Here is a 57,671-nt window from a genome sequence, read left to right as displayed (position 1 = left end):
GACTCAGCTGGCGACACATCTAAACCCGCTTCACGCAGCGCCCCTATAAAGTCGGCAACAAAACGCACCTAGCGTAAACTCTTCAACAAGGCGGCAATTTCTGGCTCAACTAATTCAATATCATCCTGAAACTTGAGCAGTAAGTTTAACGTTTCTTTTACCCAGTGTGAGTCCAACTCTTCAACATTTAATAAAAGCAGCGCCCTTGCCCAGTCAATGGTTTCACTGACTGCGGGTGATTTTTTCAGCGGCATGTCTCTTAACTTGCCAATCAGTGCCACTATCTGTTCTCTTAGTTGTGTATCAAGGCCTTCCACTTGGGTCGCTAAAATACGACTTTCTAAAGCGGCATCGGGAAAAGGAATATACAGATGTAAACAACGGCGCTTTAGCGCGTCTCCGAGCTCTCGCGTGTTATTACTGGTTAACATCACCACAGGGGTAGAAACGGCCTTAACCGTGCCTATTTCTGGGATAGACACCTGATAATCAGATAACAGCTCTAGCAAAAAAGCTTCAAATTCTTGATCGGCCTTGTCTATTTCATCTATCAGTAACACGGCACCATCTTGACACTGTAGGGCTTGCAATAAGGGCCTTGGTTCCAAAAAATCTTGTGAGTAAAATATATCCCCAAAATCATGAAGCCGGGCGATAGACTCATCTAAACCCCGCGCACCTCGAAGCACATCACCCAGTTGTTCTTTGAGTACCTGAGTGTAAAGCAGCTGTTTGCCATACTTCCACTCATACAGTGCTTTTGACTCGTCAAGCCCTTCATAACACTGCATACGGATCAGCGGCGCGTTAAGATAAGTGGCAGTAATTTTAGCTAATTCAGTTTTTCCTACGCCGGGAGGGCCTTCAATTAGAATGGGTTTTTGCAAGTGACAAGCCAAGTATATTGCAGTAGCGACTGAATGACTGCATATGTAACCTAAGTCTTCGAAACGACTTTGGATAATCTCTGGGGAGGCAATTTTCTCTTGATGTTTTATGATCACGGATATCTAACACTCAATGATAAATATCAGACATTATTCACCTTAGATACGGCAAATACCAATTACTTATGGTGATTGGTATACTTGCAATCCATCGCACTTGACAAGCGAAGACAAGGTCGTACAATTTTTATTTAGGTTCTTTGTAAAAATAAAGGGTAAACAACCTATCAAAGACAGTAAAACCGTCTTTGAACCTAACAATTTTTACTCCTAGAGACTTCCATTTTTGAGTTCAAGATGACATTTATCGGTTTGTACTTTATGGTTGTTGCATGACGACCTTAAATATCAAAACGACCCCACGACAGTGCTACAGCAAGTCTCAAACAAAGCTGATGCAGGCCACTCTAGACTCTTTAATGGACGAAGGTGTGGATGGCTGCTCGGTGCGCAAAATTTGCGAACGAGCTAATATGGCAGTTGGGCTGATTAATTATCACTTTGGTACGCTCAACAACCTATTGGCAGCGGCATATTTGGATTTGGCATTTTCTTTAATGGACAAGGCCATAGTAGAATCACACAGCACCAAATTGCCTAGGCAACGGTTATCTATCTTTATTCAGGAAACCTTCAGCGATTCAGTAATGCAACAAAAAACCCTCCGCGCTTGGGTGGTGTTCTGGGGCATGATTGACAGAGCTCCCCAGATCAAAGAGGCTCATGATTCATCCAATCAGGCATTTCGCGTGTTTCTGGAGCAAAGTTTTTCTGAATTAGATCAGACCCAGTCTGTTAAACCTACCCCGCGTCTTGCCGCCATAGGGCTAACCGCAATCATTGATGGTTTATGGCTGGAGTGGTGTTTGTCTAGCGAAGTTTTTAGCGCCGATGAAGCAGTAAAGTTATGCGAGCAGTGGGTAGACGCCGCGTGTGGGTAGAGTGTCATAACCCATCATCCTTGTGCCAAATCCATAGGCATAGGTGTACATTAAGTTCCCTTCACATTATTGCCATGTTTATAGGGTTTGCATAAAAATCTTATAAAGTGTGCTAATAGCAGAAAACAGACAACCGATAAAATTGACTGCATGACGCCTTAGAGCCTAAAAGCGGTCATTCGAGTAGTCGAAGCCGACCGTCTGCTTTGCCCAAGATAGCGGACGTAGCGATTTATTGTGGTTTAGTCCCCTTTGAGCGATCAGCGGACAGTCAGGACTTTTTAAACAATTGACGTTTTTTGCCAATTTCAGACATTCAACTATCTAAAGTTTACTGACCCTAGAAGTTTACAAGCTACTGATTTAATTATAACTAATAAATAAAGTTCTATTGTTGCTAATGCCTACATGGGTCAAATTTAGATGCCTGCTAACATTCTTCAGTTTAGTGATGACTTCCCAATACCACCTCCCGACTCATAATCGGCAGGTCCCCTGTTCGAGTCAGGGTCGGGCCACCATTTTCCTGTTACAAATCATCGAGTTACCTCAGGCCCACCGACTTATAGATTTCGGGTCTCACCCATTTCTGTCTGAAAAACACCCTGTGCGGCTCTTTTGTACTCAGTCAGCCGCTGCGTGATTTGATACCCTGCCCATCACCGACGCATGCGTCTGGCGAAATTTTGGCGGAGAGCGCAACTGTGGAACTCTCAGGGTGATTTTCGAGACGGATTCTGGGTTAGGACGAGGGATGCTCAGAATTGAACGGTTTACGGGGTGGGTGGGGAGGCTGAAACCTGAATTCCTGGAATCCTGGAATCCTTGAATAGTGAGTATTGAGCAAATAGGATCTACGTCACCTTACTGCGGATCAACGATTTCAATCATTAGACAGGTTTGCGCCATATATAGTCATTCAAGCTTTTATTTTATTGCACAATGATTGACTAAAATTGGCCTCTGAGAAGCCTGCTGAATGGTTTTTTTAGTCTAGTTGACTAGCCAACTTTTAAGATGAGTATCTCTGTAAATTTCTAAATAAAGCGCAATCAACCACTGTGCCCTGGAAATTTGTGACATAACACTCTTAGCTTGCTAGGAATGAGTATGAAATATTTTTGTGGGTGGCTTAGGTATAGCCATAAATTTGTCTCTGCCCCCTTTAATTCCTTCTTTTCACAGCTGGCTAATGTGTTAATACTGAAATGTAAGTTTTTATTATATATATTAGTGTGTTAGGAAAAGTTCAAACTCCCTTAAACTGTTTATTTTTATGTACAGTTTAGTTCATGCCTGAGCAAAGTGGAGAAGCATGTTTAAAAATACACTAGCAAATGGAAAAGGAAGTAAAATAATGAAAAGTTTTAAAGGTATGTCAAGCGTTGTATTAGCTGCTCTTATGTTAGGAGGTTGTGCCAGTGCCCCCGTTGTTGAGATAAAACCATTCGACAAATCCGTAAGTTTTGAAGGCAACTATGATGAATCATGGTCAAAGTTAGTCGGCTTTATGAGTACCAATGATATCAGTATTGGTACTATTGAAAAGGATAGTGGGCTTGTGACATTGTCGGGCGACGACTTGTCTCCGGAGCTGATAGCTGAATATTGTGATGCTAAAGCACCATTTTTATGGGTGTTGACTGGAGGTAAAGGTTCTGGCTCTGTCTTAATGACCGAAGATAGTGGCTTCATAACTGCCACCGTAAATGTAAAATTTCAAGGAACATCTACATATACGATGGCCAACCCACCTCAATACAAAACAGCCAAATGTAATTCTAGAGGAGCTTTCGAGAGCGCTGTACTTGGAAGTCTTCAATAAGGAATGATTAACAAAAAATCAAAAATCATCATTGGCGTTAATTTTTTATCGCTAATGGTGGTTTTTTTTGCTAGCTACAGTCTAGCCACTGCCGAGTTTGATCAGACTTTTAAAAATGCAGTGAGTCAGCTTAGTAAGGAAAGAATTCCTCGTCCAGTTGTACGAAGTGATGATCAGGGGCGTGAGTTGGTGCAAAACATTAATTTCAAAATCTTTGGCGTAACTAAAGAAATATGTAATCAAGAAAAAATTGAACCCCAAAATTGCAGATGGAATATTAAAGTTGTCAGGGGATCAGAATTTAATGCATTTGCAACGAATTCGAATCAAGTAATTATCTCTTCTGGTTTGATAGATAAAGTTACTTACGAAGAAGAGATTGCCTTCACATTAGCTCACGAAATTGCTCACCATCTGTTGGATCACATCGGTAAAAATCGTGAATTAGTTTTTATTGGTGCAATATTGGGTGAGTTGGTTTTTGGTGATTTGGTGGCAGGGGTTGTTCTATCATCTGTTGTTCGTCAAATTGGATCACGTAAATATGAATCAAGTGCAGATGCAATTGCCTTACGAATTCTTTCTCTAGCCGGATATGACTTAAAAAAGGCAAGATACGTGTTGCTAAGAATGGCAAAAATGGATAAAAGATTAACATCGAAATTTATGCAATCCCATCCAAGTGGCATTGAGCGGATAGTTGCCTTTGATACGATAGTGAGAAAGTTATGAAGTACTTGATCCTTTTTTCATTTTTTTATGCTACCTCCAGTTTTGCCGAAAAACTATCACTTATATGTCACCCTTTTGATTACGATACCGAGACTCAGCAAAATAAACCCCTCAAGCAAGGAGCAGTTAGGTATGTGGGGCAGACATTAGCTGGATTCCTTGATTCTGACACTTATTCGCTAAGAGTGTCGACTGAATGCAAAGGTAAGGGAGCGGAAAAGGTTTGTTTAAATATAACGGATAGTCATTACTGCCCTAAACCGTCTCCAAGCTTCAAGTTTAGAGGGCTTAAAGATGATGACTCCATAGTAATGATCTCTGATAGATGTGATGGTAGCTGGACAAAGTACCAATTAATTGGCCGGAGTTCCGATGAGTCAGAAACATTGGCATATATGGAAGAACGGACCTATTTCCAGTTGAAGAATCAAATTCATTCAGGCATTAATATTTCAAAGGACAAGCCTGTATTTTTGATTGGTAGAGTCGGAGATGGGCAGTTTGAATCTCAGTTAGTAAGCTTTCGTAAGGAATTATGGGAAGTTAATATCTATGATCCTCTTAGGAATAAACTAAAAGTTTCGTTTGAAAGCTATGAAAACAACCTCCATGAGAGTTTTTCACTTATATCTAGCTGCTCTGATAAAAAATAAGTACTACCTGCAATAAGCCTAGGTTTGGTGCTAATTATAATAAGAAAAATGGGGTTATTAGCAAACTAAGCGGTCCTGTAAAAGTCATTTCAGAAACAATTATTTGCTACAGGATAAAATAAGCCCTCTACAGCTACATCATAGGCAATAAACATTGCCCGGTATTCTTCACCACAACTTTAAGTTGTGATAAGTCTTCATTGCCATTTAATTTAAAGCTAAAACCAATAAAACTATTTCGTGGTACTTGCAAGCAAACTAAGCCGGGTTTATGTTGATTAGCAACAGCTTCATGCAGCAATTGCTCACCGTTCATTAGCTGCAGGACTACCGGTGAGTCATTATCAAACCAACAAGCATAACCCAAAACATGTTGTTTATCTTTTTGCTGAATTCCGCCATAGCACCAAGGTTTGTTCGCTTGGCTTAACGCTAGACGCTGCTGTTGTATAGTTTTAACCTGTTGATAAAGTTTAATATCCGCTTGATTATTTTTTTCAATTAGCGCGATAACCGAATCATCCAACACCTCCACCGACTTTTCTCGATTGATATTTTCTTGCAGTGGGGCTAAATCCAATTGATAAAGCTTATTAAACAACGCCAAGCTTTGATTATAATCTTCGGTTATGCCAACAAAGCCGATTAAATTAGCAGGGATATTTTCTAAGCAGCGAGATTGTAAATTAATAAAGCCCTTACTATTAATAAAATCACTAATAGAACCTTGATAGTTATTCCATCTTTTAAAATGATTAAAGTGAGATAACACCTGTTTGACCGGATCACGCATTATGGTAACGAGCTGGAGAATAGGAAATGCATAACAAGCTGGTTGAGCATGCACATGGCCAATATATAACTGGGTTGTATCCATTTTTAAGCGCTGATAAAAACCATAATAATCTTTGTCACGATAAATTTTTTCTTTCAACCAAGCGGTCGTTTCAACCGATTCCACACCATAATTTTTGACTAAGCCATCACTGCCAAAATATGACTCAGCCGCCTTTTTAAAACTGGTTCCGCCCGTTTTAGGCAAGTGAATAAAAAACAGTGGATCATGCGATTTTGGCTTTTTATTTATGCCCGCAAGTCCCATCACTTGTACGCTAACATTCTTATCTTGCCAATCACTAATATCCACCTTAAAGCCACAACGTCCTGTGCCATGTTGCTTTAGGCGAAGGACATCGGGTCGATAACCATTTGCGGTTATATAGGACTTTTTCGACGAACTGCTAATTTCAATGTCCACTTCTGCACTGTGATCATCATTAACTCTTGCCCAGCCAATAACATAACGTTCTGAAAGGCTATCGACAACAAGATGATAATTGTCCAAATTCAATAAAGTATTGGCTTTCTTTAGTACATTTTTCATCTTAAGGAAAAGTCTTCTCTGGTGAGGCTCAAATTTGAGCTGTAAAAAGGATCATCTAAAAGTAAATGTCCCCAAGTGGCTTTCATATAATCGGACTCTTTATTAAATCGAGCCACTTTTTCGGGGTTATCTTCATGGCCTCTCGACACCGACTCATGATGATATAACTCAGCATAGGGTGTCCATAAATTACGATAGCCTGCTTTACTAACTTTTAAACATAAATCAACATCATTAAATGCCACGGTCAAATCTTTATCATTCAAGCCATCTACTTGCTCAAAAATAGCTTTTTCCACCAATAAGCAAGCGGCGGTTACCGCCGACAGATTTTGCACAATGTTTAACCGGCTAAAATAACCATGGGGCACTTCTAGCAAAATATTTGTGTGAATGCCCTGCCACACCACCAATACCGAGAATAACCCCTGCATGTTGAATGGTGTCATCAGGATAATAAAGCATGGCGCCCACAGAACCTATATCGGGGCGAACAGCATGACTGACCATTTCCGTTAACCACTCGGGGTTAATCACTTCAACATCGTTATTGATCAAGCCAATAACCAAGCCTTTAGCGTTTGCCACCGCAAAATTATTAATCGCCGCATAATTAAATGGGTGAGGATAACGCAGCAAATTAACTTGAGGGTGTTTAGCGATGTCAGCAAAATAAGCTAAGGCGACTGGGTCGTCTGAATTATTATCAACCAATAAAATTTCATAGTTTTTATAAGTCGTTTTTTCCAAAATAGAGTCAATCGCTTGTTTGGTAATATCATAGCCATTATAAGTTGGAATAATTAGAGAAACTAAAGGTTCTTGTTTAATCAACCAGTCAAGTTTATAAATATTCTCATGCTTACCTTGACTGACTGTAACTCTTAGATTTAAAGACGCAAAATGCTGCTGCAAGGCTTTAATACCAGCGTCGGTAGCATAAGACTTTTCACTGGCCTGCATTGCCGTTGAGCCTTCAATAGCCCGCCAGTGGTAAAGCACTTTAGGAATATGGGTAATCTTGCCATGATCTATTTCACGTGAATAACGCAGTAACAAATCATAATCTTGGCTGCCTTCATAACCAAGTCTAAAACCACCAATAGCTTTCACTATCGAAGTTTTGTATATGCCTAAATGAGAAACATAATTCTGGCTATAGAGTAAATCTAAATTCCAAGCGGATTTAAAATGAGGATCATAACAATGGCCGTTAACATCAATTTTATCTTCATCAGAGTAAACAAAATCAACGTCATTATTTTGCAATGCCTTCGCCACTAAATAAAGCGCATCGTTGGTTAATTCATCATCGTGATCCATCAAAGCGATAAACTCACCATCAGCAAGCGCTAATGCCTTATTAGAAGCCGCGGAAATATTTTCATTCGTACTTGAAAAAATAACCTTTACGCGATCATCGTTTTTGGCTAATTCATGCAAAAAGACAATCGTATCCGAGTTGGTACTGGCATCATCACAAACGCATAACACCCAATTAATATACCATTGCTTCACTAATGATTGATACGCCAAGGCTAACCATTTAGGCTCCACATTATAAACGGGCATAACAATTGAAATAAGGGGCTTATAAGCAAAGTTAGCTATTTCGCTCGCGATTTCTGAATTTATCTTTGGCTCAACATAAAAATAAGGCATAACCATATTAATATGCTGTCGGCTCCCCTCACTCATTTCCTTCGCACCATGAAGCACAAAATGCTCAAAAGGGGTGTGATAACCGCCTTGAACTAAAACATCAAGCACATCTGGAAACGCATTAACATAATCGAGCTGATTGAATAATTTACATTTGGGGTACAAATAACGTGTGCCCGCTAATACTTCATAAATGCCTATGATTGAAAAATGTTGCCAAGCACACGACTCATCATCAAGGGAGGAACAAGCAACATCGGTATTTGCCTTTAAATAAAGAGCAGGACAAAAAGAGGGGTTGATCGCCGTTAAAAAATCATCGCTAATAGCGCAATGATAGTCACCCGATATTTTTCGAGTAGCCGCTAACATTTCTTGCACGCCATGATTTAAGTAATGCTGAAAAGCCGAGGTAAACTTGCCCGCGGCAATTTCTTCAATAACATCAAGATTAGCCGCCAAATAACTTGTTTCACTATAGGCCGGCAAGCCTAATGCTATAAGACGTTTGCCATTTTTAACTTCCTCATAACCATGATCTTTAAAATGACGTTCTGCCGAAGTGGTTTTAGCGTTAATGGCTTGTTGAACATCGAGATTAGCTAGAATATAACTTTGCTTATTTGCGCCTAAGCTATTTTTAGTTTTTTTTCTAAGCAAAGCAACTACACGCTTAAAAATCATAACAATCCTTGGTGAAAATTTGCGTCATTAAAAATTCCTGAAAATTTGCCCATGATAATAAAAGTTAACGGCTTTCTGAATCATATCGTGTATTCAAGCTAACAAGCCTAAAATAAAAGAGCTATTATCGCCTCGATGTTATCTTACTGAAACCTTTAAATTCAAATTTTTAGCGTATTGGCTTTGAATATCAAATGACTCTTCTCGTAAGAATGAGAGCATATCAATATGATCAACACAAATTTTATGATCTGATAAAAAATTAAAAAAACTGTCTATACAGCACAACCTACTCATTTTATTGTGAGGAGGGGCATCAATGTCTAGAAAGTCGACATTATTATATATTTCAAATTCATCGGCTTTGCTTTTTACAATCGAGTCAAACTCGCCATAATCAGGTCGACGACGAATTAACAACATCTTAGCCCGCAATTTAGGCAGTATATCCAAAAGATGTATGGCACTGCCTTCTTCCCAAACAATCACTTTGGCCGCTTTTAAGTGTGACAATTGCTCTTCTAATGAGAATTTTTCAGGAAGAAATTCCACAAAGCCATTTTTTTCAAATATTTTTGCCACTGCATCAAAGCCAGCAACCCGACCAACAGATTTAAACTGTCGACGAGAAATAAACAGCTTTTCAGGCTTATTCGACACGTTTAAAGTATTAAAGTTAGTCACTTCTTTTAACTTACGGCTGTAATCTAAATAAGTGGTGGCCCCTAACTGACATGCAGGCTCAGGAATAAATAACTCTTCAACTTCAGTTAACCCATAAATAGATTTAATCATTTTTTTGGGAATATTAAAATATTGAATAAGTGCTGCGGCCTTACCTAACATTTTATTTTCGGTATCAGGTAAGATAATCACCCCATCAATAACATCTTTTACTTGCTGATATGCCCAAAAACGATGACAACCTTCTGACAACAAATGACCAAAATGAGTAGGAAGAACACCACAATATAAATATCGCCCCGGTAATTTTTGCACAGTATTTTCTTGCAGGTACTGATCTCTGGGAGCTTTACTTAGCAGCGAAAGACCATCTCTAAACAATTCAAGATTTGAATTATCGATACCTTCACAGCTATCTTCAGTTAACCCATGAATAAAACCATTTCCTTTAAAATCATTTACCGCAGGAACGATTAACGCATTCGTTCGATTAAATATTTTCATTAATACTCCATATTTATAAAATGGCTTTGGAACTTTTTAGCCTTACTAAGCAAAAAAATTATTCACGTATAAACTATGTCAAAATAAATGTTTATCACACTAGCGCAAGTAAAAAATCAGCTACGGGAAGCGCTTGTTCTAAATTATGTGAAAACAGTTGATTAATTGACGAAAAATAGCCGGCTTTCACTCCTTTAAGAATATAAAATAGATGCCAATATTGAAAATATAAGGCATCATGTATTTTGATTTTAGAAAAAATGACGTTTTATTTTACTTATACTCATCGCAATCCAAAATTGTCTTTCGTACTCTCCCAAAAGACGATCATCAGCAACGATTGCCTGACATTTCGTTGGTCCGCGAAATTCTTGACTGGGAACCGCACGTGTCTCTCGAAAAGGGGCTGGATCGGACGATCACCTATTATCGGGGTCGTTTGACTGTTGCTGCTGAACAAGATACCGGGGCGAGAGCTAACGTTTAAGAGGTCATAAAATGCTAGCGTCAGTTCGCCGTTTTCTAACTCGGCCTAGTCTTTTCAAAGAACCGAATTTTGACGGAGTGCACCTGAGCGTGGTGAACCATCTTGGTTCGGTACAACACTACTATCACTTCATGATGGGTTTCGTAGTGCCGTTAATTCATATCTGGCCCGAAGTCGTAGCGAAAGCAGCTGGGCGGCCGATCTATGTGCGCAGCTGTGCAGTGATGGACCCTATCCTAAATGCGCTCAAACTTGAGGGACTGTGCATACTTCCCCTATCGACACACTCGTCGCTAAAGGAAAACACTGACGATCTATGTCGGACTGGACATCGGTTGGATTATGTAACTGTGTCGGGCTACGACACGCCTGCTGAATATGATCGCGAAGTTTTTTCAGAAGTGCGGGCTAAGTTATTTGATCGACTAGCCGTCGAAATCGCGGCAGAGCGGGTATCGTTGGAGCCTATGTTTAAAGGAGATGGGCCGAGGATTTTGATCATCGACCGATTGCCACCAGACCCCTTCTATAAATCCGAAGACTGTGAAGTGAAGGGCGGGGGCTCCGAAAGACGTTCGGTTGAAAACATAGTCAAGTTGGCCGAATTAGCGCGTAGCCGGTTCACTTCAGTGGCATCGGTTACGCTTGAAGGGCGAAGCTTGGCATCTCAGATGGCCCTGTTTTCCATGGCTGATATCATTGTTGCGCAACATGGCGCTGCATTGGCCAACCTGCTTTGGGCGCGCAAGGGTGCAAATGTTGTAGAGATCTTGTCAAACCGGCATATTGGGTCCCAATTAGTTCCGTACTTTTTCCCGAACTTATCTGCAGCAATGGGGCTTCATCATAACGTACTTCACCAACCCATCGAGCACGGCCCTGTCAGCGTGAGAGATTTTTTGGCTTCGATGGATGCACTTGCGCTGTCACATCCAATTTCAACTATCAACTAATACATCGGTTCAAGACTCTGGCTATTATTGTCTATCGCACACTTGCTAAACATATCACTAAAAAAGCAGGCTACAACAAAAAGACGGCACAAACGGGAGCGGTAACATTAATCCAACGATTCGGCTCAGCGCTGACAAAACCGCGGGAGCGATTTTGAACTGCCGGAGGCCTGCTCCTCAGGGGTGAAGGACAGGACGCCCGAAGTCATTTAAATATCCATTTTCATGAAGCACATCCATTGGTGATCTAAAAGATACTCAGACACCTGAATACAAAAAATGGCGGAGTCGCAGGCTTGAGTACATCCAAATAAAGGTAATATAAAATGTGCAAGCGATTGTTATTGATAAACCTGACACTAAGATAACATCACGTAGTTATTAGGCTATTTTTGATGCTCAAAATTTAATTATAATTGAGTGATTGTAGATTGTCGTTATTATGGGTGGCATAATAAATTTCGCTGTGGTAATCATAATGTTTGTAAAGGTTGGTAAATTATCCGGTTTACATTTAAGTCTTGTAATATTATTCATTGAAATTGCTACTAATATATACTGATACAGATTTGCAGATATATAGGTTTTCAAATCACCATTTAACTCATTAGAGAAAAAATATTATGTATAAAAAAATTGCGCTAGTTGCCCTGTTATTATCTGTTTCATCGTTAACATTTGCTGGAGAAGGTGAGGCTAAAAAGAAAAGTAAAAAAGGCAAATGGGCACCTACTGAACAATCATGCGCTAAAATAGATAAGCAACTTGCTAAATACAAAGGAAAAGAAGGCTTTGAAAAAAAATTAAAGAATGCCGAAAAGAGAAAAGTAAAGTGTGTAGCCAAAGGTTAATAACATAATCCTGCTATAGCTATATATGCTGATGATTTCCTGTATTGCTTTAGGTAAAAATAATTGACTCATCGGCTTGCCATCAAAACAATATGATTACACCTGTATAGGTTTAATAAACACTACCCCAAATCGAATCAATAGTTCCGGTCTGAACCCATACCCATTGCGTGATGTGGTGTGCTTGCCCCTCTAAGGTTACTATGAGGGGAAAACACACCATAAAAGCGAATGATATTCAGTCTCGGTGGTGTTACTAGCGCGGCGAGTTTGCCGATGAGAGTGAAGAATACGTGTGAAGTGCCATCACAACAAAGGGGTTTTAGCTCATATCTAACTCGTCCGTTTTTTGTCTTACTCATATATGCTTTATTATTTGGGGTTTCTAATTACCTTCATTTATGAGCCAAATTTATACCCAAACCTTTCAATTTCTTCATGGTAAAGATTGTTAATAATATTACGGTTTCTCACATCATAAAAATCCCAGTAATGATCATAATGCTTTAAATTTTTTGAGGGAATTCTCGAGATTGGAATATTTAATTTTGAAGATATTGTGTTGATCTCCGAACTGAAATTCTCATACTTATAAATGTCATCCACATCTGTTGTGTATTCAATTTGGGGAATAAAATGATCACCAAACTCTTGCTCATAATACGAATTATTCTCAACTGTATCTCTAACAACATTAATAAAATCATTAAATGGAAGTATCGGTCTTTTCTTGGGCAATGTTTGGCGCCAAAAATAAGTGCTTAATATTCTCGCCCAAGGATTTCTGATAAAAGTAAATTTGTAATAACTGTCGTACTTACTTTTGCCCATTTTTTCACATAACATATTACATGTTAAATGCTGCAATGAAGGGCGCTCATCCGGTCGTGAACTATGGAATAAATTAATATTAAATAAGCGTTCAATAGTTGTTCCACCTGTTTTGGGAATATGAAGGAAAATTATCTTTTTTTTATCATTGTATGGCATTTTCAACCTCAAAAATTCTAACACCGTGCAGTGCAGCATCAATTGTATCCATAATTTGAGCGGCTTGTTAAGTAATCATTTTTTAATGGATGAGTCGGTTGCAATTGCCAGATAAACCATACTTCTAGGTCAATTATCGTGAACATCCCTTTTCTTTTTTAGCTATGTTCATGCATGATTATATTTGAAAAAACTTAAATCAATAGCTTATATTATTTTAAATACACATTTACGTGTAAATATAATCATGACTTTTGAGAGAGCATACGGTAAGGATCCGCTAGTTTAGAAACAAAATAAGTATCAACTACTTCCCCTTTGTTTGTTACTGGATAAACAACTTTAGTGATTTGATTATCAACAGCAGGTTGAATTTCAGTCTTTTTTTCAGCGACTGAGGTTTCTGATTCGGAAGAACAAGATGCTAATAGTCCTACCAGTGCAATTACAGCAATTTTTTTCATGTTGTAGTGTCTCTTTGTTTAAAAAATAGTTTTTTGATTCTCAATTTTCATTCTAATTTTTTGCAATCTATTAGTGATTTTTGTGTAACGATTGAGTCTTTTAAAAAAACAGCACTCTGGGTCGGCTTTCAAAGCCGCGCTTCCACCAGGCGAACAGGAAAACCAGGAGTGCGGCGCTTTCTGCCATTCGCCGCGCACCGCAACTGGGACAAAAACCTCTGCGTTTACAACTGAATGCAACTAGGTGTTCATGATGACAATCTTCACAACGTACTCGCAAAAACCCATATTCCAAACGACCGCACATACTTGGGCAAATATTTATCTTGTTGCCCCATATGGCTCAGAAACTGCGGGTAATATTTTTCAATAATTTGATAAAGAAGGGTCTGCTCTGGTTTATGACGTTCATACTTTACCGTTCCCTCTCTTCTGGCATCCTTGATAAGTGACATAGCTCACCCAGAATGCTGTTGTTTCATACAGTACAGGTGTGTTTTTTTATTGTTGGTATGCTGGCCCTTTATAGCGCAAATATAAGGGCATTAAAGGTTGAAAAACTAATTAGCCCACCGACTACTTCTCGCCGTTTTAATGTCGTCAGGGGTTCTGCGTACAATAAAATACCGCTCTTTGAGGTATTCGTTGTGCGCGGCCATGTTAATTTCACGGGTATCTCTGCTCGGAATGGTAGCATTTAAGCCCAATTTTTCTTTAAGTGCTGTGACAATAGCGGTAGATATTTCGTCATGTACCGCAAAAATGTCAAGCATATCTCTGTCGTAGGTGGCTGACCACAGATGTTTATCACTTGCCGCTTCGATTAACTGTGCGGTAATTCTTATTTTGCTACCTGAGCGCCTAACGCTACCCTCAAGTCTATTGTCGACCTCCCGCTCTTCAGCCTTTGCCTTTAAAGGCAAAGGCTGAAGAGCGGGAGGTCACGTGAAATGTTGGCACCTGTGCCAGCACGTTGAGTATTTTTTCAGAGGTACCGGCTGAGAAATATTCTTGTTCGCTATCTGATGACATATTCACAAAGGGCAATACTGCAATGGAGGCATCCGGCACCGCCTTTGTTGTTAATTTGCAAATTATGGAACAATAGCTCTTACAAAAAATGGGATGTCTGGTGCTTACAGTTGCGTTATAATCAGTGCTAGATAATTCTATAATAACAAAGTTGAGCATATCTTTGTCCCACATGAGAAACTGCGAACGTTGCTGTGATTCATACTTTTGCAACTATTCAGGCAACCTGTGGGATCATTGTCCTGCTTGCCGTCGCAGCATGTTGGACTTGCAAGACCGTCGGCATTATGATGCCTTGCAACAACAGCTACAGTACGCATATGGCTGGGGCTATAATATAGAATATGACGTTGCCCAATATGATTATATTCTAAACGAAGATGGCAGCCTTACATATAGTTGTAGGCCTAGTCATATTTATCACGCCCAAGTAAGGCAGTTGATAATTGATGGCTTTCTTGCCCGAATCGCCCAAGAATATATTGAGGGTGCTACGTCGCAGTATATGCTTGATATGGCTTACGGCGCTGGAGTTGATGAAGCCTGCCACTCATCTTTTTTTATTCGTCATGAAACAAAAGGATTTACCTTCACTTATAGAGCGGAACCGAAAGTGCATTTTGTCTTTAACGATGCTGGAGAAGTTATTTCTATGATTTATCCGCCATTTCAAGATGTGGCTATGAAAGCAGCATATAGAAGAGGATGCGCGGATTATATCAAATTAAATTCAGAAGTATGCCATACCCTTGCTGAACAGCATCAAAAAAAGGCGCTTTTAGCTAAGACTGCTGAAAAGATACGTGAGCAATATTGGGTTAATGAAGATGCTATAAAGTATTTCACTCGATTAAAATACGTCATTTACGTACCTTGGACTGCAATTTACTTCATGGCGTTAGCAGGGGTGGTATTCATGTTACCACATGACGTTTCAGAGGGCTGGTGGCCTGAAGCATGGCGAGCAATTCAAAAGATATTTTTCTTCATAATTACTTATTTAGTAATGACTTTACCTTCAAATGTCATTAACAGCTGGATTAAAGACGCAAACAACGACCTCACTTTAAAAAAACAAGAAGAGCTACTGGCTATTAATGCCGAAGGTAAATATGTGGATTTTGATCATCTTGACGAACTATCCCCAATGCCATTGGATGAAGAGATTAATTCAAAAAAAGAAAATAAAACACTCGTTTTGGTACGTGATATCGCTATCGTATTTGGCGGACTAGAAATTGCAGTTTATATTTACGTTGAGTATGTTTCTCCGTTTGTTTTTCAGTCGCTGCTTAAATAACATTTATAAAAATGGCAATTCAACCACTATTAATGGCTAAGTGTTAAATATGAGGTTAAGCGAATAATGGGTAATTCGTTTTATTTACACTAAGAAAATGACTACGAATAACCCGCAGTCGATCTTTATGTACTTTTAGCACATGGTGGATTTAAAAGTAATTAGCGTTAAATTTACCGGCCATTACTTTAACATGAGGTGAATTATTCTTGTCCGGTATACCAGTACTTAACAATATCCTCTGCCGGTTTACCGCGGACAGATTGAGAGGTGTTAGGGAAACCTTCAAAATTCGGAGTTAACGTGGGTGAAAGCCAATAGCCGGTATGAATGTCGACACTGTTAATCATAAAGGTATTTTGCTCTTCAATCGCTTGCATGATGCCTTCTATGCCAACTGATTGCACAGAAAAATCCGTAACAAAACTTTCTTGAATACAACTGACTTCAGTCCCGTCTTCTAAACTTCCGGGGGTACAGAAACCATCTTCTTTCCAGCCATTGAGAAAAAAGTCTTCACGGCTTTGCACTTGAATAATAAGTGTTACCGGTAATTCTATATTTGACATACCGTGCCAGCATGGTTGGTTAATATCACCACAATATATTTGCATATGTTGATTGGTCAGTGACTCAAAGGTTTTCTGCTTGACCAGTTCCGTTGTTAGTTTGGCATCTTCTTCAGCGTTAAATTGATTTCCGCAGCACTGTAACGCATTGATTAAAATACTATCTACTCTGGAAAATATTCGTTGATCATTAATTACAGTCCCTATTTGCCCCCAAATAATATCGCCGTCAAAATTGGCTCTGATATCATCAATAATTTCGGCAAACCGCACAATATAATATTCTTTTAATTCGTCGGTATGTAAGGTGAGCCACATCGCGTTCCAGTCAGCAGAAATGCCTTTTATAGCTATTTTTTGGGCATGTTTTGCCTGAATAATCATATTTTTTTGATGTGCATCTAATATTATTTTAAGCTTGTTCAACGTGAGTTTCTCACCCTGCTCAACAATAATATCGCCATCGACATTGTTTTGAGTAAACTGCCAAGAAAAATAAATATCAATGTCGAGCAAACGTGCTTGCTCAACAATATATTCTACATATTTTTTAGGCGTATGATAATTAGCTTCGGCTACTACCCATGGTTCTTGGCTATCGTTCCACTGACCATAATTGTAAACCCAAACCCTTTGTGCACCTGAAGCACTCATCGCCTGTAATGCTTCAAGATACATCAATTTTACATATTCATCTCTAGAACAATTATTGCGTTCAGACTGGGATAGGCCATCATAAATCCAAATAGGGGAATAGTCTTTAAAACTAATACCTCTAACTATATGGCTAGAAAGTTTACCTCTGGGGGAGGGGGTTTCAAATTTACCCTTATAGGATTCAGGGTAGTCAGCAGAATGAGGGTTGACGCATGATGTCGTTACAGTTGACGTGGTTACGGTTGGTGGATTTGAGACGGTATCGCTATTATCACCTCCGCCACAGCCACTTAGGAAAAAAATAACAACGAATTTAATAAAATACTTGTTTGAGAAAAACATTCGCAACCTCTAATAAATGATGTAGCGTATAGGTAAAATACAACGTCACTTTTCCTAAAATCAAAATACATGATGCCTCATACAGTATATTCCAATTAACAAATGAGTCTTAAGTAAGTAAATTTTTAGGCTCGTTTATTCTGTTCAAAGATCTGGTTAAATAATTCATTACGTTCTTTTTGAAGTAATTCAGCACAAGCATTATCTGTCATTTCCATAGCTTGCTCATCTAGTATTTCAAAATGAAAGTCTGCTTTCAAATATGTTTTGGCATTGGGTAAAGATTTTAGTTTCTCATAGGGCGTCATCATACTTTTGTAAGGGTATGTTTTATGTTGTTTCCCTTTATCATCAGTGGTGACTTCAGGAAAGAAACAAGGTCTATGATAATTGATATACGGGTAAAGATATTTTAAATTGAACGTATTGATTAACGGTGCCCATTTCTGTGGAATATGTGTGTAACCAAACTGTTTTCTTACAATTGATGCATTTTTACTTTCTGCTAACGCATTATCGTTTGAGTGTCTTGAGCGTGATTTTGTGAGCTCTATTTCAAGTTTGGTGAGTAATTTACACACGTGTTTGTTGATGTATTCAGAGCCATTATCTGAATGAAACCCTTTGATAATAAAAGGAAACGCGGCCATCATTTGCGTGAGTACTGGGATGAGGTAACGCTCACTAATACGTTCAACTGAGCAAACAACCTCAAACTGTGTCACCTCATCCACTGCATTAATATGATACACGCCTTTTTGTTTATCTAGGTCTCCTTGGTGCACGGTATCAATACGAATATAGCCAGGCTCGCCGTTGGGTTGAGGTTTACGCCGTTCGCCAATAGGCACTTGTCTTGATTGTGTTTTGGTGAAGTGTCTGCGTTGTTTTTGGTAGCCTTGAGAGTGCCTCAAGTTATATAAATGTGAAACAGAGATAGTGGCAAGCATTTGGTATTCTGATTGCTCAAACGTATTGTAGGCACGCTCCAACAGCTTTTTAGTGGCATGACCACAGATATCATCATGCCTTGCGTCCATTTCAGCCAGTAGCTTGATATCCTTTGTACTGTAAATGGTTGAAAAGCCGTTAGTTCGGCAAGGTTGCCAGTTAATTCTGCCGACGTCCTTGTATTGTTTTATCAATCGAGTGAGTTGCTGCAGCGAGTAGCCTGTCACCTTTTTAAGGTATTGATTGACGATCCCTTTGTCGGTTTTTTTTAACGTGATATAGCGAAATTTTATCAATGTTTTTTGAATGAATTGATATCGCTGATTTTTATCACCTAAAACGGTAAAGGCGACGGCTTGGTTACCTTGAATAAAGCGTTCAAGCTCTTCAATAGTGGTGAGGTTTTCTATATTCATGATCGCTTTCATCTTATGATCATGAACAGAATTTAAGTCTTTAGACGCATTTCATTTTGGAAACACGCAATTAGTTAAGACTCATTTCATATTGGACAAGGCTCATACTTTACATATTGACATCTATTTTATATTCTTAAGGGAGTGAAAGTCGGCTATATTTCGTCAATTAATCAACTCTTTCTACTTAATTCAGAATTCAAGACAAGCGCATCCCGCTGTTGTGCAAACGAGTTTTGTTTATGATGATGAACGGCTTTTATTCAAACAGACTTATCTGAGGCGGTGCTCGACTTTGTGGGGGCAATAATTCAACGACTTCGTCATTTTTTGTATTCAGGTGACTGAGTATCTTTTGGATCACCAATGGATGTGCATTAGGCACATCCCTGTGCCTAACCCTTGCGGGCAGCATGCGCTGTGCAAATCGTCTTTCCTGCCGATTTGTCAATGCTCGCTATAACCTTAACTGCACCACCGCATTGCTCACAGGTTTCAATGTCGATGTTAAAAACCCGTTTAAGTCTTTGCGCCCAGGTCATCGATTGGTGTTTTTGTGCCCGTGTTTTTTCCTGCCCTGTCGGCAAGGCTTGTTTAGTCTTATTTCGGAAAGACGGCGTTATTGTCACGCGGTGCCGACTGTTTGGTGGAGGGCCACCCCGTGGAGGGCCACCCCGTGGAGGGCCACCCCGTGGAGGGCCACCCCGCACAAATACGCCATGACTAATTCATCAGAAATGAATTAAGCCAACCAGAGGTTGCCTGCAGGGTGAGAAACAGGAACGTTTCACATCTAAGCGCCTCAGATTAACGCGGGGTCTGGGTACCAAGGCCGCTAAACGGGCAATAAAATCCAGCGGCTCAAAGATGGCAGGCCGTCAGTCAAATTTGATTGATATATGATTGACTTACGCTCAATATAGCCTGATAGTTCGAATTCTCTAACGTCCGCAATAGGTCGATTTAAGCCTTTTCTAGACTAGAACCTTATGTCGGCCGTGGGCGGTATCGGCAGCATTACCGCTACATTGCTGATGGTGACTTACATCTATTTCTGGCAACTGGATGCGATCCAGACGTCCTTACTGTTTGCCGGTCCCATTATTCTCGCGGTACTGTTGTCGGGCGTGTTTTCCAAATCACTGAATCGGCTGTTTGAAAACAACAGATACTGCGCCTGACCTGTGCCCTGACCAGCATTAACCTGCTCTGGCTGACGCCGTTGAAATTGTTTGACCTACTGCCAGATAACAGCACGGTGGTATTTGCCTTGATCTACTTCAACTGGGCAATACATATGACCATGAATATTCTGCGCGTGATCACCGTTCACTCGATGCTGGCTGATATCGTGGATGAGCAAGAGTTGGCCACTGGCAAACGAAAGGCGGGCGTTGTTTTTGCTGCGGCTTTCTTTTCCTCCAAATTCGTAGGCGCCTTTGGCTACCTGATAGCCGGCCCGTTTCTGGACGTGATAGGCCTGCAGGCTGGAGCGCAACCAGGCGAAGTATCCAGCACGGTAACGTGGGGTCTGGGCCTGATTATGGGCCCGGGGCTGGCGATTATTATGCTGTTACCGGTGTGGATGTCATTCAAAGTGAATATGAGTCACGCCAGTCAGTTGGAAGTTCGCCAGGCCCTGTCACAGCGACAACAGGCAGCCGGAAGAGGCGACAACGCCTCCGTCAGCACACCAAGATCGCACTGAGAGTCGAGATTACCGAGTTCAATCAGCAAAGATGCCACTGAAACACCGTCTAGCAGGAGTGTTTAGGCACCTCAGTGCGGGAATGACCGGAATAGATCTACGATGGGAGCGATACGAGCATAATGTCCGGTGGAAATTGGTGGAGTTTGTAGGTATGCATCACCTGATGTTACCCATTATGGCGACTTAATTTGGCAACACCGGCGAGCTTTTCACTTAGCCCTCATTGCAACGCCACAGACTAATGGCTAATAACTAACTTGATAGTGCCATAAACTAGAGGCTGATAAGTCCATTGATTTCTTCACTCAGCCTAACATGAAGCTCGGGGCTGGCATCGGACGCGTAAACCAAAAGTATGCCCTCTAAAACCTGATGGCGGAATTGATTCAAATCAATGTAGCCACTAACCCAGTCAATTCGCCCAAGCCGGTTGCTATTGTGAACTCTTTTCATAATCGTGCTGGGTTCGATATTTCCTAAAAACAACCCACTCTCGTACCACTCTTTTCTCGGTACTGCCAGTTGCTGTGCCCGCTGGAAAAGTCCATCTGGAATTCTAGGGTCAAACAATCTTACTTGATCTGCCGACATAAATGCGGCGCGATAAAAATCCGTATCCTGCTCAAATACAGCAACCACGTTATCGACGAAGAACTTTGCATTTTCAATAGGGTCGATAGGCGGGTTGAGGACATTACCCTGCATTTGTTCAATTAAATTCGAAACTAGCTCTCTAATGATGTCACTTTTTTTCCCGAATAGGTTGTGAATCGTTGGCGTAGTAACCCCAGCCTCATCGGCAAGTTCACTTATAGTAAAGTCTTCTAAACCTTTTGCAGCTATTAGACGCTTTGCTAGATTAAATATGCGTTCACGCCGCAATTTTTTATTTGCCTGACGAGTTACATTGCCTAATGCTTGTCCTGACTTTTTCATACTAGCCAAAATAACACATGATAGATGATCTAACTATCACTTTTTTCTGTGAGTAAAATCTGTAGAACCAAGCGCTCTAATTTTTTAAGGAGGATATATAAATATTGGAAAGAGACTGTGTCGGAAGAAGAGTCATTGTTAAGCGTAAAAGTACTTTGCGCCAAACGGGGTTGTACCCATTATTGTGCCTATACGGCCATATCCAACATCACCATGTATAAAAAGTTCTTGTTCCGAAATGTGATGAATATATCGCGCAGCATATTGCTGTCGGCATCTCCTGTGCCGCTGGCGAGTTTGGGAATGTATTGCCAAGTGCCGGCAATGCAGATGACGCTAAACAGTATGACGAGCAGGCCGTTGACCCAGCCAAAAAAATGGTAATTGTCGATGAGGAAGCGGCCGTCGAGGCCATTTTCTTCCTTAAATAAAAAAATCATGGCGGTGGCCGAGACAAGAGTGCCGATAATCCAGGCCATTTTGGTGCGCACCGCAGCCAGCTGTGTGCGTTCGTGATAGTCCTCGGTAATCTCTGCACCCAGGGCCAGGTAGGGCACCATAAAAAAGGTCAGAGCTGTGCGTACCAGCAGTATGCTGATCAGCAGCCAGGTAAACAGCTGGCCTTGGTCGCTCAGCACACTGCCGGGTGGCCCGTACAGCATGACAAAACCCGCAGCCATTGGAATAACAGCGCCAATCATTAACGGGTGGCGGCGGCCAATGCGCGAGCGCAAACGGTCTGACCAGGCGCCAATCAGTGGGTCGCTGATACCATCCCAGATAATTGAAATGCCGATGGCAAGACCGGTCAGCGTCCCCGACAGGCCCAGCACCTGCTTGTAGTAAAGCAGGACAAAGACCCCCATTGCCGCCTCTTTGAGTGCGTGACTGACAATGCCCGAGCTATACAGCAGACGGTTATGCAAGCTAAAACTTGAGACGTCATTGGAATAAGTTTGAAAATTTCGCATTAAAAATTCGAAGCAGGTTCCTAAGTGTAATATGTGAGAGTATGTAATACTGAATAATACTATGTAAAATCAGCCGATCCATTCATTGTTTTAAAGGCGTAAATGACTCTAATATATAGGGTCTGAGTTATAGCTCGCTTACTCCTAGTATTGTAATGAAACCCTATCTCAAAACAAGTTGCCATAAGTTCCGGCATCAGTTTTAAGCGCACTATTTTACAGAGCCCGGGTGGTGAAATTGGGTGACACGGTAGTTTCAGGTGCTACTGCTCTCATGGGCATTCCTCTCCCGGGCAGCATAGTCAAACGTAGCCCATCGTCAATCATAACTTTACAAGATTCAATGGACCTAGCTTCAGACAGACTTTAGAACGCTGGGATCCAGTCATCACTAGTAAGAGCAAAAGCCAATTTAGTTCAATGCATTGAGCTCTTCGGGCGTTAATAGATTTTTTCTGTCAGCCATATTGGCCCAAATCTTAGTCGGTAATTTTTGATAACCACGGTTGTTTGCTGCGGCAACCTTCGTGGCAGTGCGTGTCCCAAGGCGCAGCAACACAGGCGTGACGCCCAACATACCACCCACCAGGTAATGACCATTCTATTTTCACGGCGAATAGCTGTTTGGTCGATGGATAAAAACATTGTTCGGCATTCTTTGAACCACGCCGACCTGTTTTTTTATAGTTTCTAGTCGTTTTTATGTGATTTTGTATCGTCTTGCATGCGATTTTTTTGATGGCAGGCCCGTATTTCAGATTTAATTATAAAGCAGATTTAACTATTCAGTAATTTTAATTAACAGACAAATTTTATTAATACATAAATCTGTTGACTTTCTGAAGCGAAGGGAATTATTATGGGTTTCGCAGCAACTCAGACCAGTTCGATGAGGCAGCAACTAACTGTTTCTTGCCGAGAGATGCATTTGTTAATAGAAGGAAAAAAGTATGAAAATTAAACTTAAACTTGCGATCGTATTAGCATCCGCTCTCGGATCCGCTAGTCTTAGCACTGTTGGTTACGCTGCCACGGCTTCTGACAACATGGTCGTTTCGACGGCCGTTGTGATGTCCTGCACTATCGATGCCGGTGCGTTAACTTTCGCAAATTATGATCCGACCTCAGCAAGCGATAATGATGCTGAAGTTGTCATAACATCGACCTGCTCTAATGGCGGTTCAGCAACAATTCTAATGGGTGTGGGAGGGGTTGCAGCTGTAGGTTCTACCGATGCCATTCCACTCCGCCAATTGTATAATAGTGCTTCTGGTGCCCCAAGGCTACCTTACTTTCTGTATCAGAACGCCGCTCGCGACACGGTTTGGGGAAATACATTGGGCACAGGAGTAGCATTCACCGCGGTTGAAGGCACTAATTCGTCTACGCTCTATGGTAGGATTCCTGCGGGACAAACAGCTAGCGTCGGAAGTTATAATGACAACGTCAATGTAACCCTCGAATATTAATGCTAACACGAGTGCTAGAACAGGCCGCTTGCGGCCTGTTCTTTTTTGTCGTTTGCGCTAGCATCGCTAGCGCTGGCACAATTGGGGTGAGTCCGGTGCGTGTAACACTATCGGACAGCCAGAAGATAGGTTCGCTTTCCGTGCGCAACGATGGTGCTGAGCCAGTAACAATGCAAATGGAGGTACTGAGCTGGTCACAGCGGGAGGGGAATGCTGTTTTCGCAGCTACTCGAGAGCTGCTTGCCAACCCACCCATTTTCACCATTCCAGCTGGAAGCTCGCAGTTGGTACGAGTTGGGCTGCGCCGCGCACCTGATGTGCAGCGCGAGCTGACGTATCGCGTCATCCTACAGGAATTGCCGCCGCCACCCGATCCTGATCTTACGGGTGCACGTATGACGTTACGTATCAGCCTGCCAGTATTTGTTTCACCCGAGATCGAAGCTAAACCAGTGCTGCACTGGCAGGCGGTCCGCACCTCGCAAGGCGCCCTCAAGATCAGCCTGAGCAACAAGGGCAACGGCCACATCCAAATTAAAAACTTCAAGCTATCACTGCTTGATAGCGCGCAGCCTTGGGTAACCCTACAGGCTTCTGATTATGTGCTAGCTGGTCAGAGCCGCGACTGGATCGTGCTGGCTAGCCCGGAAAACCCAGCTCCGCCGCCAGGCGTCACGTTACAGCTTTTTGCTCAGACGGATGCCGGTGACATTGAGGCCGAAGTCATTATTGCGCCTTGATTTGCAGCAGGCAGGAATGGTTGTTCATAAGATTAATGGCATCAAGTCTCTAAATGCACGCCTACTTCTGCTGGCTATGCTGACGCTAACACCGCCAGCGGCGCTGGCGGAAGACCCAGATCATGATGCAGACGAAGTATTTATGGCGGTGCTTATCAACGGGCAAACACAAGGCACCGTCGTTATACTGCGCAGCGACGGTCGTCTGTTCTCGGGAGCTCAAGATCTGCGGTGCTGGCACTTGCACTTGCACTTGCCGAATACTGCTCCTCTTACCCACTACAGCGAAGACTTCTTCGCGCTTGATGCGCTGGCGGGCCTGTCGTATAAATTTGATGAATCCAGTCGCTCTGACCACCGCGCTTAGCTACTTAACGGCAACGACCCACTATATGCGACTCACCGGCATGATTGATGTAGATTTCGATGGTGTCTGCCATGACGCCCTTTCTTCCGGCTACGCGGCTGTGTCTTTTTGGGCAGTCGGTCTTCATCAATATCTAGTCCCTGGGTACTAGTCCCAGAGTACCAGTACCACGATCAGCCACGTTTCCGAAACCTTCAATCAAACCCAGGATAGAGCTCACTGGCGCATAGATACTCATTGAAACAGAAGGGTCTCCTTTCCCGACCTTATAGCGTGTGCCTCGGCTGATGAATGCGCGTTCCGCCATAGAGACTGTCGAGATGCGGCGTTTTTTTGCGCGCTACAGCAATGTCCAGTCCCAGTTTGATGAGGGCTTGCCGAGCCGCTCTTGGCAGTCTGCTCGTTGCAAGTGTCTTCATAACACGTCTTGTATATTGAACGATAATTCATCTAAATGTTCATAATAAAAGATGTTATGGCCTAAAAACTGTCGCTTGCCAATATCGACAACATCGTCGCTGCCCTTAAGACACCCTACGAATCAATCAACTGGATCTGGTTATAGGTCCTAACCCCTAATTTGCTGACCCCTAATTTGCTTATAAACCACTTTTTTGCGTAACCAGCCACGCACATCATCGCTCTGAAGTGACAGTTAAGTTAGCAGTACCACACTCGCTGCAAGCGGCGAGACGGTGCTCACTGAAAACGTGTCCTTGATGACGATGTCTTTGAGGGCTAGGTCACAAACTTGCGGTTACCCCCGCACTTTACTCCGACCCCTATAATTTCTGTGATTTTTGATGGCAGGCCCGTATTACAGATTTAATTATAAAGCAGATTTAACTATTCAGTAATTTTAATTAACAGACAAATTTTATTAATACATAAATCTGTTGACTTTCTGAAGCGAAGGGAATTATTATGGGTTTTGCAGCAACTCAGATCAGTTCGATGAGGCTGCAACAAACCCTGCTCTTGCAGAAAGCAGCATCTGTTTATAAAAGGAAAAAGTATGAAAACGAAATTCAACCAAAGCAATCTTAAACTTGCGATCGTATCGGCAATCATGGCTTGCTCCGCTGGTCTTAGCGCCAGTAGCTACGCTGCCACGGAAACGGCCACTATGACCGTTTCCTCGTCCGTTTTGACTGCCTGCACTATGTCGACCGGCGACTTGACGTTCGGCGCCTATGATCCGATCACTCAGGCAAATGTTGATGGTACTGCCACGATAACATCGACCTGCACTTTAGGCGGCGGGGCAATCATCACATTGGGTCAGGGTAATAATGCAGACACTGGTTCAACCGATGAAGATCCTCTTCGCCAGATGGCTGATGGTACTAACCGTCTGAAGTATCGCTTGTATGGGAGTAACGATCGTGCCGGGGTATTTGGAAATACCGAAGCTACAGGACAAAGTGCCAATGGAACTGGCGAAGCTGTTACGACTACAGTCTATGGTCGGATCGTTGGCACGGAAAACTCGGGAACCCCTCCAGGAACCTACTCCGACGGCGTCCTAGTCACACTCACTTACTAATGCTAACAAGCATGCTAAAACAGGCCGCTTGCGGCCTGTTCTTTTTTGTGGCTTGGGCCAGTGTCGCAAAGGCCGCTTCTTTTGGGGTGAGCCCCGTGCGTGTGACGCTATCCGAGACCCAGCAGATGGGCGCAGTCACCGTGCGTAACGACAGTATTGAGCCGGTGTCAATGCAACTGGAAGTGCTGAACTGGTCACAAGAGGCGGGCAAGGATGTTTTGACACCCAGCCGCGAGCTGCTTGCCAACCCGCCCATTTTTACCGTGCCAGCTGGTGGCTCGCAGTTGGTCCGGGTTGGGCTGCGGCGTGCGCCTGATGGACAGCGCGAGCTAACCTATCGCATTGCGCTACAGGAATTGCCGCCGCCACCCAAGCCCGATTTTATGGGTTCACGAATGTTGATGCGCGTCAGCCTGCCGGTGTTTGTTTTACCCGAGGTCGACGCTAAACCCGTGCTGCGCTGGCAGGCGACTCGCACCTCTCAAGGCGGCCTCAAGGTCAGCCTGACCAACAATGGTAACGCCCATATCCAAATCGCTAACTTCAAGTTGTCGATGCCCGGTAGCGCGCAACCTTGGGTGACCAAACAGTCGTCTGAGTATGTGCTGCCTGGTCAGAGTCGCGACTGGAACCTGCGGGCGAACGCAGAATATCCGGCTCCGCTACCAGGGGTCACCTTACAGCTTTTTGCTCAGACGGATGCCGGTGACATTGAGGCTGAAGTCATTATTGCGCCCTGATGTGCGCCAGGCAGGGATCGTTGCTCATAAGATTAATGCCTGCAAGTCTCTAAGTGCAGGCCTACTTCTGCTGGCTATGCTGACGCTAACACCTTCAGCGGCGCTGGCGGAAGACACGGCACTTGCTTTGGACGGAGTGTTTATGGCGGTGCTTATCAACCAGCAACCACAGGGGGTCGTCTTTTTATTGCGCAGCGACGATCGTCTGTTCGCGGGGTCTAATGATCTGCGGCGCTGGCGCTTGCACCTGCCTGATACTGCCCCTCTCACTCGTGACGGCGAAGACTTCTACGCACTTGATGCGCTGGCAGGCCTGTCGTATAGATTTGATGAATCTAGCCAAGCGCTGATGGTTCAAGCGCCCCCAAGCCTATTTGATGCCACGCTGCTACAGGGAACGGTGACCGATTTCAGTGCGCCCACCCCGGCGTCGCCCGGCGGCTTTATTAATTACGATGTGTTTGCCAATCATGCGCAAGGGCGAACAACGAGCAGCGGGCTGCTGGAACTGGGCGGGTTCGGCGGCTGGGGTGCAGCCCAAACCGGTATTTTGGCGAAAGACCTGAATGGGCATGCTAGCGCCATCCGGCTTAATACCACCTGGACGCGGGACCAGCCCATGCAACTAGCCAGCCTGCGATTCGGCGACGCGATCAGCGGCATGAGCAGTTGGGGGGGAGCGGTACGGTTCGGCGGTGTACAGTGGGCGACCAATTTTTCCACCCAACCTGGCTTCATCTCTTTCCCGCTGCCGGGAATTTCTGGGGAAGCGGCGCTGCCCTCCACCGTGGACCTTTATGTTGACAATGCGCTGCGCATGAGCCGCGAAGTGCCCAGCGGGCCGTTCAGCATCCAGGATCTGCCGGTTACGACTGGCCAAGGGGATGCACGTTTGGTGGTACGCGATATTTTAGGGCGCGAGCAGGTCATCACCCAGCCCTTCTATGCCACCCCCCGCCTGCTGCAGCAGGGCCTGCAAGATTATTCTTACGAGTTGGGGTTTGTGCGCAAGAATTTTGGCATCGACAGCAACAACTACGGCCGCGCCCTGGCGGTCGGTTCGCACCGCTTAGGGATCACCGAGCAGTTCACCGGCGAGATCCACGGTGAGCTGCTCGACCATCAGCAGACCTTAGGGCTGGGCGGCGTGTTGCTGTGGCCGCTCGCGGGTGTACTGTCCGGCGCCCTCGCCGTGAGCCACAGTGAAAAGGGAGTGGGCGGCTTGCTGGAGCTTGGATTTCAGCGTCAGGGCCGCTACTTGAGTTTTGGCGCAAAAACTCAGCTCGCCAGCCAGCGCTTCGCGAAGTTGGGGCTGCAGCCCGAAGAGCTTGCGCCCCGACACATAAGCCGGGCGTTTGTCAATTTGGCGACTAGCGACCACGGCTCCTTCACAGCGGCCTACACGGAGCAAGCCTTCCGTGACCGGCAGGGGAACAAGATACTGGCCGCGAGTTATACCAGAAAAGTAGGGGGTCTAGGCAACCTGAGTGCGTCTGTGACCAGGCTTCTCAGTGGGGACGCAAAGACGACTTTCAACCTGAACTTCTCTGTGCCATTAGGCAATCGGACCAACGCCAGCATCAGCGCGTCGGCGCAACCAGGCCGCGAGCAGGCACGTTTACAAGTGAGCCGGGGTATGCCGGCAGGTAGCGGGTTTGGTTATCGCCTGGTTACCGGGGTGGGCGATTCAGATTACCGCCAGGCGGGGGGCAGCGCGCAAAATGAGGTCGGTACCTATACCCTGGTGGCAGACCAGTCCAGCGGCCAGACGGCTTTCCAAGGCAGCGCAAGCGGCGGCGTGGCTTTCCTGGGAGGTAGCGCATTCTTGAGCCGGCGCATCACCGACAGCTTTGCTGTCGTGCAGGTGCCCGACTATTCCGGCGTGGGCATCTACGCGGACAACCAACTGGTAGCGCGCACCGACGCCAACGGTAGTGCACTGCTGCCAAGGCTACGCCCGTACCAAAAGAACACGGTGGGCATCGAACAGGCTGATTTACCGCTGGATGCGCAGATCGATGCGGTGCAGCTCGACGCCGTGCCGTATTTCCGCAGTGGCCTGCTGCTGAAGTTTCCAGTTAAACGCTCGCGCGGGGCGCTGCTCACCGTGGTGCTGGAAAACGGCGAACCTTTACCAGCGGGCGCACAGGCGCAAATTATTGGAGATAACGTCGAAGACCATGAAATCTTCCCCGTCGGCTTGAGGGGCGAGATTTATCTAACCGGGCTGGCGGTGAGCAATCGGCTGCGAGTCACTTGGCGAGAGCAGAGTTGCGAGTTCGTGCTGCCTTTCCCTGAGTCGACCGAGCCGCTGCCGCACCTGGGGACTTATATCTGCACGGGAGTAGAACCATGAGAGTATTGATTAGCCTGAAATTCCGCGTCTGCCGAACTTTTCAACCAGCTCGCTCTGCAGCGGCAAGTACCTTTGCGGGCAAAAGCAAGGGTAACGCACTGGTGGCCTGGCTGATCTCATTAGCCTTTGCGCTGACAGCGCAGCAAGGGCATGCATGCACCCTTAACGTTACAGGGGTGAACTTTGGGAATTATGATGTGTTCAGCAACGCAGCCCTTGACAGCACCGGCAACATTGACGTGAACTGCCCTAGCGGCGTCGGGTATTCCATGACCCTCACCGCGGGCGGCGGGACCCATACGCAGCGTGTCATGGGCAGCGGCGCCCGCAGGCTCAACTACAATCTTTACACCGCCGCTAACCGCGCTGTCGTGTGGGGCGACGCCACCAGCAGCACGGCTAGAGTAAATGGCACAGGTATTGGTGTGAGCGTAAATCACGGGGTTTACGGACGCATCCCCGCCCTCCAAAACGTGCACGTGGGCAGCTACAGCGACATCATCATCGTGGAGCTAACGTTTTGACAAAATATACGTGAAAAAGTGCGCGCATCTTATCAAAATTTTCTTTATCAAAACCTGCCATGTCCAGATAGCGCAGAGCCTCTTCACGGTTGCCAAGAACCCAATTAAATCTGGCTTTTAAAAGGTTAACATATGGCTCTGAAAACAGTGCTATGCGTTTTTCAACATACTCAAACCATTGTTCAGTTGCATCAAAATCTCCCATATCCATGCTTGCTGTCAGTAATCCTTGAATTGCATGACTGTTGACCGGATCAACTTCTAATGCTCTGTTATACATATTAGTTGCTTCGTCCATCCGGCCATGAGTTGTCAAAATTTCACCCGCCAATGTGTAGGCCCCAGGATAATAAGGATCATTGGAAATAATTTGGGAAAAGATCTCCATGGCTTTTGTTTCATCGCCCATCAGGTAATAACCCCAGGCAACATTATTCGCAGCAATCGGTGATTTGGGATCCAGTTTTAGTGCTTTTAAAAAGAGCGTTTGAGATCCTTTTAGCTTGCCACTTTGTTTTAGTAACGAGCCGTACCACATATATGTCATGGCATAATTTGGGTTCAGCTCAATCGCCCTCTTGAAAGATTGTTCCGCTTTAACTACATCTTCCCAACTCAGTAATAACCCCTGAGATGCGAAGGCTGCAGCGAACTCTTTATCTATTGCTAGCGCCTTATTTATCGCTCTTTGAGCATTTTCACTCGCCAGTTTCTTGGATGTATTACCGTAAAGCGCTGACAATATAGTAGAGTCGGCAACACCCACGTGGGCTCTGGCATAATTTGGGTCGAGTAACACAGCACGTTTAAAATGGGTCATTGCCTTATTGATAGAGGCAACACTTCTATGAGTCAGCTCTTTTTGACCCTTGCCGTGTTCAATCATGGCATCTACATTCAATGTTTCTGCACTAATATAAATTCTTTGAGCACCCAGCAACGTGACTTTCATTTTGTTGACCACAGCATTGGCTATATCATCCTGAATTTTAAATATATCCTGATAGACTCGATCGTAGGTTTCTGACCAAAGGTGCTCGCCAGTACTGACTTTAATAAGTTGTGCGGTCACCCTTATTTTATTGGTGGTATCATTTTTGCGAATGCTGCCTTCAAGAATAATATCCACACCAAGCTCTTTGCCTATTGCGGTGATGGTTTTATTGGTCACCCCTTTAAATGCAAATGAAGATGTTCTGGCAGCAACCTGTAAATCTGGAATTTTAGAGAGTAAATTCAACAGCTCCTCAACCATTCCATCTGCAAAGTATTCGTCTTCGGGATCACTGCTAAATGCCACAAAAGGTAAAATGGCAATGGACTCTTTTTTACTGTTCAACTGTTCATCTTGGGTATTAATTTTAGATCCGATGGCAGGAGGAACGGGAGGTAATAGCTTACTGTTATTATTGTTTAGTTTATCTGCAACATATGAATTTTTGTCATCGAATAAATATTGTGAAGCGAATAAAATTGTTGTCATAACCAGCAATGATCCCACCACGGCTAGAGTGGCTTTTAAATTAATTGGCTGTTCACCTTGTGAATGATTATCTGATGAAACTCTGACAATGCCATTGGGCGTAAAATTAAACAACCAAGCAAATATTAATGTAATTGGGAAACCTGCTACAAAAACCTGTAACAACATTGTCATCACTGAATCTGGTAACCCTAAGGCAGGAACCGACAAATCAGCAATTTGTATTAATGGCCAAGCTGAAACAGCATAAATCGTTGCGACTTTAAAAATCTGTCGCTGCCTAAGCTGATATAAGATATTTTCCAAATAATCTCTCCAAAGTGCACAGAAGGAAGTTTGTCTGCTCAATCTAATCCCTTAAGTTACAGTGCTCGATTTATAATTGCCGTGCCATTGATAGTCTTCATCACCAAAGTACCTAAACCATTACCTGATACAAAGTGCAACTGTTGTTGCTGCATATGAGAAGTGTTAGGTAGGTCGGTGGTTAAGTTATTCACTATTTCACCACCAAATTGACTGAGTACTTCACATTTAGCGTTAAGTATTCCGGAGGCCTCATAATGTAAGTCTCCTTTTACGCTGGTCATTTTAACCTGAGCATCCTTTTTGAGACTACCTGATAGTTTGGTATCTCCAGCGATATTGTTGGTACTCACATTGTCAATTTCAGTTATATCAGCCCAAATGTCACCAGTGACAGTGCGGAGTTTCACATCTTCGAAATTGCCAATTATGCTTGTGTCACCCTGTATGGATTCGATATAGGCGGTGCCATAAGACTCAGTTACATTAATATCCCCACTGATTGAGGACACCTTGATACTGATGCGCACGTTATTAATCAACAATTCGCCACTAATTGTTTTGCCTTCAACGCCCGCGTCTATGCCTGCAATATTAAAATCAGTATCTATACCTTTGAAGTGAACTTGGACATTTTGTGGAACAAATATTTTAAGCCCGTCAGTGAACTCACAGCACTTTGCAGCCTTAGCGATTCAAAAAACGTGTAAAGGATCCTGACAGTGGGGAAATGTCTGGTGTTGGCATAAACTTCTCAATCAACTATGAGCTGCGTATAACGGCTATGGCAGTCACTACAGCTATTAACGTTTTATTCAGTAAACGCAATGAATATTTCTTCTTAGCCGTCCCAAAGAAGAAGTTAATACACTTGTCTGTAAACGCTTACTCACAGTAACAGTTTAGCTAATGTAACCTGAAATTTACTTGGGCAAAGTGTGTAAATACCAGTTTAAAAAACTCTGCTGAAAACGTTCCATTTCAGATAAGCGTCCCGGTTGATAAAATCTAGAATTCACCCCTTTTTGATTGTTCATAATAATGGTTTTATCGGCTTGGGTGGTCACATCCCAAAGCCAAGTGAGCTGGTCTAGTTGATAGTCCTCCCCTTTTACCGCCGACTCATTTACAAACCAGAACACCTCGCAGATACATTCATCCACAGAGATAGGCAGAAAACGGTACCCAAGCATGTGGTCGTCATAGATTAGAAAATAACTTAGCGGGCCAATCATCAATTCAGACGCGCCGCCATCGTAGTTTTTTAATGAACCAAGCAATGGGGCGACAGGTTTGCCGCCTACACTGCCGCTCAGTGCATCACCAAGCAATGGGTTCCTGTCATATTGATACCCTTCTTGCCCTTCTTCAGCTAAGTCGAAATAACGATTTAACGCTTTAAATTTTGGGTTACCTTGATTGGCCTGTGAAAAATTCTCTTTGGCTTTTTGAAATGCTTTGGGAGACTTTGCCATAGCATGAATTTGCGCAAACTCTGGATGGGATACCGCACAGTGATAACACTCTTGATAATTCTCAACCGCTAACTTCCAATTTGCAGGAATACGATATGACCTCCGTTCGGCCAGTTGCATACTCTTCATACCAAATAAATCGAAGGGCTGGTTAAGATCTTGGCGAAGAGAAGTAAGACTGGGTGCATCTTCACTTAAACAAACATAAATAAGTCCACCTAAAAGCGCTACTTTTACCTTATGCAAGCCATTCTGTGAGGGCTCAAAATCATCTGGCATATTGCGCGCCGAAATCAGTTCTCCGTCTAGGTTATAGCTCCATGCGTGATAGGGGCAAGTAAGGGACGTTTTTGAACCTGATGGTTCAACACAAATTTTTGAACCACGATGACGACATACATTCAGATGCGCCTTTACCTCACCCACAGCCGAACGTAAAACAATCACTGACTCAGTATCAAATTCAAAGGTAAAATAGTCACCCGCATTGGGTATTTGCGACACATGCCCAGCGAATAACCAATGTTTTAAGAAGATGTTTTTTATCTCAGCCTGATAAAGATCAAGATCTGTATAAAACGCTTGAGCCAGGGAATACCCGGGCTGCTGTGTGGCCACCAGTTGTTTAATTTTATCTGATTGTGAAAGTGTCATGCTTGAAAACCAACCTACTTGAGTGGCGATATTGACAGTATTGAACGAGTGTTCAATACTGTCAATCATCACAGAGACAATTTCTAGGAAAACAGATGTTAGATGCAATCATCATAGGCGGTGGTCATAACGGGTTAGTATGTGCCAACTATCTTGCTATGTCGGGTAAAAAGGTGCGTGTACTAGAGCGTCGCGATGTAGTAGGCGGTGCGGCTGTTACCGAAGAGTTCCATCCCGGTTTTCGCAATTCAGTGGCCTCTTACACTGTGAGCTTGCTTAATCCAAAGGTCATTGATGATTTACAGCTACACCAAAATGGTTTGAAGATTGTGCACAGAAAAGTGAATAATTTTTGGCCACATGATAACGATGATTTTTTAGCCTTTGTGGTGGGCTCGGATAATTTAAAGGCCGAGATAGCACGTTTCTCAAAAACCGATGCTGATGCACTCGACCGTTACTTTAGAGACACGGGTATGGTGGCTGATCTTATTCGAGACTTTTTGCTGGAAACACCGCCCAATGTGGGTGGCGGGATCAGAGATATTTTTAAAGCCGCAAAATTTGGTAATCGCTTACGCAAACTTCCCATCGAAGATGAACGCATAGTATTAGATATTTTCACTAAAAGTGTCTCAGACTTTTTAGAATTATATTTTGAAAACGAATATGTCAAAGGTGCCTTTGCTTTTGATGGCATTGTTGGCAATTACGCCGATACACAAACCCCAGGCTCTGCTTACGTGTTGATGCACCATGCATTTGGTGAAGTTAACGGTGAAAAAGGGGTGTGGGGCCACGCTATTGGTGGCATGGGTGCCATTACTCAGGCGATGGCCAAATCAGCAGTGGCTAAAGGGGTTGAAATACACACCGATGCTGCAGTCAAGAAAGTGTTGGTTCGTGATGGTCAAGCATACGGTGTACTGCTAGAGAATGGCCAGACACTAGAAGCAAAAGTGATTGTTTCAAATCTCAACCCAAGCCTATTGTATAACCAATTAGTGGATGCAAAAGAGCTACCAGAAGACTTTGCGCGGCGCATGAAACATTATAAGAACGGCTCCGGCACCTTTCGTATGAACGTGGCGTTAAGTGAGCTACCTAAGTTTACTTGTTTAGCGCAGCAAGAGCGAGCCACTGCAGACCACCTCACAGGTGGAATTATTGTTGGTGCCACATGTGATTATATCGACCAAGCCTACCGTGACTCAAAACAACACGGCTGGTCTAAGGCGCCCATCGTAGAAATGCTGATCCCTTCAACACTTGACGATACTCTTGCCCCAGAAGGCCAACATGTGGCGAGCTTGTTTTGCCAACAGTTCGATCCAGATATCGATTGGGATGAGCATCGTGAAACAGCAGCAGATTTAATTATTGAACAAGTCGAAAAAGTTGCCCCGGGGTTTATACAATCTGTGTTGGGTCGCCAACTTTTGAGCCCCCTTGATCTTGAACGTATATTCGGGCTTACTAAAGGTGACATTATGCATGGCAATATGAGCTTGGATCAGATGTTTAGCACTAGGCCCCTGTTAGGGCATGGCAACTATCGTTCGCCCATCAAAGGTTTGTACATGTGTGGTGCTGGCACGCATCCCGGTGGTGGAGTCACCGGGGCTCCTGGGCACAATGCAGCCAGAGAGATTATCCGAGATAACTAAATAAATGTGAGGATTAACGTATCGAGTCCGACCAACACAGCATAATTGATAAACCATTAAGCCGCTTCGACTCGGTACTCGTTAGTGTCATATTACTGACTCTAATGGGCGCAGTAATATGGATGTTTGGCAGTGATTCACTGTCTGGTGCCACTCAGGTTGCGATGATGGTTATCGCTTTTTTTACTGCGTTAATTGGGTTAAAAAACGGGATCAGTTGGCCCGAAATTGAAAAAAGCATCGTTCGGTCATCCACAAAAACAACCGGTCCTATTTTAATATTCCTGTCTATCGGCGCATTAATTGGCAGTTTTATGTTATCAGGCGCGGTGCCCAGTCTGTTGTATTATGGGTTGAACATATTATCGCCCACCTATTTTTATCCACTGACCTGTTTAATTTGTGCGTTAGTCGCTATCTGTATTGGCAGTTCATGGACGACAGCGGCCACTATTGGCGTAGCGCTGATGGGCGTATCTTATGGTTTTGCCCTATCACCTGAAATTACCGCAGGCGCGATTATTTCTGGCGCCTATTTTGGCGACAAAATGTCACCCTTATCTGAAACAACCAATTTAGCCCCTTCTATTGCTGGCAGTGATTTGTTTGAACATATTCGACATATGGCTTGGGTGTCTGTGCCAAGCTTTGTGATTGCAGTATTCGCCTTCTTCGCTATCGGTTTAAATACTGCGGTTACACAAGGTAGCCAAACTAGTATTGACGCTTTTATCCAAACTCTCGACCAACATTTCGATATTTCTCCTATTAACCTAATACCTGTGGTTTTATTGCTGTGGCTAGCGGTTAAAAAAACCCCTGCCTTTTTAGCCATAATAGGTGTATCACTATTAGCTTGTATGTTTACCCTTATCTTTCAATATGACGTTTTGCTTAATTTTGCAGGTGGGTCCAGTGCGCCTTTGTTGTTCAAATCATTATGGACGGTACTGTTCGACGGTTTTAGCATCAATACTGAGAATGAAAGTGTGAATAGCTTATTGTCCCGTGGTGGCATGGCCTCTATGGTGAATATGGCGTGGTTGGTGATTGCATCCATGATGATGACAGGCGTGCTCGAAAGAATTGGCTATATTGATGCGTTGATGGGTGTACTCGTGAAGTTTGTTCGCTCAACTGGCTCACTTATCGCCTCCACTATGGCCACATGTTTAGGTGTAAATATAGTCACGGGCGACCAATATATGTCATTAGTACTGCCCGGCCAAATGTGGAAATCTGAATTTGCCAAACACAATCTAGCCAATGTGAATCTGTCTCGTACCTTAGAGGATGCAGGCACCCTCACCTCACCTTTAATTCCTTGGAATGCCTGCGGGGTCTATATGGCGGGTACTCTGGCAGTAGTCACTGTAGGTTATTTACCCTATTGCTTATTCAACCTCATCAACCCTGTTATGGCGCTTTTATTTGCATTCTTGAATGTGAAAATTTTGCGGGTAAAGGAATTATCCTTTAAATAAGACCCCGTCCGCATAAAGAATCTAAACGCTCAATGCTCTATTAAGGGCATGGATCCATGAAGAAATGGGAAGTCTAAAGGCTCATATATCACTCTTGTATACCGATGACGATTGGTAATAGTTTGAAACCCAACTACTCTTGTCATTTAACAGATACAAACTGAGACTAATCTTGTTGAGAATATATTTATATAGCCTTTTTTTCATGATAATTCTGCCGACACTGCCTAATGTTCAAGCAAATGAACAAATAAATCAGACCATTAAGGTGCCGTCTACGGGCCATTTATTCATTGACATCGATCGCGGCTCCGTTGAAGTGAAGGGTTGGGATAAAAATGAAATATTAGTATTGGGTGAATTAGATAGCGACACCCAAACATTAATGTTCAAGAGTAAAGGAGAGAAAACCTTAATCAAAATAAAGATTAGCGAAACTTTTTATCGTGGCAATGCACATTCAAGCGATGGCAATGAGCTTAAAATATTTGTTCCACAAAATGTCCAAGTTCACTTCAAAGGTATAGATACTGATTTTAATATTGCAGGCATAGACGCGGGCGTTGAAGGCAAAACAATTAGTGGCGAATTGTTGATTAATAACGTGCGCATCAGTATCAAGGTGTCCTCAATCAGTGGGGATATTAATGTAACTGAGTCTTATGGCACCGCCTATATCGAATCCATACAGGGTGACACAAGCATAATTGGCAATTTCGAAGATGTGAAACTCCGCACTGTCACTGGTGACATTTGGGCTGATATAACTGAAATTGACAATGTGAGTACCAACAATATCGCTGGAGATACCAAACTATCAGGTAGTCTCAAAAAGGATGCTCAGGTTAAAATGACCAGCGTAAAAGGAGACTTACATTATGAGGCCTCCGGAATACTTAACGCTAAATGTGAAGTACTCAGTCAATTTGGTGGTGAAATAGTGAATAACTTAACCACCGACCTACCTAACACTTCTCATATGCAGCAACAACAATTGCACTTTGTATCAGGTAATGGTTTAGGTACTTTGGTGATGAAGACTATCAATGGCACGGCAATTATAAATCGAGCACTGTAACTTAAGGGATTAGATTGAGCAGACAAACTTCCTTCTGTGCACTTTGGAGAGATTATTTGGAAAATATCTTATATCAGCTTAGGCAACGACAGATTTTTAAAGTCGCAACGATTTATGCTGTTTCAGCTTGGCCATTAATACAAATTGCTGATTTGTCGGTTCCTGCCTTAGGGTTACCAGATTCAGTGATGACAATGTTGTTACAGGTTTTTGTAGCAGGTTTCCCAATTACATTAATATTTGCTTGGTTGTTTAATTTTACGCCCAATGGCATTGTCAGAGTTTCATCAGATAATCATTCACAAGGTGATCAGCCAATTAATTTAAAAGCCACTCTAGCCGTGGTGGGATCATTGCTGGTTATGACAACAATTTTATTCGCTTCACAATATTTATTCGATGACAAAAATTCATATGTTGCAGATAAACTAAACAATAATAACAGTAAGCTATTACCTCCCGTTCCTCCTGCCATCGGATCTAAAATTAATACCCAAGATGAACAGTTGAACAGTAAAAAAGAGTCCATTGCCATTTTACCTTTTGTGGCATTTAGCAGTGATCCCGAAGACGAATACTTTGCAGATGGAATGGTTGAGGAGCTGTTGAATTTACTCTCTAAAATTCCAGATTTACAGGTTGCTGCCAGAACATCTTCATTTGCATTTAAAGGGGTGACCAATAAAACCATCACCGCAATAGGCAAAGAGCTTGGTGTGGATATTATTCTTGAAGGCAGCATTCGCAAAAATGATACCACCAATAAAATAAGGGTGACCGCACAACTTATTAAAGTCAGTACTGGCGAGCACCTTTGGTCAGAAACCTACGATCGAGTCTATCAGGATATATTTAAAATTCAGGATGATATAGCCAATGCTGTGGTCAACAAAATGAAAGTCACGTTGCTGGGTGCTCAAAGAATTTATATTAGTGCAGAAACATTGAATGTAGATGCCATGATTGAACACGGCAAGGGTCAAAAAGAGCTGACTCATAGAAGTGTTGCCTCTATCAATAAGGCAATGACCCATTTTAAACGTGCTGTGTTACTCGACCCAAATTATGCCAGAGCCCACGTGGGTGTTGCCGACTCTACTATATTGTCAGCGCTTTACGGTAATACATCCAAGAAACTGGCGAGTGAAAATGCTCAAAGAGCGATAAATAAGGCGCTAGCAATAGATAAAGAGTTCGCTGCAGCCTTCGCATCTCAGGGGTTATTACTGAGTTGGGAAGATGTAGTTAAAGCGGAACAATCTTTCAAGAGGGCGATTGAGCTGAACCCAAATTATGCCATGACATATATGTGGTACGGCTCGTTACTAAAACAAAGTGGCAAGCTAAAAGGATCTCAAACGCTCTTTTTAAAAGCACTAAAACTGGATCCCAAATCACCGATTGCTGCGAATAATGTTGCCTGGGGTTATTACCTGATGGGCGATGAAACAAAAGCCATGGAGATCTTTTCCCAAATTATTTCCAATGATCCTTATTATCCTGGGGCCTACACCTTGGCGGGTGAAATTTTGACAACTCATGGCCGGCTGGACGAAGCAACTAATATGTATAACAGAGCATTAGAAGTCGATCCGGTCAACAGTCATGCAATTCAAGGATTACTGACAGCAAGCATGGATATGGGAGATTTTGATGCAACTGAACAATGGTTTGAGTATGTTGAAAAACGCATAGCACTGTTTTCAGAGCCATATGTTAACCTTTTAAAAGCCAGATTTAATTGGGTTCAGGGCAACCGTGAAGAGGCTCTGCGCTATCTGGACATGGCAGATTTTGATAAAGAAAATTTTGATAAGATGAGTTTTATAAATGGAGACAAAGCATTTTATAAAGAGAATTATGCTGAGGCGACTGCTTTTTATCAAAAGTTACGGGAAGAAAATCGTGATTCAGAAGTGTCGTTCTATTCGATACAAGATGGACGAATAGCCGCGTATTTGGCGTATGCTTTTCAACAACTAGGAGAAATAGAAAAAGCCAAAGTGATTATTGATGAATTTGAACAATATATAATAAAAAGCAAAATCACCCGCTCCAGTAGTCCTTCTTATTATATGAATATGGCACAAATAAACGCGTTACAACAAAATAAAGAAGAAGCCTTTTATTATATTCAAGGAGCGATAGATGTAGGTTGGGTGAGGGTGTGGGAAGTTGAACATGCACCTATTTTTGATTGGATAAGCCAAGACATGCAATTTACCCAAATGATGGGTGGTATTAAAGCCCGTCTAGCGACGATGCGCAATAGGATGCATAATGAAGATGCGTTTTTACTGGCAGAAGCTGAATACTTGTGAACAAACATTTCTAATAGCTGCACTTTTGCAGCCTATTAATTTTATGAACAAAGGCCTCGCCTTGTGTAATGCTTAAAGCTGGTTTACTTTTGCCTTAGGGGGTATTTTTAGTCACTTGTAATGAACATGCTGAACAGCCAATATTTAGAAAATAACAATTCACCGACAACTTAGTGTTACTTGAATAAACCTTAACTAATTGGTTCATATCCAGCATTGCAAAAAACTAACACCAGAGACAAGGCAGTAATCGAGAAGTCAATTGTCTCAACCTTCAAGTAGATTGCACTGTTCACATATTCTGACACTGACTTTACCCTTTAATATGAGCACTATTTAAGTGAAAATGAATTATTTTATTCAAAAATAACAATTTGTTATATATGACAATATAATGGCGAATTATTAGCTAACACCGATATCGAAGTTAACTTTTCCGGCTCGGATACCGCCAATAAACATGAAATAGTGATCTTTATTTCTCATTCTCAATAATTACCTTAATAGCAGATCTGTTAAACTCCAACAGACACCTCACATTCATCACAAAGAGGAAATAATGAACACATATCAAAAATCACAAGACGCAATTTCTGCCCTGACACCAGAGCAGTTCAAAGTGACGCAAGAAAATGCTACTGAGCGTCCTGGCACCGGTGAATTATTAGATAACATTTTGCCTGGTATCTATGTAGATATCGTTTCTTCAGAGCCTTTGTTTGCCTCTTCTGCCAAGTATGAATCAGGATGTGGCTGGCCAAGTTTTACTAAAGCAATAGACCCAGTCAATGTAAATGAAATCACTGATAATACCCTCGGTATGACGCGCATTGAAGTACGCTCAGCTCATGGTGATAGTCACCTAGGACATGTTTTTCCAGATGGGCCTAAAGACCAAGGCGGTTTGCGTTATTGTATTAATTCCGCTTCATTACGTTTTGTCCATCGGGATGAGATGGCAAACGAAGGGTATGAAGCTTATTTAGATCAAGTTGAGGATATTTAATCATGGCAAATGAACGTGCAGTATTAGCCGGTGGGTGTTTTTGGGGGATGCAGGATCTTATTCGTAAACGTCCTGGTGTCACTTCCACTCGTGTGGGTTATACAGGCGGTGAAGTAGCGAACGCCACTTACCGCAATCATGGTAACCACGCCGAAGGTATTGAAATATTATTCAATAATGAGATCGTCAGTTATCGACAAATTCTAGAATTTTTCTTTCAAATTCATGATCCGAGTACTGAAAATAGACAAGGTAACGATACCGGTGCATCCTATCGTTCGGCTATTTATTATGTGTCTGATGAGCAACGAGCAGAAGCCGTAAGAACCATTGCGGACGTAGATGCTTGTGGATTATGGCCAGGCAAAGTAGTGACCGAAGTTGAGCCTGTTAGCGATTTTTGGGAAGCGGAAGTTGAACATCAAGACTACTTAGAAACCCGCCCCAACGGCTACACCTGTCATTTTGCTAGACCTGACTGGAAACTACCTGCTGTTTCGTGAGATTTCGTTAACCATTCAAACCTTCCTAATATGACAACTGCCCCAACTAAGATGGTTTAAGGGGTGGGTGTCACTGATGTACTCTGTGTGTTGACATCACTTATTGGCATAACTAAGTGGATCCCCGTAAAGAAAGCTTAGGAATGAGCTCCACTTTACACCCCAAATCACTATACATTTCTAACAACAATTCACTCTGCATTTCTACAAACAATTCAGAGTAACTATCGATGATCAGGCTACACAATATGCGTTAACAAAAAAGGTTTGGGGAATTGACAGCGCTTATGGATGAGTAAAAAGTGAGTGAGTAAATAATGCATATCTAATTTTTCATTTTTACCCTTTTGTCATGATTTTAATCAAACCTAACCGCTCTCTTTCCTCATTCTAGTATTTAAGTATTGTTAATATTAATCCAGTTATCCTGTCCTCAATAATCCTAAACTAACCACTTGTATGATGTTACAGTTATGCTAAATTTTTATCAAAAATCGGATCCCTTCAATGATGCGCTTCCTGAAAATCTTCATCATGATACTTGTTATGGTCACGGTCGCCGCTGTCTGGTATATGCATAGCAAACAACCTCTGCGCAATGGTGAGGTAAGCCTTGCCAATCTGCAAGCACCGGTTAATGTCCGTTATGACGAACGAGGCGTACCCCATATTCAAGCGAAAAACGAAGCAGATATGTATCGCACTCTTGGCTATGTTCATGCCCAAGACCGTTTGTTTCAGATGGAAATGGTGCGCCGTTTGGCGCGAGGTGAATTAGCCGCTATATTGGGTCCAAAACTACTCAACAGTGACCGTTTATTTCGTACGCTAGGCATTCGCGCACATGCCGATGCTTATGTAGCAAAGATGGACCCTAATACCCCTGCAAATAAAGCCTTGATGGCTTATTTAGATGGTATCAACCAATACCAAAATTCTCACCCCGCCCCGTTGGAATTTGATATTCTGGGCATTACAAAACGCCCATTCACGGCTGAGGACACCCTCAGTGTTGGCGGTTATATGGCTTACAGTTTTGCCGCCGCTTTTCGCACCGAGCCGGTGCTGACTTATGTACGCGATCAGCTTGGAGTTGAATACCTTGATGTGTTTGATTTAGCATGGCACACCGAGGGTGTTGTACCTGAGGCCATGACAGCTGAAGATTGGCGTGATCTTCAACGCATTGCCAATATCAGCCAACAAGCACTCACAGACAGCGGTTTAGCGTTATTTGAAGGTAGCAACGCCTGGGCAGTATCTGGTAGTCGCACCGCAAGTGGTAAGCCGCTGTTGGCAGGTGACCCTCACATTGGTTTTGCCGTTCCCTCAGTCTGGTACGAAGCACATTTGTCTTACCCTGGATTTGAGCTTTATGGCCACCATCAAGCACTTAATCCAGTCGCAAGCCTTGGGCACAACTTAGACTTTGGCTGGAGCATTACGATGTTTCAAAACGATGACATAGATCTCATTGCCGAGACAGTCAATCCAGATAACGCAGATCAAGTTTGGTATCAGGGTCAATGGGTAGAGCTACAAAGTCGCACTGAAAAAATTGAGATCAAAGGCGAGGATCCGATCACATTAACCCTGCGCCGTTCGCCTCACGGCCCTATCATCAACGATGCCCTTGGTGAGCATTCAGGTACAACACCTATCGCTATGTGGTGGGCTTTTCTTGAAACAAAGAACCCCATTCTTGATGCATTTTATCAACTCAACCGTGCTGATACCTTGGCAAAAGCCCGTGCAGCCAGTGAAAAAATTCATGCGCCAGGACTCAACATAGTCTGGGCCAATGCCAGTGGAGATATTGGTTGGTGGGCGGCAGCTAAACTGCCTTTACGTCCTAGCGGAGTCGAGCCTACGTTTATCCTCGACGGAAGCAGTTCTGAGGCAGATAAACTGGGGTTTGTGCCTTTTACTGATAACCCCCAAGAAGAAAACCCAGCTCGCGGCTACATCGTTTCGGCTAATTACCAGCCCCTTCCTGACAGCGGTATCAAGGTACCGGGTTATTACAATTTGCCCGCTCGCGGTATTCGACTTGATCAGCGTTTAGCCAACAATACTGTGAAGTGGAACTTGCAAAATAGTCAGGCACTGCAACTGGATACAGGCAGCGGCTATGCAAAGCGCTTACTTAAGCCACTATTACCTATCATACAGGCAACCGCTAGCGACGATGAACAAGAGCTAGTGAACTTACTCAGTAAGTGGAATGGGGAACATAATCTTGATGACATCGCTCCCACGATTTTTAACCAGTTAGTTTACCAACTTTCCTATGAGGCTATGCGTGACGAGATGGGTGACGATTTCTTTGGCACGTTAATTCGTACTCGAGTAATCGACTTTGCTTTACCTCGCTTGGCAAATAAACCCGATTCGCCATGGTGGGATAATCGAGAGACGGCCGTCACCGAAGATCGCACCACAATAGTCACAGTTGCATGGCAGGAAAGCCTAAAACACCTACGTAACACTCTGGGTGCTAATACAGCCGACTGGCAATGGGGTAGTGCCCATACGCTGACACATAAACACCCATTGGGCCAACTAAAAATCCTGGATAAATTGTTTAACGTCGGTCAGTTTGCCGCTCCTGGTGGTCACGAAACCCCTAACAACCTGTCACATAAAATGGGTCCTGCACCTTGGCCAGTGGCATACGGCCCTTCTACCCGTAGACTCATCGATTTTGCCGACCCTAGCCACTCACTGGGTATCAATCCTGTTGGGCAAAGTGGGGTATTGTTTGATCAGCATTATCAAGACCAAGCCCAGTTGTATATTAATGGCCAGTACATAATGCAGCACTTTAGCGAAGCCGATGTCACAGCCAACACCAAAAGTACTCTGCGACTGGTGCCGGTCAAGTAAAAATAAAGGCGTTATACATAATTTGAGAATAGTGAAAACGTAAAACCCGGTTCCATCAAGGCTGTGAATGATCTTCACAATGGTTTTGCACATTAATTTGTGCATTGGGTGTATCGTTTCCAGGATACACCCAGCTTATTTTTAGCTTAAGGGTAACGCTAAGCTAAAAGCATCAATATGAGCACAATAATTTAAAACCTGATAAAAACTCACTTTACAGACACGATGGATAACATTGAAAATCGATACCTGTGGCCATAAATACTTCCGTATATTTCATCGGTCAATTGGCGACTACGCTATTTATACTGGTTCTAGTTATACTGGTTCTAGTTATACTGGTTCTGGTTCTGCTGGTTCTGGGCCTTCATCTTCGCTTTCATGTTCTTCTTCATCATCTTCACCTAACAAGCTTTCGCTGGAGGCATCATAATTAAAAGCTCCCAAAAAGGTGGTGAATTCATCTTCAGTAACACCACTTTGTTTGACACTGTATTCCTGTTCAAAAAGTAAAATTATCCAGGTTACTTGCTCCATCTTATTTTTTTTCGCTTTACTCATCAAATTAACGATAAAAGAACTAGAGCAAGAACACCCACCCGCTGCTTCATGAATATCGATAGTACCCGTATGGGCACCATTAGTTTCCATCTGCTGTGGTGAAAAATAGCGAATTTTGTAGTTGTCTGACCAACAGTTTCTTGCCCGCGTACCTTTTTTGAAAAAGGTTTCCTCAAAATAATCATCAGGTATATCAGCGTAAGGATGTTGTGACGCCCAAACGGACACTTTGCCCTTTGTAGTAAAAAGTAACCCTTTTTCAGGAATGGATTTATTGTCTTCGTTCATGGGGAAAATGACTGCCAGTGACTAGGTATTAGCATATTCTATTATAGTGGTAAGGGAATAGCGAAAAAGAGGTCGCTTTGATAAAACTAGAAATGCATTATGGAGCTTATCTTTTTGGGATATGAGGGTAACCAATTAACACTTTGGCCAGGACATGAGGCATTCATTATTATAATTTTAGAGAGGTATATAAGCATCAGAGCTGAGTCTATGTCATTTAAGAGGTAGTTATCTCAGTATTGTGTTTATCTAAAATGGCTTGTAGCTCGCCTGAAGCTTTTATTTGTTTGATTTCCTTATTTATCAAAGTTAAGAAGCCTTAATTCGTCGTTAAACCGCTATTATGAATGCTACCAGAATTTATAAGTAAGCTGGAAGAAATTCAGTTGTTCACAATATGCATTTCATGGGCAATGATTGGTTAGAAAGCTTCGCGACTTATTTAGAAACGCAACAAAGCTTGCACTAAAACATAAAAGGGAAAAACATGTGGGGGTGAATTTTCGGTTAGCTAACGGTAAAAAATATGGCAAAGCCTCTCACTTTTATAAAGATTTAGGCTTTTTCATATAGCCAGCGTGAAGGGTATACAAGGTAAGGTGCTTATGTAAAATTCACTATACATTAAAATAATTCACTGCAAAAAAAAGGCAAACACAGCACATAAAAGCACACTAGCTGCTAAACAGTTAGACTGATATCTAAATGCTCCATAAATATTGCAAGCCGACGTAAGCCCTCTTCGAGTTCAGATTCTGCAGAGGCAAATGACAAACGCACATACTGGTCGCCTTGGTATTCACCAAAATCATTGCCTGGTGTAAGCGCAACATGAGCTTCTTGCAATACTCGTTCACAAAAGGTCATAGCCGAGAGTCCAGTGGGACTCACATCGATGTAAACATAAAAAGCACCGTCAGGGGAAACCGGCACATGCAAACCACATTTTTGTAATCCAGTCAGCACCAGGGTTTTTCGTGTAATTAGCGTTGCCCGTCGTAACTCGCACACAGCAATAGAGCTTGGGGTAAAACATTGTAAAGCGGCTTTTTGCGCTAAAGTCGACGGACAAATATAATAATTCTGCGCCAATCTTTCCATGACTTCGACTGCACGCTCAGGCACCACACACCAACCTAATCGCCAACCTGTCATACCAAAATATTTAGAAAAACTATTAATCACTAAGGCCTCATCATCGAATGACAATACACTCATTGGCTGTGAATCGGCAGAGCCATGGTGCAAGTTAAGATAAATCTCATCAACAATGCGCCATGCCCCTTTGCTACGAGCAAATTGGCACATTGCGGCTAGTTCATCTGCCGCTATGGCGGTTCCTGTGGGATTAGAGGGAGTGGCTAACATTAAGCCGCGCGTGCCTGCCTGCCAGTGTTGTTCAAGCAACGCCATATTCAATTGAAAGTGCGAATCTGCTTGGGTCGGCACCAATTGCACCTTGCCACCAAAACTTTTTATAAATTGTTTATTACAGGGGTAAGACGGATCAGCCATGATCACCTTGTCACCTTCATCCACAAAGGCGGCCGACAGTAGCAATAAGGCTGCAGATGCCCCTGCTGTGACAACAATACGCTGTGGATCGATTTCAATTTGGTGGCTTGTTTGATAAAAGCCAGCAATAGCAGCACGTAATTCGGGTAATCCTAATGCCGAGGTGTATGGCAGAGGCGCATTGATCGCAAGGTCTTGCATGGCAAGTAACACGTCAGGCGGCGCACCAAAATCAGGCTCACCTATATTCAATTTAACAACGTGCTTGCCTTGGGCTTCCAAACGGGCTGCTTTTTCACCAAAGGCCATAGCAAAAAAGGGGGAAATGGCTTGCGCACGTTGTGAATATTTCAAATGATACTACTCAACTTTCTGGAAAATAGTGAAAACGAATACTTACTATTTTGCCATCTGTAGAGGTGTAAAACACCTTTTAAATACTTTGGAGATTTACATCAAATTAACGAAGGCATGCATTACCTAAAATACAAATAACCCAAATGAATTGAGCTGGCTTTGTCATTATCAAGATGCCAATAACCTCAGCGTAGTGTGTTAAATAACAAAACCATGACCTAGGGTAATTTATACTTTCCAATCCGATCATTATGCAAACTGCCCAAATACAGATAACCATCATGTTCACGAGCAGAAGTTATTTCCTTTAAATGCTGACCCGTGGGCTCATGTAAACTTTGGGTGATTTGGCCTTGTTCATTCAAAGCCAAAACTAAACCGTAAGGCTGGGGTTTAGGCCATAAAGCCTTGGGCAATTTGGACATTTGAGTTTTTAGAAAAGGAAAAGCATGGAGTGTATCCAACACGTTATTTCGAACCGTAAACAGAGCTAACCAAAATGTGCCTTGACCATTACTGGAAATGTTATCGGGAAATCCTGGTAAATTATCAATGAAGATATCTTGCGTGCCTGCTTGGGGTCCCCTGAGCCAATATCTGACAATCCTGTAGCGATAAGTCTCATTCACTAAGAGAAAGTCTTCTTCTTGAGATAGAGCGACCCCATTTGCAAAATAAAGCTCGCTCAATAACACCTTAATCTGACCATTATCCGGATGATAACTAAGAAGTCTGCCATAAGGTTTTGATTCTAAAAGATCATAAAGATGTTCGCTATGACCGTATTTGGAGCTCGCATCTGTAAAATAAATAGTTCCATCACTGGCAATATCTAACGCATCGGTTAACTTAAAGGGGAGGTTATCTGCTGACGCAGCCAGCACAGTTATTTTTCCTTGAGGATTAATCGACAGTAGCCCTTTATCCGCATCGCAGACAATCAAATTCTCATTTTTATCAAATTGCATACCCAAAGGACGACCATAGGTTTCAGCAAAAACATCCAGCTTGCCATCTGACGTTAGCACCATAATCTTGCCGTCTTGTGTGCCCCCATAGATTCGGCCTTGGCTGTCCACCGCCACCTCTTCTGGTCCATCGATTTCACCTAGGGCTAAAAGTTCTGCTTTCTGTAACAGCTTATTTGCTGTCAATACGCCGGAAAGTTCAAGAGGCGGAGAAGGTGCATAAGCTACTGGCGAAATAGGCGCGGAGATGAAAACAACCATGAGAATTAAAATGCCTAGTGTTCCGATTAGGCCAAGAATCAATTTATTCATACCTTCTCCATTCTTTTTACAATTAGGTGTACACAATTTTAAGAATACTGTTGATAAAATAATTTTATTGATCAAATCGCCGTGACGACGAAGTTGTTAGTAGGGCTTTCGCTTCATTAATATAATCTTCATAGTGAGACAACTAAATGGCTGATACTAAAAGTAATAGCATAACCCAATTCTTGAAAAAACCTGAGCGTATAAAAAAAGTAGTGAGAGGTGTTTTTATACTGATATATATACGGATAGATATACGGGTAATGTCTTGTTTGCATGACAGCCTCGTCGTTTCAACGAGCTGCGTGGCCTATTTTGCTCTGTACCAAAGTAAAAAGTCCGCAACATACTGTCATGTTGGGAAACACTTGACCGCTCTAGATTCACTCTTGAACCTCTGTTTTCAAGCTCCTTCTAGCGTAATAGACGGTGCAAATTGTTCCAGACAATTTGTGTGAAATACATCCCTGTATTTCATCGCTTCGCAACCATGCTATAAGACGCATGTTCCTCCTAAGTGGCAATAGCAACATAGGGCAGCTTTAGCTAGCCTTCAAATAATGTGAACAACATAAATACTATGAATAAATTTGTTCTAAAAATTTGTCTAACCACCAAATACAAAAAAGCCCCGCTAAATTTATCAGCGGGGCTTTTTTGTATTTGGCGGAGAGCGAGAGATTCGAACTCTCGTTAGGTTTAACCCTAAACACACTTTCCAGGCGTGCGCCTTAAGCCACTCAGCCAGCTCTCCAAAACTTTTAAAATCTTAGCCTATTTACTTCAGTTAATTTTATTTAACTTGGTGCTTGGCCTGCACCTTGGTTTTTCTCCTTTGCAGCCTGTTAGCGCTTGGCGATTTAAATCGCTCCCACAAAAGAGGCGCGTATGTTAGGTAAATCCGCTTGGCTGCGCAAGTAATAACTGCACCCAAACAGTTGATGTGGTGATTTATTGGTCATATACCCGCGAATGCCACAAAAAATGCAGCTAACTGAAAATAATTAGCTTATTTATTATGGCAAGACTATCTTGCCGTTGATCACCATGATGCAGTCCATACCGGCATTTTGGGCGGCTTGACGGCCTACTTCAGTGTCTTCAAACACCACGCACTCATGTGGCTGTAAGCCCATATTTGTGGCTACGGTAACAAAAGTTTCACCGTGGGGTTTGCCGTGAGTGACATCAGAAGCAGTAACAACGGTGTCAAGACGTGCTAACAAGCCGGTATCGCTTAGCATTTGAATTGCGTTATTTCGCTCCGCGCCAGTACCGACTCCCATTTTAAGTTTACCTTGGTAAGTAAGCATTACTTGGTATGTATCGTCGACAATGCTTGGCTTATCTTTAAGATCGAGAAACGCTAAGCGTTTTGTTTCGCTGACTTCGTCTAAGTCATGGCTCAAACTATGTTTTTCATTGAGGTGTTTAACAATGTCTCTGGTGGGCACGCCGCCAAGGTTATGTATGTATTGTGAATCAAAAGGATAAGCATATTTTTCGCAGGTTTTTCGCCAAGCTATGCCGTGTGCACTCATTGAGTCTATTAAGGTTCCGTCCATATCAAACACTATCCCTTTGTAGTGACTTAAATCTGGCATTACACACGCTCCTAATTATTAAAATACTACAAATATATGTGGGATATAAAGATAAAACCCAGCTATAGCTGGCTTTTATCTGACTAATTGATGTACATCACAAGCCAAAACAATGGCACTAGGCATTACCCGTCACTTTCATTTTTAATTCAGCTGAAAAATCAAGCATACGGTTTAAAGGCACTAAGGCACGTTGACGCATGGCGTCATCAACAAAAATTTCATGACCTTTGCTATCTGTTAATGATTGGTGGATAGCGTGTAGGCCGTTCATGGCCATCCATGGGCAGTGGGCGCAGCTTTTGCAAGTGGCACCGTTGCCGCCTGTTGGGGCTTCTAACAATATTTTACCTGGTGCGGCTTGTTGCATTTTGTAAAAAATACCACGATCGGTGGCCACAATAAAATGGCTATTGGGCAAGGTTTTTGCTGCATTGATCAACTGAGTGGTTGAACCAACAGCATCAGCCAAAGCGACCACACTGGCAGGTGATTCTGGATGCACTAAAACTGCAGCATCAGGATAAAGGTGCTTCATGTCTAACAGCGCATGAGCTGAAAACTCGTCGTGAACGATACATTCACCTTGCCACATCAACATATCTGCGCCGGTCTGCTTAGCAATATATGCACCTAAATGGCGATCCGGAGCCCAAATGATTTTCTCACCTAATGCGTCTAGATGCTCAACGATTTCTAAGGCAATACTTGAAGTGACTACCCAATCAGCACGGGCTTTTACCGCAGCTGAAGTATTGGCATACACCACGACTTTGTGATCGGGATGGGCATCACAAAAACTTGAAAATTGATCCTCAGGACAGCCAATATCAAGTGAGCACGTCGCTTCTAAGGTAGGCATTAATACTGTTTTTTCAGGACTGAGAATTTTAGCTGTTTCGCCCATAAATTTTACGCCAGCCACAATCAAAGTGTCGGCTTCGCAGTCACGTCCAAACCTTGCCATCTCTAATGAATCAGAAATACACCCACCGGTTTCTTCGGCTAAGGCTTGGATTTCAGGATCAGTGTAATAATGCGCCACTAATACGGCATTATTTTTTTTAAGCAGTATTTTGATTTCCTGAACGTATTGTTGCTGTTGCAGTTGATTCAATGCAACGGGCTTGGCCGGAAAAGGGTACGCAATGGTTTTTACAGAAAATAACTCAGACATATTTTTATGAGGACTAATGGTACTGATAAGACGTCTAAGTATTATACTCATAAGTCATGCAATTAACATATTAACGAGTTAAAGAATATTGACCTAATTTGTAGAAGAAGATAAATACTGCTGGTATCTGGCTCGCCAAAATTGGCTTTCTGATAGGTTATCAGACTGCTCATACAACTGAGCAAAATTAATATGAGCCGAGGGTTGATTAGGTGTAATTTGAAGTTGCCTTTGCCATGCCATTAAATAGCTATATGGAATAAAGCCGGTATCGTGATATTCCATAAACGTGAGCTGCTTAGACGCTTTAAACGCTTGGGTAGAATGATTATCGCAAGTCCTAGCGGTAAATATGCCAGTATTATTTTTCAGACCTATTGACTGCCAATATTGTCGGTCCGCTTTTAATTTTTTTGCCTGTTGAAACACTATGTTAGGTGCGTCGACTCCAGCACATACGCGCTTTGCAAGTGCTTGACTGAGTGGGTATTCATCTATAAAACCTGAGAAGTGGGCTAACTCGTGAATAAACACATCGTAGGTGTCTTGGCGATCAAGAAACATCACACCGTTGTGAACGTTGGCTTTGCCTTTATTGGCAAACATCACTAAATGCGTAAAAGGTAAGCGTTTTAACTTCTCAGCCAGTGACAATAATTGACAGCCTAATCGGCCACTTTGGTGCCAGTTTTCTTCGCAGGCAATATCAACCGGATCAAACCAAGTCATGTCATAGATACAAATAGGCAATGACTTTAAGCGTGGGTCCTGGGCAAAACGTGACCTAAAACTTTCAGCTTGCACTAAGGATTCTAGATCTGCTGTCACAAACAATAGTTTTTGTTTACAGTCACTGGGCAAAGTGGATAGCTGCTGCATAAATTCAGAATTTTGATTTTTATTAAAAGCAGCGGTGTGATACTGATACAACTTAGTTAAAGATTGCAGATCCTCATTCATTTTTTTTGACCCAAGTAATGAAAATACCTGTGCCGACTGTTGGTACTTTTTATCCCGCCAAAGTGCTAGGCCTGCGGCAAGTTGTTGTTCAGCCAGTTGATTAGATAATGGTTTCGAAGAAAGATGATTTTGTTGTGAAGGGGAGATATCCACAGAATAGTGATTAACCAAAAGCCAAACAGGGACCAGCACACAAACTAAGGCTATTCCCCATTTGGTAAATACAGTCATTTTTATTGGGTTTGTATCTCTTTTGTGGCGCTTTTATTGGCTTCATCACGCAATAAATTAAGCTCTAGTCGAGCGTATCGGTGTTCAACGTACTCGAATACATTAGTGCTTAATGCGAGTTTAAAATAGTTTGACGCCACACCTGTGTTGCCTCTTGCAGAGTGGTATTTACCTAAATAAAAATAGGCTTCACATAATCTGTCAGTCAATTGTTGTTGGCTGGTTACACCACTAATCAATGAGTTTAAGAGTTCACTTTCGGTTGTTTTTTCGAGATACAAATCTACTAACTGTGTAGCCCAGTTGTTTTCATCTAAATTTTGACGTTGCTGAGTTAACTCAAGCATCGCTTTTGATTTATCTATTTCACTGGAAGCGAGATAGCTCCAAAGGGCGCGATAAGGATCTGCTGCATTTCTGTTATAAAACGTACCAAAATCACGCACCGCCAAATCGGGGCGCCCACCGTAATATAAGGCAATACCACGGTTTAAAAATGCAAACTCCATATCTGGGTTAATATCTAAGGTAGCATCAAAGGCTTCGTAAGCTTGGATGAAATTCATTTGCTGGGTGTAATGTACCCCCATAGAATTATAAGCTTCAGCCAAATCAGGTTTTAATCTAATGGCCTGATTAAAATCATATTGTGCCAACCCAGACAAACCGACACTGTCATATAAAGTACCACGCTGATGCAACAGTTGTGCTCTTTGCTCATCCTCTAAATCGGTATTCGCCAAAATATGGCTATAACGAGCAATGGCTAATTGTGAGCGCGGATTCATTGGTGCAGGTTCGGCTAATAACAAGTTGCCCATTTGCCTGTTGTCTTGCGTTGAGCCGCTGTTGTTTGCACAACCAAATAATAATGCACTGAATAAAATGATGATACTGTAATGTTTATGCATAATGAGTAGAGAATTTTTACCTGAAAATAGATTATTTGTATGACTCTCAATTTGAGTCTAGGTTTCACTACAACCCTTTAAAATCGTGAATAAACAATAAGAATTGATTTTCCTAGAATCGCTTATTTCCCTGTAAAAGTAAAGTTGCCCCAGTACCTGTTGTGTTAAAACATGAATTAGACTTGAATCTCACGCCTGAAATAAAGCAAACTATGGGTCGAGTTCAATTTAAAGTCTGATTTTTATGGCACTTGACCTAACCGCCGAACACAAAATACTTTTGGCGCTAGCCATTAACGCACAAAAAAATGCCTACGCGCCTTATTCAAATTTTCACGTGGGCGCCGCTATTCTTGATGAGAATGCACAACACCATGTCAGCTGCAATGTTGAAAATGCCGCTTACCCCCTAGGTCAGTGTGCTGAAGCAGGCGCTATTTCCGCCATGATTGCTTCGGGTAGTAAGCAGATTAAACACATTCTAATCGCCAGTCCAAATGATAACTTTTGCCCACCTTGCGGCGGTTGTCGACAAAAAATTGCTGAGTTTGCAAATGCCCAGACTGAGGTACATTTGGCTACCCAAAATGGTCAGCTTAAAACAGTGAAGTTCACAGACTTACTGCCTTTAGCATTTGGGTTTGATAAAAAATAGCAGGAGTTCACTTAGGGATTTCATTCCTCAATCCAGATTATTGGATGAACTAGTATATTTCACAAAAAAAGCCGCTATCTAAAGCGGCTTTTTAATCCGTTAAGACCCAATTTACAACGACATAGGTTTAAACGGTAAGTCTCTATAACGTTTTCCCGAGGCGGCAAATACTGCATTCGCTAATGCAGGAGCAAATGGCCCTAAACCTGGTTCACCTAAACCTGTGGGTTTAAAATCATTTTTGACGAAGTACACATCAACTCGGGGCATTTCGTTGAGCATCACTTTTTGCCAGCGAATGAGCATCCTCATATATCTCAATATCTGGGGCAATACTGATAATTCTACCAGACCATCCAAGGGATGAGCCCCACTTAACTTACTCACGTTTAATTGACAAAACCCAAGGAAAGTAATCACCAGAGACAGTGCTTTTACTGCCACAATTGGCTAATTTTTGCTTAATCACATCAAATTTACTTGCGAATACAGCTACTCCTAAACTGGAGGGTCCTATCTTAGGATCACTGTTTCGTAATAATCCTTTAGCTGGCAATGTGATGAGGCGTTATGTTTGCAGCGCTTGTCGTGCTGCAAACGCGGCCTTTTGTTCTGGAGTAGCCGCTAACTGATGATGGTCCTTCCATTCATTAAAGGGCATCCCATACACAGCTTCACGTGCTTGATCGTAATCTATCTCAACACCTTGCTCTTTTGCGCCAGCCATATACCACTTTGATAAACAATTACGGCAAAAATCAGCAAGGATCATCAAGTCAATATTTTGCACATCTTTGTTTTCATCAAGATGCTTTAATAATTGTCTAAAAGCGGAAGCTTCGGCAGCGAGTTTTTGTTGTTCGTTCATGTAATACCTGTTTGGGTTGCTTTGTTATGGGATTAATTTTTACGTGGATCGGTGGCAGTCACTTCAATGCGTTGGCTATTATCATCATGGAATGCCAATAAGTTGGTTAAGCCCTGCATGTTATGCAAATTCCTAAACTCTATCCAATCAATTAAACAATATAGACATATGGCAGGGTAGTTCCAACTGGTAAACTGCTGGTTCACCACCATCTGATTTAAGTGCACTAATACCGCGTTAACTCTCTCTTTTTGTAATTTAAAAAACAATTTATCTTCGTCAGCCTGAATATCTGAATTGGATAAAATAAACATTTGCACTAAAGAGTCGTTGGCTGAATCAATGATAGTTAATTGGTTTTCTTGCTCCCAACTCAGTAACGGATCATCAAACTTATCCGTTAAATAACGATAGATGATCCTTGAATCAAAAATGATCTGCGCAGTTTCATCAGTACCATCCTCTAGCATAGGTATTTTCATAGTAGGATTTTTAGTCGCTAGTAGATGTCTATCTTGCTCTACAAAGATCTGCAGATTGACAAATTCATGTTCAGTGTTCGCCAACCATATACGTAAACGGCGAACATAGGGAGAAGTCGTAGAACCGTATAATTTCAACATTAAATACTCCAAAATAATCAATTTCTAACATTGGTTTAGATACTAGAGTGAACTGCACTATGCAGCAAATATAATAGCTTATTAACTGCATTCAGCGACTCTTTATCACAACCTTAGGCGGTTCCACACTCAGTATATATAAAAATGTAAAGCGGACTTAGATGGCAATAAAAAGGACCCTTCGACTAGTACAAGTTACCAAGTATGAAACAGATATCGGACGTTTAATGTTACCCCTTCATCTGTAAAAAAATATTAGGATGTCCCTTTGGGATTAAAATATAAAGACCATTTTATCAATCCCTTAGCCCACATTAACGACCCAAGCAGCGGCAACACCATTACTCTGCCGCAGTCAGTGAGGGATTAACTGATGGCATTCAAATATGAAATAGTATTTGAAATAGTCGATGATAGAAGCTTTTCTACATTTCAAATTGCAAGATTCCCTCCACCGAACGCCATCTTTTTGTCACTTTTGGGTAGGGTTATCTAATATACATTCCCCATTAACACCCAGAAAATATTTATCAACAAGGATGAGCTTAATGTGGAAGGTAGTTGGCCCTAGATGGCCCACCAAACAAGTATGCCCGATACTGAGCCGGTTATTTCTGCCTCGCCATATCTTGACAAGGTATTCTTCGGCCATTGGCATTTAGGCTTGACTCAAGCAACGGTTACTGGTGCTATGTTGACAGCTTTTGCTATCGGTGATGATTTTCCGGTTTGCGGGCATTTTAAAATCGACCGCTCTTTATAATAAAAAAATAATGAACTTGCCGATCGTAAATAAACGAACATAAAAAAGAATAATACCATGCCAAAAAGTTTTCCAAATTATCGGTTGAAAAGTGGATGGAATGCGCTATTACCTGCCCGTGATGTGCAGCCAGCGTTGTTCGGCAAGCTTGCCGCAGATGTGGTTATCATAGGGGCTGGTTTTACCGGTCTGGCCTGTGCGCGACGTTGGCAGCAAATTTCTCCAGATGCTCGGGTTGTGGTTATTGACGCCAGTGAAATTGGTGAGGGGAACCCAGGGCGAAATTCCGGTTTTTTGCTGGATGTTGCCTTAGCTGAAGATGCTAAACCAGATAACATGCAGCGGATGTTGGAGTGTAATCGGCTGACTCAAGAGGCTATGCAATCTATTGTGCGTGATGTAGAAGCGTCTGGACAGGCAGTTGACTTACAACGTGCGGGTACCTATCGGGCAGCGGCTAGTGACGCGGGTGTTAAGTCGCTGGAAAACTACAAATTATTTCTCGAAGGTGCTGGATTACCTTATCGGCAACTGGATCAGGCCGACCTAGAGACCGAGCTGGGTACCCCTTTTTTTAGGTCTGGCTTGTTTTCACCGGATTGCTACCTTGCCCAGCCAGCGTCTGTTATT

At 42.7% G+C, this 57,671-nt stretch carries 56 protein-coding genes, 1 tRNA gene and 2 pseudogenes (2 of these 59 cut by a window edge); 26 read left to right on the top strand and 33 right to left on the bottom strand.

The annotated features are described in order from the left end of the window. Both Q0Y52_RS08225 and Q0Y52_RS08220 read right to left on the bottom strand, forming a co-directional pair. Positions 1 to 68, bottom strand: partial view of a VWA domain-containing protein gene (locus tag Q0Y52_RS08225; RefSeq protein WP_297820492.1) — the 5' portion only. The gene continues 1,348 nt to the left of window position 1, outside the view; only the first 68 of its 1,416 coding nucleotides appear in the window; its start codon is at positions 66 to 68; its stop codon lies beyond the left edge, outside the window. Then, complete coding sequence (locus tag Q0Y52_RS08220) at positions 69 to 1,004, bottom strand: MoxR family ATPase (RefSeq protein ID WP_297820489.1); 936 nt, start codon at positions 1,002 to 1,004, stop codon at positions 69 to 71. 275 nt (positions 1,005 to 1,279) lie between these two features. Here Q0Y52_RS08220 and Q0Y52_RS08215 point away from each other — a divergent pair, with 275 nt between their 5' ends. The 4 genes from Q0Y52_RS08215 to Q0Y52_RS08200 all read left to right on the top strand — a co-directional run bounded on the left by Q0Y52_RS08215 (position 1,280) and on the right by Q0Y52_RS08200 (position 5,098). Then, positions 1,280 to 1,888: a TetR family transcriptional regulator C-terminal domain-containing protein gene (locus Q0Y52_RS08215; RefSeq protein WP_297820487.1), complete on the top strand. Its 609-nt coding sequence runs from the start codon at positions 1,280 to 1,282 to the stop codon at positions 1,886 to 1,888. A 1,315-nt stretch (positions 1,889 to 3,203) separates the two neighbouring features. Beyond that, complete coding sequence (locus tag Q0Y52_RS08210; protein WP_297820484.1) at positions 3,204 to 3,713, top strand: hypothetical protein; 510 nt, start codon at positions 3,204 to 3,206, stop codon at positions 3,711 to 3,713. Positions 3,714 to 3,716: 3 nt separating this feature from the next. Then, a complete protein-coding gene (locus Q0Y52_RS08205) occupies positions 3,717 to 4,445 on the top strand; it encodes a M48 family metallopeptidase (RefSeq protein ID WP_297820482.1) in 729 nt (242 codons plus the stop codon). Continuing rightward, on the top strand, positions 4,442 to 5,098 hold the full coding sequence (locus tag Q0Y52_RS08200; RefSeq protein WP_297820480.1) for a hypothetical protein: 657 nt from the start codon (positions 4,442 to 4,444) through the stop codon (positions 5,096 to 5,098). Before Q0Y52_RS08205 ends, Q0Y52_RS08200 begins: the two co-directional genes overlap by 4 nt. 133 nt (positions 5,099 to 5,231) lie before the next feature. Here the strand turns inward: Q0Y52_RS08200 and Q0Y52_RS08195 are convergent, their stop codons facing one another. The 4 genes from Q0Y52_RS08195 to Q0Y52_RS08180 form a co-directional block, all read right to left on the bottom strand. Further along, entirely contained in the window at positions 5,232 to 6,482 is a 1,251-nt protein-coding gene (locus Q0Y52_RS08195) for a hypothetical protein (protein ID WP_297820478.1), read from the bottom strand. Continuing rightward, a complete protein-coding gene (locus Q0Y52_RS08190) occupies positions 6,479 to 6,820 on the bottom strand; it encodes a hypothetical protein (protein ID WP_297820475.1) in 342 nt (113 codons plus the stop codon). The genes Q0Y52_RS08195 and Q0Y52_RS08190 overlap by 4 nt, the downstream gene beginning before the upstream one ends. A 13-nt stretch (positions 6,821 to 6,833) precedes the next feature. Next, a complete protein-coding gene (locus Q0Y52_RS08185) occupies positions 6,834 to 8,828 on the bottom strand; it encodes a glycosyltransferase (protein ID WP_297820472.1) in 1,995 nt (664 codons plus the stop codon). A gap of 138 nt (positions 8,829 to 8,966) precedes the next feature. Beyond that, positions 8,967 to 10,016: a glycosyltransferase family 61 protein gene (locus Q0Y52_RS08180; RefSeq protein ID WP_297820469.1), complete on the bottom strand. Its 1,050-nt coding sequence runs from the start codon at positions 10,014 to 10,016 to the stop codon at positions 8,967 to 8,969. A gap of 498 nt (positions 10,017 to 10,514) precedes the next feature. On the opposite strand from Q0Y52_RS08180, the gene Q0Y52_RS08175 reads away from it, so the two are divergent. Continuing rightward, positions 10,515 to 11,456: a glycosyltransferase family 61 protein gene (locus Q0Y52_RS08175; protein WP_366939263.1), complete on the top strand. Its 942-nt coding sequence runs from the start codon at positions 10,515 to 10,517 to the stop codon at positions 11,454 to 11,456. A gap of 623 nt (positions 11,457 to 12,079) precedes the next feature. Further along, positions 12,080 to 12,307, top strand: a complete 228-nt coding sequence (locus Q0Y52_RS08170) for a hypothetical protein (RefSeq protein WP_297820468.1) — start codon at positions 12,080 to 12,082, stop codon at positions 12,305 to 12,307. A 399-nt stretch (positions 12,308 to 12,706) separates the two neighbouring features. On the opposite strand, the gene Q0Y52_RS08160 is transcribed toward Q0Y52_RS08170, so the two are convergent. The 5 genes and pseudogenes from Q0Y52_RS08160 to Q0Y52_RS08140 all read right to left on the bottom strand — a co-directional run bounded on the left by Q0Y52_RS08160 (position 12,707) and on the right by Q0Y52_RS08140 (position 14,832). Next, positions 12,707 to 13,297: a sulfotransferase family 2 domain-containing protein gene (locus Q0Y52_RS08160; protein WP_297820462.1), complete on the bottom strand. Its 591-nt coding sequence runs from the start codon at positions 13,295 to 13,297 to the stop codon at positions 12,707 to 12,709. 245 nt (positions 13,298 to 13,542) lie between these two features. Then, on the bottom strand, positions 13,543 to 13,761 hold the full coding sequence (locus Q0Y52_RS08155) for a hypothetical protein (protein WP_297820459.1): 219 nt from the start codon (positions 13,759 to 13,761) through the stop codon (positions 13,543 to 13,545). Positions 13,762 to 13,921: 160 nt separating this feature from the next. Continuing rightward, a pseudogene (locus Q0Y52_RS08150) lies at positions 13,922 to 14,216 on the bottom strand (transposase zinc-binding domain-containing protein); the annotation flags it as partial. Between the two features lie 105 nt (positions 14,217 to 14,321). Continuing rightward, positions 14,322 to 14,684 carry a hypothetical protein gene (locus Q0Y52_RS08145; protein ID WP_297820457.1) on the bottom strand — a complete coding sequence of 121 codons (363 nt, stop codon included), beginning with the start codon at positions 14,682 to 14,684 and terminating at the stop codon, positions 14,322 to 14,324. Then, positions 14,662 to 14,832: a hypothetical protein gene (locus tag Q0Y52_RS08140; protein ID WP_297820454.1), complete on the bottom strand. Its 171-nt coding sequence runs from the start codon at positions 14,830 to 14,832 to the stop codon at positions 14,662 to 14,664. Before Q0Y52_RS08140 ends, Q0Y52_RS08145 begins: the two co-directional genes overlap by 23 nt. Positions 14,833 to 15,052: 220 nt before the next feature. On the opposite strand from Q0Y52_RS08140, the gene Q0Y52_RS08135 reads away from it, so the two are divergent. Next, complete coding sequence (locus Q0Y52_RS08135) at positions 15,053 to 16,093, top strand: hypothetical protein (RefSeq protein ID WP_297820451.1); 1,041 nt, start codon at positions 15,053 to 15,055, stop codon at positions 16,091 to 16,093. A 203-nt stretch (positions 16,094 to 16,296) separates the two neighbouring features. Here Q0Y52_RS08135 and Q0Y52_RS08130 read toward each other — a convergent pair whose 3' ends face one another. The 4 genes and pseudogenes from Q0Y52_RS08130 to Q0Y52_RS08115 form a co-directional block, all read right to left on the bottom strand. Further along, positions 16,297 to 17,661, bottom strand: coding sequence for a hypothetical protein (locus tag Q0Y52_RS08130; protein ID WP_297820449.1), 1,365 nt, complete (start codon positions 17,659 to 17,661; stop codon positions 16,297 to 16,299). A gap of 125 nt (positions 17,662 to 17,786) precedes the next feature. Next, positions 17,787 to 19,028: a hypothetical protein gene (locus Q0Y52_RS08125; protein ID WP_297820446.1), complete on the bottom strand. Its 1,242-nt coding sequence runs from the start codon at positions 19,026 to 19,028 to the stop codon at positions 17,787 to 17,789. Positions 19,029 to 19,287: 259 nt separating this feature from the next. Beyond that, positions 19,288 to 19,479 (bottom strand): hypothetical protein, encoded by a 192-nt coding sequence (locus tag Q0Y52_RS08120; protein WP_297821523.1) that lies wholly within the window; start codon positions 19,477 to 19,479, stop codon positions 19,288 to 19,290. Next, positions 19,475 to 19,675 (bottom strand): annotated as a pseudogene (locus Q0Y52_RS08115) (IS91 family transposase); the annotation flags it as partial. The pseudogene Q0Y52_RS08115 and the gene Q0Y52_RS08120, both read right to left, overlap by 5 nt. 342 nt (positions 19,676 to 20,017) lie before the next feature. On the opposite strand from Q0Y52_RS08115, the gene Q0Y52_RS08110 reads away from it, so the two are divergent. After that, entirely contained in the window at positions 20,018 to 20,209 is a 192-nt protein-coding gene (locus Q0Y52_RS08110) for a hypothetical protein (RefSeq protein WP_297820444.1), read from the top strand. A gap of 41 nt (positions 20,210 to 20,250) precedes the next feature. Then, positions 20,251 to 20,736 carry an MFS transporter gene (locus Q0Y52_RS08105; RefSeq protein ID WP_297820441.1) on the top strand — a complete coding sequence of 162 codons (486 nt, stop codon included), beginning with the start codon at positions 20,251 to 20,253 and terminating at the stop codon, positions 20,734 to 20,736. A gap of 276 nt (positions 20,737 to 21,012) precedes the next feature. Here Q0Y52_RS08105 and Q0Y52_RS08100 read toward each other — a convergent pair whose 3' ends face one another. The 3 genes from Q0Y52_RS08100 to Q0Y52_RS08090 form a co-directional block, all read right to left on the bottom strand. After that, positions 21,013 to 21,675, bottom strand: a complete 663-nt coding sequence (locus Q0Y52_RS08100; protein ID WP_297820438.1) for a TetR/AcrR family transcriptional regulator — start codon at positions 21,673 to 21,675, stop codon at positions 21,013 to 21,015. 188 nt (positions 21,676 to 21,863) lie between these two features. Continuing rightward, complete coding sequence (locus Q0Y52_RS08095) at positions 21,864 to 22,646, bottom strand: MFS transporter (protein ID WP_297820435.1); 783 nt, start codon at positions 22,644 to 22,646, stop codon at positions 21,864 to 21,866. A gap of 412 nt (positions 22,647 to 23,058) precedes the next feature. Further along, positions 23,059 to 23,223, bottom strand: a complete 165-nt coding sequence (locus Q0Y52_RS08090) for a hypothetical protein (RefSeq protein WP_297820432.1) — start codon at positions 23,221 to 23,223, stop codon at positions 23,059 to 23,061. Between the two features lie 373 nt (positions 23,224 to 23,596). On the opposite strand from Q0Y52_RS08090, the gene Q0Y52_RS08085 reads away from it, so the two are divergent. The 3 genes from Q0Y52_RS08085 to Q0Y52_RS08075 are packed head-to-tail and all read left to right on the top strand — an operon-like array spanning position 23,597 to position 25,222. Further along, positions 23,597 to 24,115, top strand: coding sequence for a spore coat U domain-containing protein (locus tag Q0Y52_RS08085; RefSeq protein ID WP_297820429.1), 519 nt, complete (start codon positions 23,597 to 23,599; stop codon positions 24,113 to 24,115). Further along, entirely contained in the window at positions 24,115 to 24,855 is a 741-nt protein-coding gene (locus Q0Y52_RS08080; RefSeq protein ID WP_297820426.1) for a fimbria/pilus periplasmic chaperone, read from the top strand. The genes Q0Y52_RS08085 and Q0Y52_RS08080 overlap by 1 nt, the downstream gene beginning before the upstream one ends. Next, complete coding sequence (locus tag Q0Y52_RS08075) at positions 24,845 to 25,222, top strand: hypothetical protein (protein ID WP_297820423.1); 378 nt, start codon at positions 24,845 to 24,847, stop codon at positions 25,220 to 25,222. Before Q0Y52_RS08080 ends, Q0Y52_RS08075 begins: the two co-directional genes overlap by 11 nt. A gap of 4 nt (positions 25,223 to 25,226) precedes the next feature. On the opposite strand, the gene Q0Y52_RS08070 is transcribed toward Q0Y52_RS08075, so the two are convergent. Then, positions 25,227 to 25,349: a hypothetical protein gene (locus Q0Y52_RS08070; RefSeq protein WP_297820420.1), complete on the bottom strand. Its 123-nt coding sequence runs from the start codon at positions 25,347 to 25,349 to the stop codon at positions 25,227 to 25,229. An 888-nt stretch (positions 25,350 to 26,237) separates the two neighbouring features. On the opposite strand from Q0Y52_RS08070, the gene Q0Y52_RS08065 reads away from it, so the two are divergent. From Q0Y52_RS08065 to Q0Y52_RS08050, 4 genes are all read left to right on the top strand, one after another. After that, on the top strand, positions 26,238 to 26,768 hold the full coding sequence (locus tag Q0Y52_RS08065; protein WP_297820416.1) for a spore coat U domain-containing protein: 531 nt from the start codon (positions 26,238 to 26,240) through the stop codon (positions 26,766 to 26,768). 11 nt (positions 26,769 to 26,779) lie between these two features. After that, a complete protein-coding gene (locus Q0Y52_RS08060; RefSeq protein WP_297820413.1) occupies positions 26,780 to 27,508 on the top strand; it encodes a molecular chaperone in 729 nt (242 codons plus the stop codon). A gap of 76 nt (positions 27,509 to 27,584) precedes the next feature. Beyond that, positions 27,585 to 29,864 carry a fimbria/pilus outer membrane usher protein gene (locus tag Q0Y52_RS08055; RefSeq protein WP_297820410.1) on the top strand — a complete coding sequence of 760 codons (2,280 nt, stop codon included), beginning with the start codon at positions 27,585 to 27,587 and terminating at the stop codon, positions 29,862 to 29,864. Continuing rightward, positions 29,861 to 30,388, top strand: a complete 528-nt coding sequence (locus tag Q0Y52_RS08050; protein WP_297820406.1) for a spore coat U domain-containing protein — start codon at positions 29,861 to 29,863, stop codon at positions 30,386 to 30,388. Before Q0Y52_RS08055 ends, Q0Y52_RS08050 begins: the two co-directional genes overlap by 4 nt. On the opposite strand, the gene Q0Y52_RS08045 is transcribed toward Q0Y52_RS08050, so the two are convergent. From Q0Y52_RS08045 to Q0Y52_RS08035, 3 genes are all read right to left on the bottom strand, one after another. Beyond that, positions 30,366 to 32,177, bottom strand: coding sequence for a tetratricopeptide repeat protein (locus Q0Y52_RS08045; RefSeq protein WP_297820403.1), 1,812 nt, complete (start codon positions 32,175 to 32,177; stop codon positions 30,366 to 30,368). The genes Q0Y52_RS08050 and Q0Y52_RS08045 overlap by 23 nt on opposite strands. A 56-nt stretch (positions 32,178 to 32,233) precedes the next feature. Continuing rightward, a complete protein-coding gene (locus Q0Y52_RS08040) occupies positions 32,234 to 32,734 on the bottom strand; it encodes a DUF4097 family beta strand repeat-containing protein (RefSeq protein WP_297821481.1) in 501 nt (166 codons plus the stop codon). A gap of 366 nt (positions 32,735 to 33,100) precedes the next feature. Beyond that, on the bottom strand, positions 33,101 to 34,375 hold the full coding sequence (locus tag Q0Y52_RS08035) for an aromatic ring-hydroxylating dioxygenase subunit alpha (RefSeq protein WP_297820401.1): 1,275 nt from the start codon (positions 34,373 to 34,375) through the stop codon (positions 33,101 to 33,103). 26 nt (positions 34,376 to 34,401) lie between these two features. Between Q0Y52_RS08035 and Q0Y52_RS08030 the strand changes: the two genes are divergently transcribed. From Q0Y52_RS08030 to Q0Y52_RS08000, 7 genes are all read left to right on the top strand, one after another. Next, positions 34,402 to 35,973, top strand: a complete 1,572-nt coding sequence (locus Q0Y52_RS08030) for an NAD(P)/FAD-dependent oxidoreductase (RefSeq protein WP_297820399.1) — start codon at positions 34,402 to 34,404, stop codon at positions 35,971 to 35,973. A gap of 20 nt (positions 35,974 to 35,993) precedes the next feature. Next, positions 35,994 to 37,457 carry a Na+/H+ antiporter NhaC gene (gene nhaC / locus Q0Y52_RS08025; RefSeq protein WP_366939280.1) on the top strand — a complete coding sequence of 488 codons (1,464 nt, stop codon included), beginning with the start codon at positions 35,994 to 35,996 and terminating at the stop codon, positions 37,455 to 37,457. 205 nt (positions 37,458 to 37,662) lie between these two features. Then, positions 37,663 to 38,535 (top strand): DUF4097 family beta strand repeat-containing protein, encoded by an 873-nt coding sequence (locus tag Q0Y52_RS08020; RefSeq protein WP_297820396.1) that lies wholly within the window; start codon positions 37,663 to 37,665, stop codon positions 38,533 to 38,535. 56 nt (positions 38,536 to 38,591) lie between these two features. After that, the gene (locus Q0Y52_RS08015) at positions 38,592 to 40,856 is read left to right on the top strand and encodes a tetratricopeptide repeat protein (protein ID WP_297820392.1); all 2,265 of its coding nucleotides are present in this window, start codon (positions 38,592 to 38,594) and stop codon (positions 40,854 to 40,856) included. A 559-nt stretch (positions 40,857 to 41,415) separates the two neighbouring features. Next, complete coding sequence (msrB, locus tag Q0Y52_RS08010) at positions 41,416 to 41,862, top strand: peptide-methionine (R)-S-oxide reductase MsrB (protein WP_297820389.1); 447 nt, start codon at positions 41,416 to 41,418, stop codon at positions 41,860 to 41,862. A 2-nt stretch (positions 41,863 to 41,864) separates the two neighbouring features. Further along, positions 41,865 to 42,365, top strand: coding sequence for a peptide-methionine (S)-S-oxide reductase MsrA (gene msrA, locus Q0Y52_RS08005; RefSeq protein WP_297820386.1), 501 nt, complete (start codon positions 41,865 to 41,867; stop codon positions 42,363 to 42,365). 546 nt (positions 42,366 to 42,911) lie between these two features. Further along, positions 42,912 to 45,251: a penicillin acylase family protein gene (locus tag Q0Y52_RS08000; RefSeq protein ID WP_297820383.1), complete on the top strand. Its 2,340-nt coding sequence runs from the start codon at positions 42,912 to 42,914 to the stop codon at positions 45,249 to 45,251. A 333-nt stretch (positions 45,252 to 45,584) separates the two neighbouring features. Here the strand turns inward: Q0Y52_RS08000 and Q0Y52_RS07995 are convergent, their stop codons facing one another. The 8 genes from Q0Y52_RS07995 to nlpI all read right to left on the bottom strand — a co-directional run bounded on the left by Q0Y52_RS07995 (position 45,585) and on the right by nlpI (position 54,132). Then, complete coding sequence (locus tag Q0Y52_RS07995; RefSeq protein WP_297820380.1) at positions 45,585 to 46,100, bottom strand: immunity 22 family protein; 516 nt, start codon at positions 46,098 to 46,100, stop codon at positions 45,585 to 45,587. Between the two features lie 681 nt (positions 46,101 to 46,781). Next, positions 46,782 to 47,969 (bottom strand): aminotransferase class I/II-fold pyridoxal phosphate-dependent enzyme, encoded by a 1,188-nt coding sequence (locus tag Q0Y52_RS07990; RefSeq protein ID WP_297820377.1) that lies wholly within the window; start codon positions 47,967 to 47,969, stop codon positions 46,782 to 46,784. Positions 47,970 to 48,190: 221 nt separating this feature from the next. After that, a complete protein-coding gene (locus tag Q0Y52_RS07985; RefSeq protein WP_297820374.1) occupies positions 48,191 to 49,252 on the bottom strand; it encodes an SMP-30/gluconolactonase/LRE family protein in 1,062 nt (353 codons plus the stop codon). Between the two features lie 661 nt (positions 49,253 to 49,913). Beyond that, positions 49,914 to 50,003 (bottom strand) — tRNA-Ser (locus Q0Y52_RS07980). A gap of 262 nt (positions 50,004 to 50,265) precedes the next feature. After that, positions 50,266 to 50,853, bottom strand: coding sequence for a beta-phosphoglucomutase family hydrolase (locus Q0Y52_RS07975; RefSeq protein WP_297820370.1), 588 nt, complete (start codon positions 50,851 to 50,853; stop codon positions 50,266 to 50,268). Between the two features lie 118 nt (positions 50,854 to 50,971). Further along, positions 50,972 to 52,030, bottom strand: coding sequence for a quinolinate synthase NadA (nadA, locus tag Q0Y52_RS07970; RefSeq protein ID WP_297821477.1), 1,059 nt, complete (start codon positions 52,028 to 52,030; stop codon positions 50,972 to 50,974). 93 nt (positions 52,031 to 52,123) lie between these two features. Beyond that, positions 52,124 to 53,221, bottom strand: a complete 1,098-nt coding sequence (locus Q0Y52_RS07965; RefSeq protein WP_297820367.1) for a hypothetical protein — start codon at positions 53,219 to 53,221, stop codon at positions 52,124 to 52,126. Between the two features lie 2 nt (positions 53,222 to 53,223). Then, positions 53,224 to 54,132, bottom strand: coding sequence for a lipoprotein NlpI (gene nlpI / locus Q0Y52_RS07960; protein WP_297820364.1), 909 nt, complete (start codon positions 54,130 to 54,132; stop codon positions 53,224 to 53,226). A 244-nt stretch (positions 54,133 to 54,376) separates the two neighbouring features. Here nlpI and cdd point away from each other — a divergent pair, with 244 nt between their 5' ends. Next, the gene (cdd, locus tag Q0Y52_RS07955; protein WP_297820361.1) at positions 54,377 to 54,787 is read left to right on the top strand and encodes a cytidine deaminase; all 411 of its coding nucleotides are present in this window, start codon (positions 54,377 to 54,379) and stop codon (positions 54,785 to 54,787) included. Positions 54,788 to 54,898: 111 nt separating this feature from the next. On the opposite strand, the gene Q0Y52_RS07950 is transcribed toward cdd, so the two are convergent. The 3 genes from Q0Y52_RS07950 to Q0Y52_RS07940 all read right to left on the bottom strand — a co-directional run bounded on the left by Q0Y52_RS07950 (position 54,899) and on the right by Q0Y52_RS07940 (position 56,278). Further along, positions 54,899 to 55,231, bottom strand: coding sequence for a hypothetical protein (locus tag Q0Y52_RS07950; protein WP_297820358.1), 333 nt, complete (start codon positions 55,229 to 55,231; stop codon positions 54,899 to 54,901). 124 nt (positions 55,232 to 55,355) lie between these two features. Next, positions 55,356 to 55,655: a DUF1244 domain-containing protein gene (locus tag Q0Y52_RS07945; protein WP_297820355.1), complete on the bottom strand. Its 300-nt coding sequence runs from the start codon at positions 55,653 to 55,655 to the stop codon at positions 55,356 to 55,358. Between the two features lie 32 nt (positions 55,656 to 55,687). After that, a complete protein-coding gene (locus Q0Y52_RS07940; protein WP_297820352.1) occupies positions 55,688 to 56,278 on the bottom strand; it encodes a glutathione S-transferase family protein in 591 nt (196 codons plus the stop codon). A 571-nt stretch (positions 56,279 to 56,849) separates the two neighbouring features. On the opposite strand from Q0Y52_RS07940, the gene Q0Y52_RS07935 reads away from it, so the two are divergent. Further along, a complete protein-coding gene (locus Q0Y52_RS07935; protein ID WP_297820349.1) occupies positions 56,850 to 57,041 on the top strand; it encodes a hypothetical protein in 192 nt (63 codons plus the stop codon). A gap of 57 nt (positions 57,042 to 57,098) precedes the next feature. Further along, positions 57,099 to 57,671 carry the 5' portion of an FAD-binding oxidoreductase gene (locus tag Q0Y52_RS07930; protein WP_297820346.1) on the top strand. Its footprint extends 717 nt past the window's final position, so only the first 573 of its 1,290 coding nucleotides appear in the window; its start codon is at positions 57,099 to 57,101; the stop codon falls past the right edge of the window.

The organism is uncultured Paraglaciecola sp., assembly GCF_943787955.1.
Lineage (GTDB): Bacteria > Pseudomonadota > Gammaproteobacteria > Enterobacterales > Alteromonadaceae > Paraglaciecola.
Note: the sequence above shows the minus strand (reverse complement) of the source record. Positions and strands in the feature narration are given on the sequence as shown.

What these genes read in the sequence shown, in the direction of transcription:
- Q0Y52_RS08170 (WP_297820468.1), top strand. Translation starts at nt 12,080, where the DNA reads ATGTATAAAAAAATTGCGCTAGTTGCCCTGTTATTATCTGTTTCATCG.
- Q0Y52_RS08215 (WP_297820487.1), top strand. Translation starts at nt 1,280, where the DNA reads ATGACGACCTTAAATATCAAAACGACCCCACGACAGTGCTACAGCAAG.
- Q0Y52_RS08135 (WP_297820451.1), top strand. Translation starts at nt 15,053, where the DNA reads ATGTTGGACTTGCAAGACCGTCGGCATTATGATGCCTTGCAACAACAG.
- Q0Y52_RS07965 (WP_297820367.1), bottom strand. Translation starts at nt 53,221, where the DNA reads ATGACTGTATTTACCAAATGGGGAATAGCCTTAGTTTGTGTGCTGGTC.
- Q0Y52_RS08180 (WP_297820469.1), bottom strand. Translation starts at nt 10,016, where the DNA reads ATGAAAATATTTAATCGAACGAATGCGTTAATCGTTCCTGCGGTAAAT.
- Q0Y52_RS08035 (WP_297820401.1), bottom strand. Translation starts at nt 34,375, where the DNA reads ATGATTGACAGTATTGAACACTCGTTCAATACTGTCAATATCGCCACT.
- Q0Y52_RS08050 (WP_297820406.1), top strand. Translation starts at nt 29,861, where the DNA reads ATGAGAGTATTGATTAGCCTGAAATTCCGCGTCTGCCGAACTTTTCAA.
- Q0Y52_RS08095 (WP_297820435.1), bottom strand. Translation starts at nt 22,646, where the DNA reads ATGCGAAATTTTCAAACTTATTCCAATGACGTCTCAAGTTTTAGCTTG.
- Q0Y52_RS08100 (WP_297820438.1), bottom strand. Translation starts at nt 21,675, where the DNA reads ATGAAAAAGTCAGGACAAGCATTAGGCAATGTAACTCGTCAGGCAAAT.
- Q0Y52_RS08090 (WP_297820432.1), bottom strand. Translation starts at nt 23,223, where the DNA reads ATGTTGGGCGTCACGCCTGTGTTGCTGCGCCTTGGGACACGCACTGCC.
- Q0Y52_RS08055 (WP_297820410.1), top strand. Translation starts at nt 27,585, where the DNA reads ATGCTGACGCTAACACCTTCAGCGGCGCTGGCGGAAGACACGGCACTT.
- Q0Y52_RS08070 (WP_297820420.1), bottom strand. Translation starts at nt 25,349, where the DNA reads ATGAAGACCGACTGCCCAAAAAGACACAGCCGCGTAGCCGGAAGAAAG.
- Q0Y52_RS08210 (WP_297820484.1), top strand. Translation starts at nt 3,204, where the DNA reads ATGTTTAAAAATACACTAGCAAATGGAAAAGGAAGTAAAATAATGAAA.
- Q0Y52_RS07985 (WP_297820374.1), bottom strand. Translation starts at nt 49,252, where the DNA reads ATGAATAAATTGATTCTTGGCCTAATCGGAACACTAGGCATTTTAATT.
- Q0Y52_RS08175 (WP_366939263.1), top strand. Translation starts at nt 10,515, where the DNA reads ATGCTAGCGTCAGTTCGCCGTTTTCTAACTCGGCCTAGTCTTTTCAAA.
- Q0Y52_RS08125 (WP_297820446.1), bottom strand. Translation starts at nt 19,028, where the DNA reads ATGAATATAGAAAACCTCACCACTATTGAAGAGCTTGAACGCTTTATT.
- Q0Y52_RS08080 (WP_297820426.1), top strand. Translation starts at nt 24,115, where the DNA reads ATGCTAACACGAGTGCTAGAACAGGCCGCTTGCGGCCTGTTCTTTTTT.
- Q0Y52_RS08195 (WP_297820478.1), bottom strand. Translation starts at nt 6,482, where the DNA reads ATGAAAAATGTACTAAAGAAAGCCAATACTTTATTGAATTTGGACAAT.
- Q0Y52_RS08155 (WP_297820459.1), bottom strand. Translation starts at nt 13,761, where the DNA reads ATGAAAAAAATTGCTGTAATTGCACTGGTAGGACTATTAGCATCTTGT.
- Q0Y52_RS08160 (WP_297820462.1), bottom strand. Translation starts at nt 13,297, where the DNA reads ATGCCATACAATGATAAAAAAAAGATAATTTTCCTTCATATTCCCAAA.
- Q0Y52_RS08065 (WP_297820416.1), top strand. Translation starts at nt 26,238, where the DNA reads ATGAAAACGAAATTCAACCAAAGCAATCTTAAACTTGCGATCGTATCG.
- Q0Y52_RS07940 (WP_297820352.1), bottom strand. Translation starts at nt 56,278, where the DNA reads ATGTTGAAATTATACGGTTCTACGACTTCTCCCTATGTTCGCCGTTTA.
- Q0Y52_RS08000 (WP_297820383.1), top strand. Translation starts at nt 42,912, where the DNA reads ATGGTCACGGTCGCCGCTGTCTGGTATATGCATAGCAAACAACCTCTG.
- Q0Y52_RS08020 (WP_297820396.1), top strand. Translation starts at nt 37,663, where the DNA reads ATGATAATTCTGCCGACACTGCCTAATGTTCAAGCAAATGAACAAATA.
- nadA (WP_297821477.1), bottom strand. Translation starts at nt 52,030, where the DNA reads ATGTCTGAGTTATTTTCTGTAAAAACCATTGCGTACCCTTTTCCGGCC.
- Q0Y52_RS08200 (WP_297820480.1), top strand. Translation starts at nt 4,442, where the DNA reads ATGAAGTACTTGATCCTTTTTTCATTTTTTTATGCTACCTCCAGTTTT.
- Q0Y52_RS08085 (WP_297820429.1), top strand. Translation starts at nt 23,597, where the DNA reads ATGAAAATTAAACTTAAACTTGCGATCGTATTAGCATCCGCTCTCGGA.
- Q0Y52_RS07935 (WP_297820349.1), top strand. Translation starts at nt 56,850, where the DNA reads ATGGCCCACCAAACAAGTATGCCCGATACTGAGCCGGTTATTTCTGCC.
- Q0Y52_RS07975 (WP_297820370.1), bottom strand. Translation starts at nt 50,853, where the DNA reads ATGCCAGATTTAAGTCACTACAAAGGGATAGTGTTTGATATGGACGGA.
- cdd (WP_297820361.1), top strand. Translation starts at nt 54,377, where the DNA reads ATGGCACTTGACCTAACCGCCGAACACAAAATACTTTTGGCGCTAGCC.
- Q0Y52_RS08130 (WP_297820449.1), bottom strand. Translation starts at nt 17,661, where the DNA reads ATGTTTTTCTCAAACAAGTATTTTATTAAATTCGTTGTTATTTTTTTC.
- msrA (WP_297820386.1), top strand. Translation starts at nt 41,865, where the DNA reads ATGGCAAATGAACGTGCAGTATTAGCCGGTGGGTGTTTTTGGGGGATG.
- Q0Y52_RS08205 (WP_297820482.1), top strand. Translation starts at nt 3,717, where the DNA reads ATGATTAACAAAAAATCAAAAATCATCATTGGCGTTAATTTTTTATCG.
- Q0Y52_RS07995 (WP_297820380.1), bottom strand. Translation starts at nt 46,100, where the DNA reads ATGAACGAAGACAATAAATCCATTCCTGAAAAAGGGTTACTTTTTACT.
- nlpI (WP_297820364.1), bottom strand. Translation starts at nt 54,132, where the DNA reads ATGCATAAACATTACAGTATCATCATTTTATTCAGTGCATTATTATTT.
- Q0Y52_RS08185 (WP_297820472.1), bottom strand. Translation starts at nt 8,828, where the DNA reads ATGATTTTTAAGCGTGTAGTTGCTTTGCTTAGAAAAAAAACTAAAAAT.
- Q0Y52_RS08030 (WP_297820399.1), top strand. Translation starts at nt 34,402, where the DNA reads ATGTTAGATGCAATCATCATAGGCGGTGGTCATAACGGGTTAGTATGT.
- Q0Y52_RS07945 (WP_297820355.1), bottom strand. Translation starts at nt 55,655, where the DNA reads ATGAACGAACAACAAAAACTCGCTGCCGAAGCTTCCGCTTTTAGACAA.
- Q0Y52_RS08060 (WP_297820413.1), top strand. Translation starts at nt 26,780, where the DNA reads ATGCTAAAACAGGCCGCTTGCGGCCTGTTCTTTTTTGTGGCTTGGGCC.
- msrB (WP_297820389.1), top strand. Translation starts at nt 41,416, where the DNA reads ATGAACACATATCAAAAATCACAAGACGCAATTTCTGCCCTGACACCA.
- Q0Y52_RS08110 (WP_297820444.1), top strand. Translation starts at nt 20,018, where the DNA reads ATGTCGGCCGTGGGCGGTATCGGCAGCATTACCGCTACATTGCTGATG.